The sequence below is a fragment of the Streptomyces sp. A5-4 genome, from assembly GCF_051131715.1.
Classification (GTDB): Bacteria; Actinomycetota; Actinomycetes; order Streptomycetales; family Streptomycetaceae; genus Streptomyces.
Genome location: NZ_CP178591.1, coordinates 9,027,297 through 9,083,437, shown reverse-complemented (window position 1 = coordinate 9,083,437; position 56,141 = coordinate 9,027,297). Strand labels below are relative to the sequence as shown.

At 68.6% G+C, this 56,141-nt stretch carries 55 protein-coding genes and 3 pseudogenes (2 of these 58 cut by a window edge); 28 read left to right on the top strand and 30 right to left on the bottom strand.

Annotated features, from left to right (window positions below):
* Positions 1-479, top strand: the 3' end of a protein-coding gene (locus ACLLJJ_RS42600) for an IS256 family transposase (protein ID WP_434600248.1). Its footprint begins 790 nt before the window's first position; only the last 479 of its 1,269 coding nucleotides appear in the window; its start codon lies off the left edge, out of view; it ends in the stop codon at positions 477-479.
* A gap of 554 nt (positions 480-1,033) precedes the next feature.
* On the top strand, positions 1,034-3,373 hold the full coding sequence (locus ACLLJJ_RS42595) for a Helicase associated domain protein (protein ID WP_434587090.1): 2,340 nt from the start codon (positions 1,034-1,036) through the stop codon (positions 3,371-3,373).
* A gap of 53 nt (positions 3,374-3,426) precedes the next feature.
* On the opposite strand, the gene ACLLJJ_RS42590 is transcribed toward ACLLJJ_RS42595, so the two are convergent.
* From ACLLJJ_RS42590 to ACLLJJ_RS42580, 3 genes are all read right to left on the bottom strand, one after another.
* Entirely contained in the window at positions 3,427-4,647 is a 1,221-nt protein-coding gene (locus ACLLJJ_RS42590) for a hypothetical protein (protein ID WP_434587092.1), read from the bottom strand.
* Positions 4,648-4,747: 100 nt separating this feature from the next.
* Positions 4,748-5,563: an AAA family ATPase gene (locus ACLLJJ_RS42585; protein WP_434587094.1), complete on the bottom strand. Its 816-nt coding sequence runs from the start codon at positions 5,561-5,563 to the stop codon at positions 4,748-4,750.
* The gene (locus ACLLJJ_RS42580) at positions 5,560-7,122 is read right to left on the bottom strand and encodes a Mu transposase C-terminal domain-containing protein (protein ID WP_434600249.1); all 1,563 of its coding nucleotides are present in this window, start codon (positions 7,120-7,122) and stop codon (positions 5,560-5,562) included. Before ACLLJJ_RS42580 ends, ACLLJJ_RS42585 begins: the two co-directional genes overlap by 4 nt.
* 322 nt (positions 7,123-7,444) lie before the next feature.
* On the opposite strand from ACLLJJ_RS42580, the pseudogene ACLLJJ_RS42575 reads away from it, so the two are divergent.
* Positions 7,445-10,045 (top strand): annotated as a pseudogene (locus ACLLJJ_RS42575) (Helicase associated domain protein); the annotation flags it as partial.
* 88 nt (positions 10,046-10,133) lie between these two features.
* Here the strand turns inward: ACLLJJ_RS42575 and ACLLJJ_RS42570 are convergent.
* On the bottom strand, positions 10,134-10,262 hold the full coding sequence (locus tag ACLLJJ_RS42570; protein ID WP_434600178.1) for a hypothetical protein: 129 nt from the start codon (positions 10,260-10,262) through the stop codon (positions 10,134-10,136).
* Positions 10,263-10,392: 130 nt separating this feature from the next.
* Here ACLLJJ_RS42570 and ACLLJJ_RS42565 point away from each other — a divergent pair, with 130 nt between their 5' ends.
* The 4 genes from ACLLJJ_RS42565 (at position 10,393) to tpg (ending at position 12,838) form a co-directional block, all read left to right on the top strand.
* Complete coding sequence (locus ACLLJJ_RS42565; protein WP_434600177.1) at positions 10,393-10,770, top strand: helix-turn-helix domain-containing protein; 378 nt, start codon at positions 10,393-10,395, stop codon at positions 10,768-10,770.
* The gene (locus tag ACLLJJ_RS42560) at positions 10,770-11,348 is read left to right on the top strand and encodes an ImmA/IrrE family metallo-endopeptidase (RefSeq protein WP_434600176.1); all 579 of its coding nucleotides are present in this window, start codon (positions 10,770-10,772) and stop codon (positions 11,346-11,348) included. Before ACLLJJ_RS42565 ends, ACLLJJ_RS42560 begins: the two co-directional genes overlap by 1 nt.
* A 241-nt stretch (positions 11,349-11,589) precedes the next feature.
* Positions 11,590-12,078: a GNAT family N-acetyltransferase gene (locus ACLLJJ_RS42555; protein ID WP_434600175.1), complete on the top strand. Its 489-nt coding sequence runs from the start codon at positions 11,590-11,592 to the stop codon at positions 12,076-12,078.
* Positions 12,079-12,280: 202 nt separating this feature from the next.
* Positions 12,281-12,838 carry a telomere-protecting terminal protein Tpg gene (gene tpg / locus ACLLJJ_RS42550; RefSeq protein WP_434600174.1) on the top strand — a complete coding sequence of 186 codons (558 nt, stop codon included), beginning with the start codon at positions 12,281-12,283 and terminating at the stop codon, positions 12,836-12,838.
* Between the two features lie 49 nt (positions 12,839-12,887).
* Here the strand turns inward: tpg and ACLLJJ_RS42545 are convergent, their stop codons facing one another.
* Genes ACLLJJ_RS42545 through ACLLJJ_RS42535 form a run of 3 tightly spaced genes read right to left on the bottom strand, consistent with a single transcriptional unit; the run spans position 12,888 to position 15,645 of the window.
* Positions 12,888-14,012 carry a hypothetical protein gene (locus ACLLJJ_RS42545; protein WP_434600173.1) on the bottom strand — a complete coding sequence of 375 codons (1,125 nt, stop codon included), beginning with the start codon at positions 14,010-14,012 and terminating at the stop codon, positions 12,888-12,890.
* Entirely contained in the window at positions 14,009-14,752 is a 744-nt protein-coding gene (locus ACLLJJ_RS42540; protein WP_434600172.1) for an AAA family ATPase, read from the bottom strand. The genes ACLLJJ_RS42545 and ACLLJJ_RS42540 overlap by 4 nt, the downstream gene beginning before the upstream one ends.
* Positions 14,752-15,645 carry a Mu transposase C-terminal domain-containing protein gene (locus ACLLJJ_RS42535; protein ID WP_434600171.1) on the bottom strand — a complete coding sequence of 298 codons (894 nt, stop codon included), beginning with the start codon at positions 15,643-15,645 and terminating at the stop codon, positions 14,752-14,754. Before ACLLJJ_RS42535 ends, ACLLJJ_RS42540 begins: the two co-directional genes overlap by 1 nt.
* A gap of 26 nt (positions 15,646-15,671) precedes the next feature.
* Between ACLLJJ_RS42535 and ACLLJJ_RS42530 the strand changes: the two genes are divergently transcribed.
* Complete coding sequence (locus tag ACLLJJ_RS42530) at positions 15,672-15,941, top strand: DUF5372 family protein (protein WP_434592523.1); 270 nt, start codon at positions 15,672-15,674, stop codon at positions 15,939-15,941.
* 174 nt (positions 15,942-16,115) lie between these two features.
* Complete coding sequence (locus ACLLJJ_RS42525) at positions 16,116-16,412, top strand: helix-turn-helix domain-containing protein (RefSeq protein ID WP_434600170.1); 297 nt, start codon at positions 16,116-16,118, stop codon at positions 16,410-16,412.
* A 153-nt stretch (positions 16,413-16,565) separates the two neighbouring features.
* Here ACLLJJ_RS42525 and ACLLJJ_RS42520 read toward each other — a convergent pair whose 3' ends face one another.
* On the bottom strand, positions 16,566-17,963 hold the full coding sequence (locus tag ACLLJJ_RS42520; protein ID WP_434588185.1) for an IS1380 family transposase: 1,398 nt from the start codon (positions 17,961-17,963) through the stop codon (positions 16,566-16,568).
* A 154-nt stretch (positions 17,964-18,117) separates the two neighbouring features.
* Between ACLLJJ_RS42520 and ACLLJJ_RS42515 the strand changes: the two genes are divergently transcribed.
* Positions 18,118-18,288 (top strand): hypothetical protein, encoded by a 171-nt coding sequence (locus ACLLJJ_RS42515; RefSeq protein WP_434600169.1) that lies wholly within the window; start codon positions 18,118-18,120, stop codon positions 18,286-18,288.
* Positions 18,289-18,561: 273 nt separating this feature from the next.
* Positions 18,562-20,661 carry a recombinase family protein gene (locus ACLLJJ_RS42510; protein ID WP_434592529.1) on the top strand — a complete coding sequence of 700 codons (2,100 nt, stop codon included), beginning with the start codon at positions 18,562-18,564 and terminating at the stop codon, positions 20,659-20,661.
* On the opposite strand, the gene ACLLJJ_RS42505 is transcribed toward ACLLJJ_RS42510, so the two are convergent.
* Positions 20,638-21,495, bottom strand: a complete 858-nt coding sequence (locus ACLLJJ_RS42505) for a transposase (RefSeq protein ID WP_434600168.1) — start codon at positions 21,493-21,495, stop codon at positions 20,638-20,640. The two genes, ACLLJJ_RS42510 and ACLLJJ_RS42505, sit on opposite strands and share 24 nt — an antisense overlap.
* Before the next feature lie 90 nt (positions 21,496-21,585).
* The gene (locus ACLLJJ_RS42500) at positions 21,586-22,824 is read right to left on the bottom strand and encodes an AAA family ATPase (protein ID WP_434600680.1); all 1,239 of its coding nucleotides are present in this window, start codon (positions 22,822-22,824) and stop codon (positions 21,586-21,588) included.
* A 323-nt stretch (positions 22,825-23,147) separates the two neighbouring features.
* Here ACLLJJ_RS42500 and ACLLJJ_RS42495 point away from each other — a divergent pair, with 323 nt between their 5' ends.
* Positions 23,148-25,064 carry a helicase associated domain-containing protein gene (locus tag ACLLJJ_RS42495; protein WP_434600167.1) on the top strand — a complete coding sequence of 639 codons (1,917 nt, stop codon included), beginning with the start codon at positions 23,148-23,150 and terminating at the stop codon, positions 25,062-25,064.
* A gap of 389 nt (positions 25,065-25,453) precedes the next feature.
* Complete coding sequence (locus ACLLJJ_RS42490; protein WP_434600166.1) at positions 25,454-25,594, top strand: hypothetical protein; 141 nt, start codon at positions 25,454-25,456, stop codon at positions 25,592-25,594.
* Positions 25,595-25,728: 134 nt separating this feature from the next.
* On the opposite strand, the gene ACLLJJ_RS42485 is transcribed toward ACLLJJ_RS42490, so the two are convergent.
* On the bottom strand, positions 25,729-27,012 hold the full coding sequence (locus ACLLJJ_RS42485; protein ID WP_434600165.1) for a hypothetical protein: 1,284 nt from the start codon (positions 27,010-27,012) through the stop codon (positions 25,729-25,731).
* A gap of 303 nt (positions 27,013-27,315) precedes the next feature.
* Between ACLLJJ_RS42485 and ACLLJJ_RS42480 the strand changes: the two genes are divergently transcribed.
* A complete protein-coding gene (locus tag ACLLJJ_RS42480) occupies positions 27,316-28,551 on the top strand; it encodes a NucA/NucB deoxyribonuclease domain-containing protein (RefSeq protein ID WP_434600164.1) in 1,236 nt (411 codons plus the stop codon).
* Positions 28,552-29,172: 621 nt separating this feature from the next.
* Here ACLLJJ_RS42480 and ACLLJJ_RS42475 read toward each other — a convergent pair.
* Together ACLLJJ_RS42475 and ACLLJJ_RS42470 are read right to left on the bottom strand one after the other, a co-directional pair.
* The gene (locus tag ACLLJJ_RS42475) at positions 29,173-30,267 is read right to left on the bottom strand and encodes a replication-relaxation family protein (protein WP_434600163.1); all 1,095 of its coding nucleotides are present in this window, start codon (positions 30,265-30,267) and stop codon (positions 29,173-29,175) included.
* 179 nt (positions 30,268-30,446) lie between these two features.
* On the bottom strand, positions 30,447-31,274 hold the full coding sequence (locus ACLLJJ_RS42470; RefSeq protein WP_434600162.1) for a CU044_5270 family protein: 828 nt from the start codon (positions 31,272-31,274) through the stop codon (positions 30,447-30,449).
* 211 nt (positions 31,275-31,485) lie between these two features.
* On the opposite strand from ACLLJJ_RS42470, the gene ACLLJJ_RS42465 reads away from it, so the two are divergent.
* From ACLLJJ_RS42465 to ACLLJJ_RS42455, 3 genes are all read left to right on the top strand, one after another.
* Positions 31,486-31,932, top strand: a complete 447-nt coding sequence (locus tag ACLLJJ_RS42465; protein ID WP_434600254.1) for a hypothetical protein — start codon at positions 31,486-31,488, stop codon at positions 31,930-31,932.
* 52 nt (positions 31,933-31,984) lie between these two features.
* Positions 31,985-32,824 (top strand): transposase family protein, encoded by an 840-nt coding sequence (locus ACLLJJ_RS42460; protein ID WP_434587282.1) that lies wholly within the window; start codon positions 31,985-31,987, stop codon positions 32,822-32,824.
* 71 nt (positions 32,825-32,895) lie between these two features.
* Positions 32,896-33,135, top strand: coding sequence for a hypothetical protein (locus ACLLJJ_RS42455; RefSeq protein WP_434600161.1), 240 nt, complete (start codon positions 32,896-32,898; stop codon positions 33,133-33,135).
* Here ACLLJJ_RS42455 and ACLLJJ_RS42450 read toward each other — a convergent pair.
* From ACLLJJ_RS42450 to ACLLJJ_RS42410, 9 genes are all read right to left on the bottom strand, one after another.
* The gene (locus tag ACLLJJ_RS42450) at positions 33,117-33,755 is read right to left on the bottom strand and encodes an RNA polymerase sigma factor (RefSeq protein ID WP_434600160.1); all 639 of its coding nucleotides are present in this window, start codon (positions 33,753-33,755) and stop codon (positions 33,117-33,119) included. The genes ACLLJJ_RS42455 and ACLLJJ_RS42450 overlap by 19 nt on opposite strands.
* A 209-nt stretch (positions 33,756-33,964) precedes the next feature.
* A complete protein-coding gene (locus tag ACLLJJ_RS42445) occupies positions 33,965-34,606 on the bottom strand; it encodes a TetR/AcrR family transcriptional regulator (RefSeq protein WP_434600159.1) in 642 nt (213 codons plus the stop codon).
* Positions 34,603-35,283 carry a DUF4166 domain-containing protein gene (locus ACLLJJ_RS42440; RefSeq protein ID WP_434600158.1) on the bottom strand — a complete coding sequence of 227 codons (681 nt, stop codon included), beginning with the start codon at positions 35,281-35,283 and terminating at the stop codon, positions 34,603-34,605. Before ACLLJJ_RS42440 ends, ACLLJJ_RS42445 begins: the two co-directional genes overlap by 4 nt.
* On the bottom strand, positions 35,280-35,981 hold the full coding sequence (locus ACLLJJ_RS42435; protein ID WP_434600157.1) for a hypothetical protein: 702 nt from the start codon (positions 35,979-35,981) through the stop codon (positions 35,280-35,282). Before ACLLJJ_RS42435 ends, ACLLJJ_RS42440 begins: the two co-directional genes overlap by 4 nt.
* 518 nt (positions 35,982-36,499) lie before the next feature.
* Entirely contained in the window at positions 36,500-37,669 is a 1,170-nt protein-coding gene (locus ACLLJJ_RS42430) for a DUF3238 domain-containing protein (RefSeq protein ID WP_434600156.1), read from the bottom strand.
* A gap of 1,036 nt (positions 37,670-38,705) precedes the next feature.
* A complete protein-coding gene (locus ACLLJJ_RS42425; protein WP_434600155.1) occupies positions 38,706-38,996 on the bottom strand; it encodes a hypothetical protein in 291 nt (96 codons plus the stop codon).
* 486 nt (positions 38,997-39,482) lie between these two features.
* On the bottom strand, positions 39,483-40,037 hold the full coding sequence (locus tag ACLLJJ_RS42420) for a TlpA family protein disulfide reductase (RefSeq protein ID WP_434600154.1): 555 nt from the start codon (positions 40,035-40,037) through the stop codon (positions 39,483-39,485).
* Positions 40,038-40,204: 167 nt separating this feature from the next.
* Positions 40,205-40,567 (bottom strand): hypothetical protein, encoded by a 363-nt coding sequence (locus tag ACLLJJ_RS42415; RefSeq protein WP_434600153.1) that lies wholly within the window; start codon positions 40,565-40,567, stop codon positions 40,205-40,207.
* Between the two features lie 448 nt (positions 40,568-41,015).
* On the bottom strand, positions 41,016-41,363 hold the full coding sequence (locus ACLLJJ_RS42410; RefSeq protein ID WP_434600152.1) for a LuxR C-terminal-related transcriptional regulator: 348 nt from the start codon (positions 41,361-41,363) through the stop codon (positions 41,016-41,018).
* A 234-nt stretch (positions 41,364-41,597) separates the two neighbouring features.
* On the opposite strand from ACLLJJ_RS42410, the gene ACLLJJ_RS42405 reads away from it, so the two are divergent.
* Positions 41,598-42,314, top strand: coding sequence for a hypothetical protein (locus ACLLJJ_RS42405; protein ID WP_434600151.1), 717 nt, complete (start codon positions 41,598-41,600; stop codon positions 42,312-42,314).
* 411 nt (positions 42,315-42,725) lie between these two features.
* Here ACLLJJ_RS42405 and ACLLJJ_RS42400 read toward each other — a convergent pair whose 3' ends face one another.
* Positions 42,726-43,172 carry a DUF3515 family protein gene (locus ACLLJJ_RS42400; RefSeq protein WP_434600150.1) on the bottom strand — a complete coding sequence of 149 codons (447 nt, stop codon included), beginning with the start codon at positions 43,170-43,172 and terminating at the stop codon, positions 42,726-42,728.
* A gap of 54 nt (positions 43,173-43,226) precedes the next feature.
* Between ACLLJJ_RS42400 and ACLLJJ_RS42395 the strand changes: the two genes are divergently transcribed.
* Positions 43,227-43,748 (top strand): RICIN domain-containing protein, encoded by a 522-nt coding sequence (locus ACLLJJ_RS42395; RefSeq protein ID WP_434600149.1) that lies wholly within the window; start codon positions 43,227-43,229, stop codon positions 43,746-43,748.
* Between the two features lie 1,664 nt (positions 43,749-45,412).
* Here the strand turns inward: ACLLJJ_RS42395 and ACLLJJ_RS42390 are convergent.
* Positions 45,413-45,718 (bottom strand): hypothetical protein, encoded by a 306-nt coding sequence (locus tag ACLLJJ_RS42390; protein ID WP_434600148.1) that lies wholly within the window; start codon positions 45,716-45,718, stop codon positions 45,413-45,415.
* Positions 45,719-45,900: 182 nt separating this feature from the next.
* Positions 45,901-46,410, bottom strand: coding sequence for a hypothetical protein (locus tag ACLLJJ_RS42385; RefSeq protein WP_434600147.1), 510 nt, complete (start codon positions 46,408-46,410; stop codon positions 45,901-45,903).
* 79 nt (positions 46,411-46,489) lie between these two features.
* Here ACLLJJ_RS42385 and ACLLJJ_RS42380 point away from each other — a divergent pair, with 79 nt between their 5' ends.
* The 3 genes and pseudogenes from ACLLJJ_RS42380 to ACLLJJ_RS42370 form a co-directional block, all read left to right on the top strand.
* A complete protein-coding gene (locus tag ACLLJJ_RS42380) occupies positions 46,490-46,630 on the top strand; it encodes a hypothetical protein (RefSeq protein ID WP_434600146.1) in 141 nt (46 codons plus the stop codon).
* 125 nt (positions 46,631-46,755) lie between these two features.
* Positions 46,756-49,128 carry an arylsulfatase gene (locus ACLLJJ_RS42375; RefSeq protein ID WP_434600145.1) on the top strand — a complete coding sequence of 791 codons (2,373 nt, stop codon included), beginning with the start codon at positions 46,756-46,758 and terminating at the stop codon, positions 49,126-49,128.
* A 73-nt stretch (positions 49,129-49,201) separates the two neighbouring features.
* Positions 49,202-49,927, top strand: a pseudogene (locus ACLLJJ_RS42370) (SUMF1/EgtB/PvdO family nonheme iron enzyme); the annotation flags it as partial.
* A gap of 168 nt (positions 49,928-50,095) precedes the next feature.
* Here the strand turns inward: ACLLJJ_RS42370 and ACLLJJ_RS42365 are convergent.
* The gene (locus ACLLJJ_RS42365; RefSeq protein ID WP_434600143.1) at positions 50,096-50,806 is read right to left on the bottom strand and encodes an IS6 family transposase; all 711 of its coding nucleotides are present in this window, start codon (positions 50,804-50,806) and stop codon (positions 50,096-50,098) included.
* A gap of 149 nt (positions 50,807-50,955) precedes the next feature.
* Positions 50,956-51,312: a hypothetical protein gene (locus tag ACLLJJ_RS42360; protein WP_434600141.1), complete on the bottom strand. Its 357-nt coding sequence runs from the start codon at positions 51,310-51,312 to the stop codon at positions 50,956-50,958.
* Positions 51,313-51,548: 236 nt separating this feature from the next.
* On the opposite strand from ACLLJJ_RS42360, the gene ACLLJJ_RS42355 reads away from it, so the two are divergent.
* The 6 genes and pseudogenes from ACLLJJ_RS42355 (at position 51,549) to ACLLJJ_RS42330 (ending at position 54,004) form a co-directional block, all read left to right on the top strand.
* Positions 51,549-51,998 carry a LysR substrate-binding domain-containing protein gene (locus ACLLJJ_RS42355; protein WP_434600139.1) on the top strand — a complete coding sequence of 150 codons (450 nt, stop codon included), beginning with the start codon at positions 51,549-51,551 and terminating at the stop codon, positions 51,996-51,998.
* Positions 51,999-52,012: 14 nt separating this feature from the next.
* Complete coding sequence (locus tag ACLLJJ_RS42350; RefSeq protein WP_434600138.1) at positions 52,013-52,483, top strand: DUF3592 domain-containing protein; 471 nt, start codon at positions 52,013-52,015, stop codon at positions 52,481-52,483.
* Positions 52,484-52,622: 139 nt separating this feature from the next.
* A pseudogene (locus ACLLJJ_RS42345) lies at positions 52,623-52,972 on the top strand (GTP-binding protein); the annotation flags it as partial.
* A gap of 38 nt (positions 52,973-53,010) precedes the next feature.
* Positions 53,011-53,547, top strand: coding sequence for a helicase associated domain-containing protein (locus ACLLJJ_RS42340; protein WP_434600137.1), 537 nt, complete (start codon positions 53,011-53,013; stop codon positions 53,545-53,547).
* A complete protein-coding gene (locus tag ACLLJJ_RS42335) occupies positions 53,544-53,696 on the top strand; it encodes a hypothetical protein (RefSeq protein ID WP_434600136.1) in 153 nt (50 codons plus the stop codon). Before ACLLJJ_RS42340 ends, ACLLJJ_RS42335 begins: the two co-directional genes overlap by 4 nt.
* Positions 53,693-54,004 (top strand): hypothetical protein, encoded by a 312-nt coding sequence (locus ACLLJJ_RS42330; protein WP_434600135.1) that lies wholly within the window; start codon positions 53,693-53,695, stop codon positions 54,002-54,004. The genes ACLLJJ_RS42335 and ACLLJJ_RS42330 overlap by 4 nt, the downstream gene beginning before the upstream one ends.
* A 171-nt stretch (positions 54,005-54,175) precedes the next feature.
* Here the strand turns inward: ACLLJJ_RS42330 and ACLLJJ_RS42325 are convergent, their stop codons facing one another.
* The 3 genes from ACLLJJ_RS42325 to ACLLJJ_RS42315 form a co-directional block, all read right to left on the bottom strand.
* Complete coding sequence (locus tag ACLLJJ_RS42325; protein ID WP_434600134.1) at positions 54,176-54,490, bottom strand: RHS repeat-associated core domain-containing protein; 315 nt, start codon at positions 54,488-54,490, stop codon at positions 54,176-54,178.
* A 367-nt stretch (positions 54,491-54,857) separates the two neighbouring features.
* Positions 54,858-55,934, bottom strand: coding sequence for an RHS repeat-associated core domain-containing protein (locus tag ACLLJJ_RS42320; protein ID WP_434600132.1), 1,077 nt, complete (start codon positions 55,932-55,934; stop codon positions 54,858-54,860).
* A gap of 5 nt (positions 55,935-55,939) precedes the next feature.
* Positions 55,940-56,141 carry the 3' end of an IS1182 family transposase gene (locus tag ACLLJJ_RS42315; RefSeq protein WP_434587476.1) on the bottom strand. The gene runs 1,553 nt beyond the window's last position, so the window shows 202 of its 1,755 coding nt (coding positions 1,554-1,755); the start codon falls outside the window, past its right edge; the stop codon is at positions 55,940-55,942.

The window sequence follows — 56,141 nt, the reverse complement described above, 5'->3', positions numbered from 1 at the left end:
CCGTGGTCCAGACCTGCGTGGTGCACCTCCTGCGTGCCAGCCTGCGTTATGCCTCGCGCCGCGACTGGGCCGAAGTCGCCCGCGACCTCAAGCCCGTCTACACCGCCGTCAACGAGGACGAGGCCCGGACACGGCTGACGGACTTCGACGACAAGTGGGGCAAGCGCTACCCCTCGATCGCCGGGACCTGGGAGCGGGCCTGGAGCGAGTTCGTGCCCTTCCTCGGCCTTCCCGACGCCATCCGGCAGGTCGTCTACACCACCAACGCGATCGAGTCCCTCAACGCCCGCTACCGGCGCGCGGCCCAGGCCTGCGGACACTTCCCCAACGAGACCGCCGCCCTCAAGCGCCTCTACCTCGCCACCCTCGCCCTGGACCCCACCGGCCGCGGCCGCCAGCGCTGGAACAACCGCTGGAAGTCGGCGTTGAACGAGTTCGACGTCCTCTTCGACGGCCGCCTCACCGCCGGACGGGTGTAGACCGAACAGCCCACCGAAAAACCTGTAGGCCAAACAGACGAACCACACCTGAATCCTGATAGACCCTCCGCAGGGTCTCCCGGTCCTGGTGGTGCCGCCGTTCTCCGCGAGCCTGTGCTTGCGCATATCGCAGAGTGCACCGGTGTTCGAGGTGGTGCGGACGGTCTTTCGCTCGGAGGGTGTCGGCTGCGCCGGGTTGCCCGGTAGGTCGGGTGCGGTGAGGCGATCCGCTGGATCTGGTCGGCGGCCAGCCGCCTACAGCACCTTCGAGCGCGTAACACATCGCTGCACTGAAGAACCGGCGCGACCGGTTGAGCGAGCAGCAGTTGAGGGCGCTCGCCGAATTCGGGTATGAGTGGGCGCGAGCCGCTTGATCGAGAGTGTGTGCTTCCCGCCGGATTCTGCTGCCGCCCGCCGAACGGGTGGAAAGCCACGATCCGCGCATCCGGTCCATGGGGCCCTGGAGAGGGTGGTGCGGGCCGGCGGGGGCTCGTCGTGAGGGATGCCCGCGGGCGGTAACGACCATGTTCGGTGAGGAGTGGCGGGAGTTGTTGGTGACGGAGAGGTCAACGCTGCGGGCGCATCAGGTCGAGGCGGTGGACGCGGTGGTGTGCGCCCTGGGGAACGTCCCTTCCGGGGGCGTGGGGCTGCGGGCGACGATCGTCTCGGCGTGCGGGACGGGCAAGACCTTGATGGGTGCGCACACCGCCTTGCGGGTGGCGCGCACCGGTCGGGTGCTGGTGCTGGTGCCGACGCTGGATCTGCTGGTCCAGACGGTGGCCGCTTGGCGGGAGGCGGGGCGTGCCGGTGCGGTGGTGGCGGTCTGCTCGCTGCGGGCGGATGCGGAGCTGGATGCGGCCGGGGTGCGCTGCACGACCGATGCTCGGCGGCTGCTGGCGTGGGCCGGCGGGAGGGGGCGGGTGACGGTGTTCGCCACGTACGCGTCGCTGCCGGTCCTCGCCGAGGCTCATGCCGGGGGGCTGGGGCGGTGGGATCTGATGGTCGTCGATGAGGCGCACCGGACGTCGGGTCCGTGGGGCAAGCCGTGGGCGGCGGTCCATGACGATGCCGTGCTGCCGGCGGATCGCCGGTTGTACCTGACGGCGACGCCGAGGGTGACTGAACCTTGGGCTGCCGACGGAGATGGCAGGGCGGAAGACGAGCCGGCGCTGGTGGCCTCGATGGACGATGAGACGGTCTTCGGCCCGGTGGTGTACCGGTTGTCGCTGGCCGAGGCCATAGCCCGCGGGCTGCTGGCCCGCTACCAGATCGTCGTGCTGGAGATCCGCGACCAGGCCATGGCGACGGGGACGCCGGACGAGGAGGGTTCGCAGACGGCGGTGGCTGCGGCGCGGCTGGAGGCGTTGCAGGCGGCCGTGCTCAAGGCAGCGGCCACCCATCAGCTCGACCGTGTGATGACGTTCCATCACCGCGTCGCGGACGCAAGTGCCTTCGCCGAGGCGGTGCCGGATGCCTGCGGGCACCTGTGGACTGCGGATCCGGCGGTCTACCCGCGGCGGGTGTGGTCCGGCTGGCTGCACGGCGGCCATGGGATGGCCCACCGGCGCGAGGTGCTGGCGCAGTTCGCCCGCGGGTGGGACGCGGACGGGGTGGTGGTGGAGCGCTGTGTGCTCTCCAGCGCCCGGGTGCTGGCCGAGGGGGTGGACATCCCGGAGGTGGACGCGGTGGTTTTCAGCGATCCGCGGGAGTCGATCGTCGACACTGTCCAGACGGTCGGACGCGCGCTGCGGCAGGGCCCGCGCGGGGACAAGGTCGCCTCGCTGCTGGTGCCGGTTTTCCTGGCCCCCGACGAGCGCGCTGAGGACTGGCTCGGCTCCGGTTCGTATCTGCCGCTAATCAGGGTGCTGGCCGCGCTGGCCGCCCACGACACCGACGTGGTGGACCGGCTCGCCGCCTGGCCCGGTGGAGAGCGGACTGGGGCGGCCGGGCGGGAGGGGCCGCTGCTGTTCGCCACCGACCGGGATCCCGCCGACATAGCGGAGTTCGTCCGTTTGCGGGTGATCAACGTCGAGCGCGGCGGATGGCTTCGCGGCTGGACGGCCGCCCGCCGCTTCCACGCGGCCCGCGGCCACCTGAACGTCCCCTTCCACACCAAGGACGGCCGCTTCCCGCTGGGGCAGTGGATCGCCGAGCAGCGCAAGGCCAACAAGACCGGCCGCCTGGCCGTGGCGCGCATCGCCGCGCTGGAACGTCTCGGCATGGTGTGGAGCCACCCCGACCACGCGTTCAACACCGGGCTGTCGGCGGCCCGCGCCTACCACGCGGCCCATGGCCACCTCGCGGCCGAGCGGGACGCGGCCGTGGACGGCTACCCCGTCGGGGAGTGGCTGGCCAACCGGCGTCGGGAGGCACGGCTTGCCGCCGGCGTACGAGGGGCGCTGAGCGATGGGCGCAAGGCGGCGCTGGCCGGCGTGGACCCGTACTGGTGCCCTCAGTGGCCGCTCGTGTGGCAGCGTTGCTACGTCCTGCTGCAGCGGCACGTGGCCGCGGGAGGATCAGGGGATGTCACGTCCGGTCACGTGATGGCCGGGGAGGACATCGGCGCCTGGCTGGGCCGCCAGCGTGTCGGCTGGGACATCCTCCACGCGCAGCAGAGGCGGCTGCTGGCCGAACTCGGCGTCACACCTGCTGACCGCGGTGCCCAGGGCGTGGCGCGCGTCACCCACGACGGCAAGTTCACAACCAACCTCGCCGCGGCGAGGGCTTACGCCCAGCGCGAGGGGCACCTGAACGTCCCCCGCACACATGTGGAAGCCGTCGACGGCGTGGAGATCAAGCTCGGGATCTGGATCTCCAACCTCCGCTCCCGCAGAGCGAAACTGCCACCGGAGCGAATCGAGGCCCTCAACCAGCTCGGCATGCGGTGGAGCTGAGGAAGCGAAGGCACGGAAGTGTGATCATCCGGAGTTCAGGGACATGGTCAGGGTTATCGCGTGGTGAGCTGAGAGCTGCTCGGGGCGGCCGTGCCGGGCTGCCGCGTTCTTGGTGAACTTGCGCTGATCGCCCGTGGTTTCCCGTCCGGCTGGTTCGCGGCGCGGGTACGCCGTGGTCGGGGCCGCAGGGTCAGTGGCTGTTCACGGGGTTCGCCGTCCATGCCTGCCTCTTGCAGCTCGCGGTAGAACCGTTCAAGGCCTCTGGCGGTGTTTCGCCGCTTGTCGGCACGGGGCTGGGGCGGTGGGCGCAGTCTGGCGTTCTCGGCGAGCTGAAGCAGATGGGTGTGCTCCTGCGGCTGGGTGAGCAAGGCCCTGCCGGGGGTGGGCGCGAGCTTGGCGAAGCGGGCGGCGGCCCGGAGGAAGACGGTCGCCCATGCGGGCACCGGGTGGGTGGCGCAGCCGTCGACCTGCCCGAGGGGATCGTGCAGCGCCAGGGCGCAGGCGCCCTCACCCTCGCGGAAGTCCTGGAGATGGGCAGTGTCGAGTTGCTGTCCGGCGGCGCCGGTGAAGACGGCAACGGCCAGGGCGGCAGCAAGACGAGGGTGCGCGGTGACGGCGTGGATCCGGCGGGCGACTTCCACGATGGTCTGGGGCGTTCGTGGCCGGGGTCTGTGCCGGTACTTCCAGTCGATCACGGGCGGGATGCAGCCGATGCAGTGATCGGAACCCTCCGATGACTCCAGACGGTCCAGGGTGGGCAGCGTGATCCAGCGCACCGCGGTACGCCCAGCCGGCAGGGGAGGCGGAAGCCGGCCGCCGTCTGCGGCGGTCCCGTAGAAGTCGTCGGCTGCGACGACGCTGTGCGCCACGGGCTCGAGGGCCTTGTGCAGCGCGGCCGGCAGCCGGGGACGGTGGCACACCAGGACCAGGTGCAGGCCCGTGAGGTCGCGCAGGTCGATCAGACGCTGGAGGCGGCGGGGCGTCAGCAGGTGGGCGCGCAGGACCGTCAGACGGGTGACGGGCCAGGCGGTAATCCAGGCCGTCACCGCTTCCCACACGGGCGCGGTACTCGCGGGGAAGCCGGGGAACAGCGGCGGTTTCCCGAGGGCTGCCAGGAGGTCGTGGGCGAAGTACAGGTCACCGGTCGTGCCCGGGGCGGGATGGACCGTGACATGGCCGGCGGCCGGGTGGTGCGCGGCGAGGGCCGCGCGGGTGCACGCCGCCTCGTCGTGGGGGTCGAGGACAACGGTGACGGCGGGTGAATCGTGGCTCATGGGTGCTTTCATTCTGGCGTTGCGCGCGGTTCCCGGCACAGGTCGGCAGGACCTGGGAAGGCTCGTACCGCGGTCGGGGCAGTGCGTGCGGCGCGGCGTTTCAGGGCTGGTTGTGCCGGCCCAGTTTGCTGAACACCCAGCGCAGGAGGTTGCGGTCGACCTCGAGGTCGGGGTTGTTCTCCAGGGCCCGCTTCACGTGGTAGGTGATCTTCGCCCAGGTACGGAAGACGCCATGGGCGGCGACGTCGTCTGCGTACAGAAGGTCGTCCGGATCCACTGCCTGCCACACCGGGTGGTAGGCGGGGATGGTCGTCAGGACCTCCACGCGGGTCAGAGGCGTGAACTCCTGCCAGATGTGGACCCTGGAAGCGAGCATGTCCTTGCGGCTGAGGACCTGGTAGGTGTTGCCGCCGCCGACGAACACCACCGCGATGTCGGTGTAGAGGTCGTCGAACAGGTGCCGGAAATACTCGAACGACTCCTCCCGCAGCCACTGGGCCTCATCACAGACCAGCACCCGGAACTCCTCAGCGAGAACGTCCTTGAGCAGTGTGTCGAACGCGGTGGGCTGCCGGGGCGGCGAACCGGGCAGGCCGAGCACGTTGAACAAGTTGCGGCGGATGTCCAGCACCGTGGGGCGGCCGCGGAACTCGATACGGCGCGTAGCGCGCGGGGCGAGCTCCCGCAAAGAGGCGTTGACCGACATCGTCTTGCCCAGCCCCGCCGGCCCGTACAGGCACATCATGCCCCGGGCGTCGATGACCTCACCGAGGTTGGCCAGCGTTTCCTTCATCGCTGCCGTGCCCATCACGTTCGCGTCCGGCAGCGACAGGTAATGGTCCTTGCGGGGCGGCGGCAGCGGTCCGCGGCGCGGACGGGAAACGGCAGCGGCAGCGGGACCTGGTATGGCGTTCATCGCAGCGCCCCCGCGCTTTCCTCGTGCCGTTCGTCGTCCCGGGCTGGCGGGCCTGGTGCCTGCGTACGGTCCGGCACGGCGTCTTCGGCCGGCTGTGTCCAGGAAGCCGGCATGCCGGCAGGCGGTGGCAGGTAACCGGGGAGCGCGGCCTGGCCGAGGTCTGTCGCGCCGAGGGCGCGCAGGCCGGCTTCGGCTTCGACGTCGGTCACCGTGCCCAGCACCTCGGGAGGCGTGCCGCGGGTCGCCGCGGCGAACCGGGTCGTGCGGTCCTTCTCGGCGGCGCGCAGCAGCCGCTTGAGGCGGTCGGCCTCCCGCGCCCGGGCACGCCCCAGCTCGCGGATCTGCTGCGGGCTGGCCCGGTTCGACAGGTACGCCGTCCCCAAGTGGCGCCAGGTAGCCGCGTCATACACCTCGATCTCGTGGTCATGGTGGGGCATGTAACGCAGACGGACCCTTGCCGTGGCGTGCCCGGTCATCCACGCGGCGACGTAGTGCCGGTTACGCCAGCGCACACCCCGCCCCGACAGGGTGCGTACCCTGCCGTCGTCCTCAAGGGTGAACATGTGCAAAGCTCCGGGCTCAGCATCCTCGACCGGGGTCAGGTCGTCCTCCCACGCACGGGCCGGAGTACGTGAATCGAGCGTGCGCAGCCAGTGTTCGTTGTTCCACCAGCTCACCCACTGGCCCAGCAGCGCTATGAACGCTTCCAGCGGCAGCAGGGGCTGCGCGGGGTCGGCGGTCTTGCCGCCGGGCAGGCGCGGGGCGGCGGTATAGCCAGGAAGCTGGGCGAAGAACATCTGCTTCACGGCCTTGTTCAACGCCTCCACGGTGCCCTTCAAATGCGGGCTGTAGGCGGGGAGATCGACCACCGGCACCGCGAACGCCCCCAGCGCCTCCCCCACCGCCCGGGAGAGGAAGTCCTTGCCGCGGTCCACCCTCACCGCCCCCGGCAGGCCACCGAACGGACCGTGTTCCCCCTCACGCGATATCGCGTCCCGCAGCGCGAGAAGGATGCTCTCCCGGCTGGGGACCTGCGCGGTGACCGCGAACCCGCAGATGACCCGCGTAGCGCAGTCCACGAACCAGGTCACCCACGGCCGGCCCGGCCGGCCGTCGATATCGACGTCCACCTTCACCTGGACGTGATCGGTCTCCCACACCTCGTTGCGGTGCCCCACCGGGCGTTGAAGGAACACATCATGGGCCCGGCGTGCCAGCTCCCCACCCCGCATCCCCGCCCACTGCCCCGGCGAGACATCCCGGGCCAATGCCCGGTACAACGTCGCAAGCGACGGCGCCACCACACCACCCGTGACCTGCGCGGCCACCAGCTCCCGGTGCAACGCGGCCGCGTTCCCCCGATGAAAAGCAAGCTGCTTCAACACCTCCGGCGTGACCGTGAACCGCTCCCGCCCGGCCGGACCGAAACGCCCCTCCTCCCGGGCAGCGGCAAGCCACCGGCGCACCGTCCGCTCCGACACCCCCAACGTCTGGGCCACCATCCGCACATGGCCCGGCGACAACTCACCCCGGCCCTCCAACGCCAGCAACCGCCGCACCGCCACCGGCCGCAACCCACCAGCAACCGCCACCCCAGCCCCGACCGACCCCACCCAGCACTCCCCCATGTCCAACGGGGGGACCGCACCACCCCGAACAGAAAACGATCAAGAAAGACCCTACCCTCTTGGAGCCCCCACCCCCCTGACCAGGTAATCCTCACCCCCTGGCCAACCAATCCTCACTGCCTGTCCCACACCAGCGCCCGGCCATCACCACTCAACACCCCAAAAAGAAAACCAAATCGTCCCGGCCCACAGCACCCAAGGCCGGACACCGAACCGAGAACCACCCCGGACACCGAAGCGAAGACTCCCAGCGGGATTCCCTGCACGGTCATCAGTGCCCCCGCAGGGTGCCCGGGGCACCATCGTGTCAGCGACCGGCTCGGGCAAGACGATCACGGCCGCCGCGTGCGCACTGGAGTCGTTCGCGGACGGCCGGATCCTCGTGACTGTGCCGACCCTGGACCTGCTCGCGCAGACCGCTCAGGCGTGGCGGGCGGTGGGTCACCGGGCGCCGATGGTCGCGGTGTGCTCGCTGGAGAACGACGCGGTTCTGAACGAACTCGGGGTGCGCACCACCACCAACCCGATCCAGCTCGCCCTGTGGGCCGGGCACGGGCCGGTCATCGTGTTCGCCACGTACGCATCGCTCGTGGACCGCGAGGACATCGACGCACCCGTGGGCCAGCGGAAGGTTCGGGGGCCGCTGGAGGCCGCTCTGGCGGGCGGAGAGCGGCTCTACGGGCAGCGCATGGACGGCTTCGACCTCGCGATCGTGGATGAGGCACACGGCACCGCCGGTGATCTCGGGCGCCCCTGGGCAGCGATCCACGACAACGTCCGTATCCCGGCGGACTTCCGCCTCTACCTGACCGCGACCCCGCGCATGCTGGCCTCGCCCCGGCCGCAGAAGGGCAAGGACGGCCAGGAGCTCGAACTGGCCTCAATGGGGCAGGACTCGGAAACCTACGGGCCATGGCTGGCCGAGCTCGGACTTTCGGAGGCGATCGAGCGTGAGATCCTCGCCGGATTTGAGATCGACGTGCTGGAGATCCGCGATCCTTCGCCGGTCCTGGGCGAGTCTGAAGAGGCGCAGCGCGGGCGGCGCCTGGCCCTCTTGCAGACCGCACTTTTGGAGCACACCGCCGCGAACAATCTCCGTACAGTCATGACGTTCCACCAGAAGGTCGAAGAGGCCGCCGCGTTCGCGGACAAACTGCCCGAGACCGCAGCAGCGCTGTACGCCAACGACGCGTCCGACGCCGACCTGGCCGCCGCCGACAAGCTCCCCGCGTCGTCGATCGACGCGGAGTTCTATGAGCTGGAGGCCGGCCGCCACGTACCGCCGGACCGGGTCTGGTCGGCGTGGCTGTGCGGGGAACACCTCGTATCCGAACGGCGTGAGGCGCTACGGCAGTTCGCCAACGGCATCGACGCCAGCAACCGGCGCGTACACCGCGCGTTCCTCGCATCCGTACGCGTCCTCGGCGAAGGCGTCGACATCACCGGCGAACGCGGCGTCGAAGCCATCTGCTTCGCCGACACCCGCGGCTCCCAGGTGGAAATCGTCCAGAACATCGGCCGGGCACTCCGGCTCAACAAGGACGGCTCCACCAAGGTCGCGCGGATCATCGTGCCGGTCTTCTTGGAGCCCGGCGAGGACCCGGACGACATGGTTGCCTCCGCCAGCTTCCGCCCTCTTGTAGCAGTCCTCCAGGGCCTGCGCTCGCACGATGAGCGCCTGGTCGAGCAGCTCGCTTCCCGCGCGCTCACCAGCGGCAAGCGCAACGTTCACATCCGGCGCGACGAGGACGGGCAGATCGTCGGGACTGGCGGTGAGGGTGACGGCGAGGACCAGGAGCAGCACGACACCAACGCCGCCGCCGAGTCTGCACTGCTCAACTTCTCCACCCCGCGCGACCCGGCCACGATCGCGGCGTTCCTGCGCACCCGGGTCTACCGGCCCGAGTCCCTGGTGTGGCTGGAGGGCTACCAGGCCCTCATCCGCTGGAGGGCCGAGAACCAGATCACCGAAGTGCACGCCGTGCCCTACGACACCGAGACCGAAGTCGGCGTCACCAAGGATTTCCCGCTCGGACGATGGGTCCACCAGCAGAGGAAAGCGCTGCGGGCCGGAGAGCTGGAAGAACGGCGCAAGACCCTCCTGGACTCCCCGGAAGCCGGGATGCTCTGGGAACCCGGCGAGGAAGCCTGGGAGAACAAACTCGCCGCGCTCCGGTCCTACCGGCGGGCCACGGGGCACCTTGCACCGCGTCAGGACGCTGTATGGGGCGAAGGCGAGGCGATGCTGCCCATCGGGCAGCATCTGGCGAACCTGCGCCGCAAAGGCGGCCTCGGAAAGGACGCGGAGCGAGCGGAGGAGCGCACGAAGCAGCTGGCCGCCATCGACCCCGACTGGAACTGCCCCTGGCCACTCGACTGGCAACGCCATCACCGCGTCCTCGCCGACCTGGTCGACGCCGATGGCATCCTGCCGGCCATCGAACCCGGGGTGCTGTTCGACGGTGACGACCTGGGCAAGTGGCTTCACCGACAGCAGCAGCCGGGTACTTGGGCGCAGCTGTCGAGCGAGCAGCAGGAACGGCTGACCACGCTGGGCGTGCAGCCGGGCGGGGCTCCGTCTCCCGTCCCCGCGGTCACCCGCCCGGCGAAGGGCTCGGGCAAGGCGCAGCAGGCGTTCCAACGGGGTCTGGCAGCCCTCACTCAATGGGTCGAGCGGGAAGGCGCTGGCCAGCCTGTCCCCCGTGGGCACGGGGAAGCGATCGCGGTCAACGGCGAGACGGAACCAGTGATCGTGAAACTGGGCGTATGGATCTCCAACACCCGGGCGAGGCGAGACAAACTGGCCCCGGAGCAGCTGGATGCGCTGCGAGAGCTGGGCATGCAGTGGGCGTAGGCATCTACACGAATGGAAGAGAAGGTTCACCGTTGTCCGGTGAACCTTCTCTTCGGGATAGGTGTGTGGACGGACTCCGTCCGCACACCTACTTCTTCTTGGGGGTCTCGTTGACCGTGGTCTTGGGGTGGCGCTTGACGGTGGACTGCTTGACGAACTTGCCGGTGATCGCGCTGCGTCCGCGGCCAGCGCTGGAGGTGGATGTCTTCTTGGGCATGGTGGGTTGATTCCTTTCGAGTTAACCTGACCGTCTCGACTTCGAGACGGTACGTCGAGATTAGATCACCGATGTCGTGATAGTCAAACAGTGTTTCGGAAGTGACTCCCCTGGGATCGGAAGGACCGAAGTGGCCAAGGACCAGATCGATGTCGACGCGCTCTACTCGGCGCTCGACGCCCAGCGAACCGCCCGCGAGCTCTCCTGGCGGCAACTGGCCAAGGAACTCCAGGTCAGCCCATCCCTGCTCTCCCGCATGGCCAACGGACTGCGCCCGGACGCGGACGCATTCATCACCCTGGTGCAGTGGCTCGGAGTCCCGGCCGAGCAGTTCGCGGTGGGGGGTGACGCGCCCGCTCAGCGAGAGGAGCCGGAGCTTGTCACGCAAATCGGATCACTGCTCCGGGCACGTAAGGACCTCGAACCCGAGGACGTCGCCTATCTGGAGACCGTCATCAACGCCACGGTGCGACGTGTGAAGGCCATGCCCCGGGAAAAGGAGGCGTAGTGCGAAGAGGGTTCAAGACCGAGGCGAAGCGCCTGGCGCTGGAGGTCAGGCAAGAGCTCGGCGTCACGGCACACGAAGCGATGGACCCATACGCCCTCGCGGAGCTCTACGGCATCGACGTCCTCACCCTGCACGACGTCGCTGGAGACCACTCCGAAGCGACGGCCGCTCTGCGCCACTTCACCGAGGTCCGTCCTGATGTCTTCTCCGCAGCAGTCCTGTGCCTGGGCCGACGCCGGGTGATCGTGGAAAACTCCGGGCACGAACGGCCCCGGCGGGCCTCCACCCTCGCGCACGAGATGTCACACATCCTCCTTGAACACGAGTTCACCACGCTGCTCCGCACCTCGGGACGTGAATGCCGCAACAGCGACCACGACCAGGAGAGCGAAGCAGCAGAGCTCTCCGGAGAGCTGCTCCTCCCCTCGGATGCGGCCCGCCGACTGGCCTACAACGGTGTACCCGACGAATCCGTGGCCGGCCGCTTCGGCATCAGCACCGAGTTCGCGCGCTGGCGGATGAACGCAACCGGAGCCCGGCTCATAGCTCAACGCGCGAAGGCCCGAAGCAGCCGCTGACGCACTGCCGGCAGGCACCTCCAGCGGTGAAGCCGAGCGAAGTCAGTGCAATTGACAGGCGCTACGAGGAGCTCGTACCTCGTCCACAGCACAATCGGGCGCCGCTGCCCCGTCTCCATGGTCCTGGCGTACACCAGGTTCACCGTGCCGTTGCCTCGCTCCCGGGCGAGCCCCTGTCTGCAGGAGCTGGACGTGGAGCGGGCGTAAATGACCCCCGCCGTGGTCCTGGGACACTCGGGCCATGCCGCTCATCCGTGACATCACCGAAGCCGACCACGCGGTAGTGGAAGAGCTCTTGGACTCGACCGACCTGGGCGTCCCCGGATCCTACGACCCCGAGGGCATGAACGTCATCGTGGCTGAGGTTCACGGATCTGTCGTCGGGATCGCCGAGTTTGATCTCCACTGCGACTTCGGGCATGGCGAAGGCCGGGAGGCGCATCCTGGCGAGCAGGCGTTCGTCTTGACCCTGGCCGTCGCCGATAGCAATCGTCGCAGCGGCGTCGGCCGCGCGCTTCTCACCGAGATCGCCCACCGTGCCCAGAAAGCCGGCCACACCTTCCTGGCCTTGGTCCCCCAGGAAGGCGACGATGACGATGCGGCCAGCCGACAGGCGTTCTTCCAGGCATGCAGGCTCAAGCTCTACGGGCCCGACACGCCAGGCGCCGCCTGGGGCTGCCCGATCTCGAAGATTCTCACCGCGAGTGCAGCCGATACCGAAGAGCATTGAGCGCCCACAGGGCGAATACGTTGCGGGTGGTCAAGACAGGCTCTGGGAGCTGTTTGTTCCGGTGCCCGAGTCTCCTACCCGACTCCGGCCAGCCGTGTCCCAAAGATGCCGAAACCGGTGAGGGAAACCGGGTTGGCGTGGGAAACCTGACGCTACGGGTCGCGGGGAGCGGCTACGTCGGCATGCCGCTTGGAGATCGGACGTGGGAAAGGTTACGGAGGGTCTGGAGCGCGCGTTGCGTACCCGGCCCGTTCCCTCAAGTACTGAGGCCCGCCTGCGGTTCCTGCTCACCGCGCATCAGGGATCCACCAGGAGGATGGCCGCCCTCCTGGGAGTTTCGCAGCGCACGGTGCAGCGGTGGGTGTCGAAGAAGCCGGGAGCGCGGCGCCCGCCGGGCCCCGCCCATGCCCGGGCGATCGAGGATGCGGTTCTGGTGCGGTGGCAGCCGCGGGTCCGAGCCCGCCTGCGTGCCCGGGCCGAAGCGGACGGCTTCGTCTTCCACACCCGGGCGCGGTTCGGGTTCGCTGCCCCGGCAGGGTCCTCGGACGATCCGCGGGTGCGGTGGATCACCCAGTGTCTGCCCGGCGAGGTGGCCCGTGAGCTGTTCGCCGCCCGGGACGCCGGTGCGGGCGAGCAGCAGCAGATGGTGATCCTCGCCCGCGCACTGGGACACGCCTACTTCCGCGACGGCGGCCAGCGCGGTCACGGCCTGCACATCGCCTTCACCGACGTCGAGTTCGCCGACTTCTCGATCGGATGACCTCCCCGCCGAACGGGACCGGCAGGGAGACCCGGCCGGCGAGCCGAAGTCAGTCCCGCCAGGATTCCCCGCGTCCGGCCATCGCGTCGTACCGCTTGGCCTCCTGCTGCTCGCGCCAGTCCCACTCCACGCGGCCGGCCCGGCGGCCGGCGCCAGGCTGCGGCGGGCGCAGCCTGGCCTCCTCCGCCAGGCGCAGCAGATGCGTACGGTCCCCGAGTGCGGCAAGCAGGGCCTGGTCGCTGCCGGTTACCAGGCGGGCGAAGCAGGCCGCGGCCCGCAAAAAGACGCGCGCCCACGGGGGCACGGGGTAGGCGGCACAGCCGTCGGTGTAGCGGGCGCGGTCGTGCAGGGCGAGCGTGGCCGCGGCGTCGTCGTAATCCTCGGGGCGGGCTGTGGCGAGCTGCTGGAGGGAGGCGCCGGTGAAGAGTGCGGAGGCAAGGGCTGCGGCCAGGCGTGGGTGGGCGGTCGCGCCGGCCAGCCGGCGGGCGACTTCACCGGCGGTACGCGAGGTGAGAGGCGGGGGCTGCGGACGGTGCCGCCAGACGATCGGCGGCGGTGTGCACAAGGCCCGGCACGGGGTGGGGCTGTCATAGGAGACGAGGCGGTCCAGGGCGGGCAGGGTGATCCAGCGACCGGACCGCCGGCCGGCGCCGGCCGCCTCGTCCGCGGGGGCGGGGGAACCGTCGTCGTGGTGGCGGTGTGCGGCCGCGGAGTCGGTGATGACCACGTGATCGACCGTCTGCAGGGCCTGGTGCAGGGCGGCGGGAAGGTGGGGTCGGTGACAGACCATGGTCAGGTGGGTGCCTGTGACGGCGCGCAGCTGCAGAAGGCGCTCGGCGCGGCGGGCGGTCAGGCGGTGGGCGCGCAGGACGGTGAGCCGGGTGACCGGCAGGGCGGCCATCCAGGCGGTGGCGGCCTCCCAGGCGGACTGCCGGCCACCGGGAAAGCGGCCCGGCAGCAGCGGCGGTCTGCCCAGCGCGGCCAGAAGGTCGTGGGCGAGAGCCCTCTCGCTGGTGGTTCCGGGGCCGGGGTGCAAGGTGATCCGGCCGGCCGCGGGACGGTGGGCGGCCAGGGCCATGTGCGTGTGGAACGCGTCGTCATGAGGATCCATGACCAGCGTGACGACCGGCAGTTCCGAGCCCGGGTGCGGGACGGCGGGCGCCATCGTGGTCATGCGAGGCGGCTGAAGGCCCAGCGCAGCAGGTCCTCATCGACGCGAGAGCGGCCGGTGCGGGCCAGCGCGGTGCGGGCGTGGGCGGTCAGCTGGGCCCAGGCACGGAAGTTGCCGTGCGCGGCATGCTGGTCGGCAAAGGTGATATCGCCCGGATCGGCGTCGGCCCAGATGGGGTGGAACAGCGGGATCACCTCCAGGACCTCGGTGGGGGTCAGCCGGGTGAACTGCTGCCAGATGAAGACCCGGGAGGAGAGCATCGGCTCGCGGCGCAGCACCGTGTGGCAGCCCGCCCCGCCGACGAAGATGATCGCGAGCCGGGTAGCGGGTTCGTCCCACAGATAGCGGAAGTACTCGAACGCCTCACCGTTGAGCCACTGCGCCTCGTCCACCAGGAACGTACGGGGATGTTCGGCCAGAGCCGTCTTCAGCAGACGGTCGAACTCACTGAGGTGGCGCGGTGGTTCGCCGGCCAGGTCAAGCGCGGTGAACAGCTCGTAGCGCACCGCGCGGGCGGTGGGCCGGGCCCGGAAGGTGACCCGGCGGACGTCCTCGGCGGGTTCGAGTGCGCGCAGACAGATGTTGACCGCGAGAGTCTTGCCGAAGCCGGCACCGCCGTGAATGCACATCATGGCGCGCGCGGCGACGGTGTCGGTGATGTTCTCCCGGGCGGTGAGAAGGGCGCGGGTGGTGACCACGGAGGCTTCGGGCAGATCGACGTACTGGTAGGTGGCCGCGGTCATCAGGCGTCTCCGTCTTCGTCGGTGGTGGGAGGTGCGGGACGCCCGTCGCGGCCGTCTGGGACGGAAGTGCCATCACGGCCGGACAGGTGCGGGACGGGCGGGCCCGGCGCGGTCAGCGCGGTCAGCGCGGCCAGGGAATCAGGGGTACGCCAGTCGGGCGGGGGCGCGGCGGGCGGGATGAGGTCCGGCTTCGCGAGCTGTGCGAGGTCGGTGTGGGCAGTCCGGGCGAGTTCGGCCTCGGCCTGCGCGGTGGTCAGTGCGCCGAGGCGCTGAGGTGCCTCGGGCTGGGTGGCGGCGGCGTAGCGCTCCCGCTGGGAGGCCTGAAGGTCCCTCTTCAGTCGGCGCGCGCGAGCGGCCCGCGCCCGCCGTACAGCACTGAGCTGTTCCTCGGTTGCCTGATCGGCCAGGTCCGCAGGGCCCAGGTAGCGGCCGGTGTTCGCGTGGTAGACCTCGATACGGTGGTCGTGGTGGGGCATGAAACGGACCCGGACCCGGATGCCGCCCTGGCCGGTCATCCACGCCCCCACGTAGTCACGTTTCCTGAAACGGACCCCGCGGGTGGTCAACATGCGGGTACCGGCGTCCTCCAGGGTGAACGTCCACAGGTCCGTGGCCGGCACCTCCCGCAGCGGAGTGGGATCGTCCTGCCACGCCTCAAGCGGAGTCCGGCCACGCAACGGCGCGGGACAGTGCTCGGTGTTCCACCACCGGGTCCAGGCCAGCAGCCGGTCGGTGAAATCCTCGAAGCCGAGCAGCACCTCGTCCTTCGGGCGGGAAGCCCGCTTACCGGGGCGCGGCTGACGGACAAAGCCGGGCAGCGCGGCCAGGAACATGCTCTCCACCGCCCGGTTGAGACCCTCGACGGTGCCCTTATCGCGAGTCGTCGACTGCACCCGATCGGGACAGTCGGCCTGGATTTGTGCGGGTCACGCACCGGTTCCACCCGTGGTTCGGGAAGGAGTTCGCGTTCGTGGATCGTCGGCATACCTGGGACGAGGACCGGGTCTCGATGGTCGGTGAGGACGGGGCGGTGACCTCGCTGCCTGCGGCGTGGACCGATATTGACCCTGTCGATCCGTTCGTGGTGCTGGCCGCGGGACGCTGCCCGTTCCGCATCACGGATCTGCTCGCCGTCGCGGATCACCTGGATGCCCTGAAGGTTCGAGGTGTCGGCGGATCGGCGCCGTGAGCGTCGCCTGATCCACGCCGTCACCGGGCTTCACTGGAAGGCGGGGCGCGCGAAACTCGTCGGCGGTAGCGCGTTTCACCTGCTGGTTTGCCTCCGTGCGCCCCGTCGGCGGCCTTGGCCGCCGACGGGGTCGGCGCGAACCTGATGACAGGAATTTGGGCAGAGAGGCGACTGATGACGACGATGGTGGAGGACCCGAAGGTGGCGGCGCTGGTGGCGACCCGGTCGCTGAACCCGCGCCCGGAGAAGGTGACCGACGTGGTGTTTCTGGCCTCGCGGTTCTGCGACGCCAGGGACGTGGTGCAGGTCAAGTACGAGATGGTGCGCCGGGTGCGGATCGACAAGGTGCCCGTCACGCAGGCGGCCCGTGCCTTCGGGTACTGCCGTCAGGCGTTCTATGAGGTCGCCGCTGCCCTGGACGCCGGCGGCCCGAGCGCCCTGGCCGCCGGGAAGCCGGGCCCTAAGCCTTGATCCACCGACGTGGTCTGAAAGTGATCTTCTGACTGATTTCTGAGCCGGGTTCGGGATGTCCGTTGAGGTTGGGCAGCCTGTAGCCGCTGGTCTGCCCAGCGTTTCCACGTGTTCGGTTCCGGTTGGGCCCTGGTGGGCGGGGTGGTCAGGGGATCAGGCTGGCGGGGGTGGGTCGTGGACGGTGTCGAAGAGGTGTGTCCAGGCTTGCTGCCAGGGCCAGTTGCGTGGCAGGTGCAGGGTGAGGCGTCGTGCGGAGCGGGCGATCCTGGCGGGGACGTGGACGAGGTGGGTGCGCAGGGTGGCGGTGGTGGCTTTGGCGTGGAAGGGCGAGGTCAGTGCACCGGTGGCCCGCAGCAGGTTGTAGGTCATCGCCCACAGGGTCAGCCAGGCCGCGTTGGCATTGAAGTGTCCAGACGGCAGGTGGGCCAGAGCTCCGGCTTTGCTGTCCGCGATGACCTGCTCGACCACGGCGTGGTGGCGGTGTTCCCGCTCGGCCTGAAGGGTCTGGGCCGGGTTGTCGGTGAAGAAGGGGTGGTAGCGCCAGAGGGGGAACAGTTCGCCCTGCTCGCCCACGACGGCGGGTTTGGCCAGGTCACGGACCCGGCGCACGATCAGCCGGGCGGTGACGTGCTCGCTCTTCTTGCGGCCGGTGAACGCGGTGTATGCGGGTATCTCGGCGACCTCGGCGTCCGAGATGAGCTCACCGGTGTCGGGGTCGGGTACCGCGGTCGGGTACGTGATCTGCTGCCAGTCGTGGTCGGGGATGGCGTGGACGGCCCGTTTGATGGAGGGGTTCATGCCGGTGGTGATCGAGAAGTGGGCTCCGGCCCGGCGGCAGGCGGCGATCACACCGGCGTTGTAGAACTGCGAGTCCGCGCGCAGGATGCGGGTGCCGGTGCAGCCGGCTTCCCGGGCGGTGGCCAGGGCCTCGGCCACGAACTTCGGGGCGCCCCGGGAGTCGGCCGCTTTGCCGCGGCGCATTCGCACCGCGGCGATCACCGGCCTCGACCGGGGGGTGCAGATCGTGGCCAGCAGGGGGTGCAGGGTGCGGATGCCCTTGAACCGTCCGTACTCGGCGCCCTGCTTGGTCCGGCCGTAGACGCGTTTGTGGGTGGAGTCGACATCGATGAACGCCATCGCGTCGGCGCCGGGCAGCAGCGGGGTATGCGCGGCCAGCTCCGCAAGGAATTTCCGGTGCACGGCGTGGAGTTGGAGTGCGTGACCGTGGGTGAACGCGCGCAGGAAGCTGCCCAGGGTGGACGGGGCACGGATGCCCGCGAAGACGACAGGCATCGCACCGTGTCGCAGGACGTGGAGGTCGTCGATACTGTCCGCCCCGGCGGCCATCCCGGCCACGATGCTGGTGACCTTGGCGTCGGCCGACGCGCCCGCGCCGTTCGCCGCCCCCGTCAGCTTCACCTTCTCCGCCGCCAGGCGCGAAAGCCCGCACCGCTCGGCCAGCCGCATCACCGGGACCAGCCCGGCATGCGCGATCAGATTCTCGTCGTCGAACGCAGCGGAGACCGCCGCCCGGGTATGGGAAACTTGCATCTCGGAAGTGCCTTGCTGATTGTGTGTGCTGGAAGCCTCAAGAACTCCCATCATCGCAGGTCACAAGGCACTTCTTCGTTTTCCCAAAAGTTACCCACAGGCACCAAATCGGTGGATCAAGGCTAAGGGTCCGCTGAAGCTCACCGAGGCGGTGATGGTGCAGGTCGAGGGCTGGCTGGCGACCGATCCGGCCCTGAAGTCCCGGGAGCTGGCCGAGCGGGTGGAGGCCGTCTTCGGCTTTCCGGTCCATCCGCGGTCGGTGGAACGGGCACTGGCTCGTCGGCGGGAGTCCAGCGACCCGGAGGAGCCCATAGTCCGGTCCTGAACCGGACGTTGCCGCGGGCGTTGAGAACTACGAGCGTCTGCGCGGGGCGTCCGCTGGGCCGCGGCACGGGCTCGCGGTGCTGGCCGCCAAGGGTCTGGTCACGTTCCTGCGGGTGACCGCCGCCCTGGTGAGCGCCGTCCCGCGACGGCTTCCGGTCTCGGCGGCGCCACCGAGCCTGCCGGGACCGGTGGAGCCGGAAATCATCCGTGTCTGGTCCCGAATGGTCCTGGCGCATGCCCCTTGACCTGCGCGATTCACGTACTGGAGTGGGAGATGGATGAGCAACTGTTCGGGCCCGCGCTCAAGGTGACTGCTGATCATCTGACCCGGGACGCGTATCTCTATGTCCGCCAGAGTTCGATCAAGCAGGTCCTGCACAACACCGAGTCGACGGTGCGGCAGTACGGGCTCAAGAGCCGGGCCATCGCGCTGGGCTGGCCCGCCGACCGGATCATCGTCATCGACACCGACCAGGGCCAGTCCGGCGCCACCGCCACCGACCGGGAGGGCTTCCAGCGTCTGGTCACCGAGGTCGGCATGGGCCACGCCGGAATCGTGCTCGGCCTGGAGGTATCCCGCCTCGCGCGCAACAACACCGACTGGCACAGGCTCCTGGAAATCTGCGCGATGTCCGGGACGCTGATCCTGGACGAGGACGGCCTCTACGACCCCTGTGATTTCAACGACCGGTTGCTGCTGGGTCTCAAAGGATCAATGTCAGAGGCGGAGTTGCACCTGCTCAAGGCACGTCTTCGGGGCGGACAGCTGTCCAAAGCCCGGCGCGGGGACCTGATCAGTCCTATTCCGATCGGCTTGGTCTACGACCCTTCGGGCAAGGTCGTACTCGACCCCGATGCCGCGATCGTCGCCGCGATCCGCGCGGTCTTCGACTACTTCGACGCCACCGGCTCGGCCACCGCTGTGGTGAAGGCGTTCAACCACGACGGTCTGCGACTGCCCCGGCGACTGAAGCACGGCCCGGACAAAGGGAAGGTCGTCTGGGCGCCGGCCGCGCATTCACGGATTCTGAAGATCCTGCACAACCCGCGCTATGCCGGAGCGTTCTTCTACGGCCGCTACCAGCACAAACGCAGCCCCGGCAGCGGGAAGAGCGGGCCACAGCTGCGACCACGCGAGGAGTGGATCGCGCTCTTCCCAGGCCACCACCCCGGCTTCATCACCTTCGAAAAGTACGAGGCCAACGAGGCCAAACTCGTCGCCAACGCCACCGCTCACGGGAAAGACCGACGGCACGGCCCGCCGCGCGAGGGCCCCGCCCTGCTGCAGGGCATCACGGTCTGCGGGATCTGCGGACGCCGCATGACCGTGCGCTACCACCAGCGCAAAGACCGTGTCGAGCCCGAGTACGTCTGCCAGGCCAGAGGCATCGAGCACGGCAACCCCGTCTGCCAGCGCGTTCACGGCGCCGGCGTCGACGCCGCCGTCGGACATCTGCTGGTACAGGCACTGACCCCGCTCGCGCTGGAGGCCGCCCTGGCCGTCGCCGAGGAACTGGCCACCCGCGCGGACGACGCCGACCGGCTGCGGGCCGCCACCGTCGAACGTGCCCGCTACCAAGCCGACTTGGCCCGGCGCCGCTATCTCGCGGTCGACCCGGACAACCGCCTGGTCGCCACCAGTCTGGAGGCCGACTGGAACGCCTGTCTGCGTGAACTCGCCGAGGCCACCGACACCTATGAGAAGACGAAAGCCTCCGGCATCGGCGCCCTGGATGACACTCAGCGGGCCCGAATCACCGCTCTGGCCAGCGACTTCCCGAAACTGTGGAACGACCCGGCCACCCCGGTGCGGGAACGCAAACGCCTGGTCAGGCTACTGATCACCGACGTCACCCTGGCCCGCGCCGAGCAGATCACCGCGCACGTCCGCCTCCGTGGCGGCCAGGAACACACCCTGACGATGCCCGTTCCGCTGGCGTCCTGGCAGATCCGCCAGACTCCACCGGAAGTCGTCACCGCCATCGATCAGCTCCTGGACGACCACACCGACGGCCAGATCGCCAAGATCCTCACCGACCGCGGCCACCTCAGCGGCAGCGGACACCCCCTCCAGGCCCGGATCATTCAGCACATCCGCACCGCCCACCGTCTCCTCAGCCACCCCCAACGACTGGCCGACCTGGGCATGGTCAGCCTGCGCGAGATCTCCCGCCGCCTGGAAGTACACCCCAAGACCGTCAAGAAGTGGCGCGACGACGGACTGCTGAGCGGCCGCCTGGCCAACGACAAGGGCGAGTACCTATACCACCTGCCCGACCCCGACTTCACCCGCCCCCGCACCGGCCGACCACCGGCCTACGAACTGGTCGACAACCCAACACCCGCCGCATCAACCGAAAGAGGCGCAGTATGAACCCCGAGGTTTGAGGTGGGGGGTATAGGCGGGCAGGTCCTCCACCGTCACGTCCAGGACATCGAACGCGGCACTCACCGTCCGGGACAAGAAGTCCTTGCCGCGGTCCACCCGCACTTTCTCGGGCAGGCCGCCGAACGGGCCGTAGGGGGCCTCGCGCAGGACCGCGGAGCGCAGCGCGGCCAACACCGACTCCCGCGAAGGGGGCACCGGTGTGACGGCGACACCGGTGATCGCGTTCGTCGCGCAGTCGGTGAACCAGGTGATCCACGGCCTGCGGGCCTTGCCGTCGACATCGACGAGCACCGGGGCCTGCATGTGGTCGCTCTCCCACACCTGGTTGCGCCAGCCGCGTGGCCGGGCCAGGAACACATCGTGTTTCCGTGCGGCCCGCTCCCCACCCGTAAGCCCGGCCCGCTCCCCCGGCGTCAGATCACGCCGGATCGCGCGGTGCAACGTCGTCAGCGACGGTGCGTCTGCGGGCGGGGACTGCTGGGCGGCGCGCAGGACCAGCTCGCGGTGGACCGCCCGCACGTTGCCCTTCCACAGTGCCAGCAGCCCACGGACGTCGGGCGTGATCGTGAATCTCGCCCCGTCCCGGGACCGAGCGCCCGGGTGGGCGGCCGCGGTCTCATCGCTTTCAGCAGCTGCCAGCCACCGCCACACCGTGCGCTCCGACACCTCCAGCGCGTCCGCAGCCACCCGTACATGGCTGGCTGTCAGCTTTCCCCCGGCCCGCAGTGTGAGCAGCCGGCGTACGGCAGGGCCACGCAGTGCCGTCCTCGACGCCGCGGGCAACCCGCCAACTGCGCGGACAGCGTCACCGTCCTCCATGTCAGTTCCCCTCGCGCGGTGGGACGTCGGGTACGTGCCGGGTGCCGGGCGCATGCAATCGCTCTCCCGTCTCTTGCCGGAGCGCCTGGTTCACAGCGGCGGCGCGACCCTGCGCAGCAGCCGTCCCAGCAAAGCCCGGTCGACGGCCGCATCAGCGGTGGTCAGCAGCGCGTTCTGCAGGTGCGTGGTCAAAGCGGCCCACGTGCGGAACGTGCCGTGCGCGCACAACTGGTCGATCCACCCCAGATCCTCGGCCGGAACGGTGCGCCACAGCGGATGAAAAGCGGTCACCGCGGCCGTCGCTTCCGCTGCGGCCAGGCGTGGGACCTCCTGCCACGCGCCGATGCGCGATGCCAGCTGCGGCAGCCGGGACAACGCCCGCTCGCTGCCCGCCCCGCACAGCACTAGCGTGATCCGCGTACCCGGGTGGTCCCACAAACTCTGCAGGTACTCCAGACACGGCACAGGCAGGCGCTGCGCCTCATCGATCACGAGCACCCGCGCCTCGCCCAGGGCCCCCGCGACTACGGCGTCGGCCAGCGCCGACGTGTGCGGGAAGCGGCCCGGCAACGCCAGAGCATCGAAGACCGCCCGCCTCATGCCGGCCACCGACGGGCGCACCGGCACCGGCACCCACGTCACCCTCCAGCCCGCGGGCACCTCGCCGAGCGCCATCCGCACGGCCACGGTCTTGCCCCGGCCCGGATCGCCGAACACACACACCGCGCCCTCCGCCGCCATCGCCTGCCCGACCGCCTCGGCCACCGCCCGCACCGACGACGTCCCCACCAACCGCGCACCCGCCGGCAACACCACACCCGCCACCGCACCGCCCTCCCCCGACGACAGGACCGCAGACGCCGCCGGCACAGGGCGCGGCAGTCGGCGCGCAGCCGCCTTCGCCGCGCCGCCCTCACGCGGCCCGGCCAGAGCGAGGTCAGCCAGCGCCTCCCGCGTGTGCTGCTCCTCCCGCTCCCGCCGCACCACCGCACGGTCCGGCAGGACCCTGCCCGCCTCCACGTCCCGGCGCACGACCCGGTGCAACGACGCCAGCGACGGCACCTGGCCCCCGGCATCCTTCAAATGCCGGTGCAGCACCGACACGTTCCCACCCGCCTGCGCCAACACCCCCCACGCCCGGTCGGACAACTCCAGGCGGGCCCGCGGCCTGCGCTCCACACGGCCCTCCGTCCGCGCCGCCTCCAGCCACCGCCACACCGTGCGCACATCCACCCCACCGGCCCGGGCACCCGCCCGCACATGCGCCGACGTCAACACCCCGGCCGCATCCAGCTCCAACAGCCGCCCAACCAGCACCGGCCTGGACACCCTCAACCCCGAAACCACCTCACCCCACACGCCCGACTCCCCCACCCCACACCCCTCCCCCGGCGGACACCGACACCGACCACCGTGCCGCCGCACAACCACCAGAAGGATCAGAAGTGCCGTTCCCGAGACAGTGGAGCGGGACGGGGTGTACCGGCCCACGACAGCCACACCCGCCCCCAGGTACCGCCCCGTGTCAGTGACCTTGCTCTACCTACAACACCCGACCAGCGAAACAACCCCGACCTGACACACCATCACTGACACCCACCCACCGACACCAAAGCGGCACATCGCAGGATGGTGAGGAAGAATCCCGGCTGTTGCTTCGTTTTGCTGCTCCGCGTGATCCGGTGATGGTCGCGGACTGGGTGTCCTTCAACGTGATCGACACCGAGCGCCAGGACTGGGCGCGCGGCTGGGCGTCGCTCAAAAAGTTCACGGAGCGTGAGGCTCACGCCAGGGTTCCGTACGGGCTCAAGGAGGGTGCTTTCCCTCTTGGGCAGTGGGTCGCAGAGCAGCGACGGGCGTACGGGGCGGGGCAGATGACCGGCCTGCGCGCCGGGCGGCTGGAGAAGCTCGGCATGGTCTGGTCCCTCGCGGACGAACGCTTTCAGGAGAACCTGGAGGCGGCCAAGGCGTACTACGAGCAGCACTGGACCCTCTGCGCACCCCGCACCGCAGCTGCTTTGGACAGGCCGGTGGGGCAATGGCTCTCGAATTTGCGGCGGCCGGGTGCGCTGGCCGATCACCCCGAGTGGAAGAGCGCGCTGGAGGCCGTGGATGAGCACTGGAACCCGGCGTGGCCGGCGGAATGGCAGCGGCACTACGCGGCGCTGCGGGAGCTGCTGACCGACGAAGAGGACCACTCCGACGTCCTGCCCGGGTTCACCGTCCACGGCATGGACGTGGGGAAGTGGCTGGTGAGGCAGCGTCAGCACACGGTCTGGGCAGGGCTGACGGGCGGGCAGCGCGAGCTCCTGGAGACCGTCGGCGTCATGCCGGAGCCCCCGGAGCCCCCCAAGACCGCCAAGGCGGCTGTGAGCGCCTTCGAGAAGGGCGTGGCGGCCCTGGCGCGTACCGGCTCTGTGGCGGTCCCCAGGGCCCACGTAGAGCGACTTGAGGACGGGTCGGAGGTGAAGCTCGGAGTGTTCCTCAGCAACAGCAAGAGCCGCCGGGCCAAGCTCACCACCGACAAACTCACCGCGCTGGCCGGCCTCGGACTGGAGTGGGCAGCGGGCACCGTCAGCGGGAGGGCACCGTCAGCGGGAGGGCGTCGTGAGGGGAGACAGTGCGGGGGCAGGGCGGCTCGGGCGGGTGAGCCTGGTGCTGGCCGGGCGGAAGGCCGGGCGGCGGCATTGTGCCGGTACACCGGCCACCTGGGAGCCGTACACAGCCCGGCCACTCTGAGAGTGGTCGAGGGTGCCTTGGGGTTCGCCGAGGAACGCGACGGTGTGGACGACGTCCGCGCGTTCGAGGACCTGTGGTCGGCTGGCGCCCTCTGGGGCCAACTCCCCTCACCACACGTGACACTCCCTGATCTGGGTGAAGCGAACACCGCCGTGCTGGAGCACATCCAGCACCTGCTGGAGCGACTGCCACCGGAGCAGTTGCGCGAGGTGGCCATCGGGATGTCCGTGGAGCAGCACGTGGTCGGTGTGGCGCTGGAGCTCGTGGAGGAGACGGCGGGTGGCGGCCCGGAGTTTCGGGCGGGGCCGGTGGCGGGGTTCGAGCTGGAGGTGCTGCTGAACGAGGACCGGATCGGGGATGCGGTCGATGTGCTGGTGTGGGACGCGCCGGGCCACTGGCCGTCGTTGCAGCGCGGGGCGCTGGTCCTGGCACTGGTGTGGGAGATCGGCGCCCTGGTCGGGTACGCGGCGGAACTGGCGGCAGCCCAGGTGCGGCCCGTTGAGTTGCTGTGGCAGGCGGCCGGCACCGGACACCTGTGTGCCGGTGTGCGTGTCCCCGTACCCGGGCCGGAGGTGCTGGTGTGGGCCTCGGTCGACAAGAAGGAATTCGAGGGGCGGCCCCTGTTCTCCCAGGCCGTGCACCTCGGTGCGTGGGCATGGTCGCTCGACTGGCAGAGCACGGACGGCACCCCCGCGCTCTACAAGGGCGGCCGCGGACCGAGCAGGACGGCCACGCGATGGCGGGCCGAACGAGCCGTACAGGATCTCCTCGCCGACCCGTACCGGGCCAGGAGCCCCGTGTCAGACGACTGGCTCCTCCCACCGCCCTGAACACCCCACCCGCATGAACACCCGTGCCGCGGACCGGCGCTGGTTCAGCCCCTGACGTGACGGGCAGCGTCGCCGACAAGCCCCCCACGTTGGCCGACCTCGGACTGGAGTGGGAAACATGAGCACCAAGCAGCCAGGCGCGGACGCGTGACGCCCTGAACCCGAACCACACAGCGATATGAAAATCCCGCGCCGATCACTGCATTCCGAGACGAGCACTGAACGTGCACCTCAGAGCCCTCGCAGCTTCCGACGCTTCAGCGAAAGCCCAAGCTCAGGGCCGCACCACACAACAGCCCAAAATCCTGAAACAATCACTAAATCCCCAGATCAACGCGTCACCCATCTAGTGATCACTAACGGATTCGTCACAGATTGACGCGGCGTGGATGCTTCGCGCGATCTCGATCAAGGAAGCAGTCTCGGCCTTCGAGGTCTATCTCGAGCACGCGGTCGACGAGACCCTCGGCGGGATCGGTCTGGGACTTCGGCGCAAAGAGAAACGGGTCGTGTCCCTTGCCGTGGTGTAGTGAATCAACTGGCGGGCGTGTTCGGGGTGTTGGGTAGCGCCGGGGCGCTTTCGGGGTAGAGACGCGGAAGGCCCCGCACGGAGCCGGGAGGCCGGGGGTTCACGTGCGGGGCCGTGCTCACGGGGTGGGGGCCGTCAGACTCCGGTCAGGGTGTATGTACCCGTGCCGTCCTGCCTGCCGCTGGAGTACTGGCGGATGAGTTCCCCGTCCGCGTACCGGTTGTGGCCCATCATGGAGCCGGTGTACTTGTTCTGCAGACCGATCTTCGTGCTGCCGGGTACGTCGCGGTAGATGTAGAACCGCTGGAGGTCGTCTTCCCCGCAGGTGGTGGTCGTCAGGTAGGCCTGCTCCTGGTTGGCGATGTTCGCCGGGATGGTCGCGCATCCGCCGTTGCCCCAGTTCCACAGGGACGCCTCGATGACGCCGTTGCGCTCGGTCACGTTGCACAGGCGCCAGTTGTCCAGGTGGGCACTGGTCCAATTGGATTCCCGCAGGCGAGTGCCGTCGTTGGCCCGGAGCGGTGCGCTCCAGTTCAGGGGCTTGCCGGGAACGTCGATCTTGTAGACGCCGGGTTGGCAGTTCAGGGCGGCGCGCGGGGCGGGCCTGGCGGCCTGGGTTGCCTTCATGCTCTGGGCGGCCTTGGCGGCTGTGGCGGCGTTGTCGGCGTCGTGCTTGGCCTGGTCGGCCTTGGCCGAGGGGACGGGACCTGCCGGGTGCTTCGCGGTGGCGGCGGGGGAGCCGCAGTCCAACAGGACCTGGGCCTTGGCCATGATGCTGTTGGCGGGGACCTTGTCCTCGCAGCGCACCGCGCCTTCTTCGAGGGCGGTGTAGGTGGTGTAGGAGCCGGTGTCGGGGCCTTCGACCCACTTCAGGGCGTAGGTGCCGCCGCCGAGGTCGGTGCGGTTGCAGTTGAGGCTGCCGTAGGTGCCGGTGACTTTCTTGGTCCCCTCGTAGAGGCCGTAGTAGCCGGGGTTTTGGAAGTTCCAGCTGATGGACTTGCTGGTGCTGCTGGTGTGGGTGTAGTTGACTTGGACGTTCAGGCCGACGGTCCCGCCGACCATGCCGAGGGCTTCGACCTGGAAGCTGCCCTGGATGTTGCCGTTGAGGCCGACGGAGACCGAGATGGTTTCCTGGGTGCTGGTGTCGACGGTCTGGGAGCCGGTCGAGCCGTCGGTGACGTACCAGCCCTTGAAGTGCGTAATGGTGGGGGTGACTTCGGCGCTCTTGATGTAGGGGTGGCGGGTGCCGAGGTCGGCCGGGGTGCATGTGTCACCGGGCTTGGCCGGGGCGGCGGCGGGCTTGGCCGGGGCGGCCGTGGCCGGTGAGGCGAGGCTCATCGTGGCTATCGCGGAGGCAGCCGCAGCGGTGAGGGCTACGAGCCCCCTTCCGAGGAGGCCGGTCGGTCTGGTGTGACGCATTTTCCCCCCATGGGCCGGGCCGCGCACGGGCGGGAACCCGGCCGTTGGTGTGGTCGGTGTGATGGTGCTGAGCGCGAGTGAACATAGCGCCACCAAAGGCGACAGGGGGATGCCGTAATCGGCCAGTGTGATCATTCTGGGCGGAATGGCCTGTTCCGGCGGTGCGGCCCGCCCGCCGCTGTGGACCGGTCGCGAATTCCGGACAAGGTTGCGAATTCCGAACCTGAGCCCGGTCGGTGGTTCCTACCATCTCGATCATCTGTACGGCCGCGTGACCAGCGGACCACCACCGGAGGGACCATCGTGAAACGCGCAAGACGCTGCCTGATGGCGATAGCCACACTCGCTCTGACCGCTGCCACCCTCACCACCACCACGGCGTCCGCCGCCGCAGCACCGGCGAAGGCGGGCGCCGCTGTGGCGGGCAAGGGCTGCGTGCCGACCGCGCCCGGCGAGGTCGGCAAGGAGGGCGTGGGCGTGGTCGACTGCGTCGCGGGGGACGGCCCCCGCGACGCCGTGCCGCCGGTCGCGGCCGGGCCCAAGGCCCGTGCGTCCGCGCGTTCCTGCAAGGAGGAGGACACCCGCCACTCCTACTGCCGCGAGGCCAACGCCCCCTACACGCTTAAGACGAAGGAGGGCAAGGTCATATTGGTGGCCGCGCTCCACTTCGTCACCCGCGCCGCCGCCATCGACCCGAAGGCTCAGACCTGGCAGGAGACGATCAGCGCCACGGTCACCGAGGCCGCAGGCACGGGGACCATACTGTTCGCGTTCGGGCCCTCGTGTTCGGGGCAGTGCACGATGTACAAGGCCAAGGCGTGGGGCGGCAAGTACGTGCCCATCGGCGTTGGCGAGACGAAGGAGGACTTCGTCGTCTACAAGACCACCGTGGGCAAAGGCGGCCAGAGCGTGGTCAGGCCCACCTACCACGGGGACCTCACCTCCACCGAGGCGGACGAGCGGGTAATCCCCCTGGGCACCTGGTACGGCCCGGAACTGCGCTGTGACCAGGCCGTGGGCCGTACGTCGGGGTGCATCGTGATGGGGCACATGGCCGACGTGAAGATTTCCATCGCGCAGTACGGGGCTGCGGCCATCACCTACCGGTGGGCCCAGGACAACTTGAAGGGCGGCAACACCGGCACGAAGGAGGCGCCCCTGCAGCGGGGCAGTGATGAGGAGGACGAGAACGCCCCGACGACGAAGCAGAATCGCTACCAGAGCTGTGATGCCGCGCCGAACCCCTTCAAGCCCATCCTCGTCACGGCGGAGCCCGACTCGTGTGACGAGTTCCCGTTCGCCGCTTCGAGCCAGGGCGGCACGAACGGGAACCTGTGCGCGGAGATCCACCCGTGGTTCAACTCCGCCACCTTCCAGTGGGAGGTCGACAAGCTCAGGTACCTCGGCCCCGCGCAGAACTGCGTCCGCAGCCACGTACCCCTGAAGCAGAACACGGAAGCGGGGGGCGAGTACGGGCGTGCTGTGCTGACCGAGCGCATCCTGGACCACGAGTGGTACACCGTGACCATCACCCCGTAACCAATAGGCACCCACACCCGCCGTGCCCCCGACCGTCCGACCGGCGGGGCACGGCGCTGTGCCAAGAGCGCATCGGGCGCGTCGGCTCCTGCCGGGGTCAGACGGGGACTGGGAGCCGAAGCCGCGGACCACGAGCACGGGAATGCCCGCCGGGGCGAGCCATCCGGTCAGCTGCTGCCGGAGGGTGTCCTTTTCAGCGGCGACGTACAGCGCGTGCGACTGACCATGGGTGAGGTCCAGGCCGAACCAGTCGGGGCTCTCGTGCATGAACGTGCCCGCGTCCGGCCAGGCCGGCGGGACGTGGACTTCGCGCAGGGTGTCGATCAGGTCGGGGAAGCGGCCCTCGCGGCGGGCTTTCGCGAGGTGGGCGGACAGGTGCCGGTACATCGACGGCGTGTGCGGCAGCACGCCAGCGGAGGCGAGGCGGTACATGACCTGGCGCAGCGTGACGCCGCCCTCGTAGCTCTCCACGATCTCCCGGGCCCGGTCCACCACGGCCTGCCACCGGATCCGCTCTCGCTTCGTACCGGTACTTGTACCCCTTGCGTCGCCGCCGCCGGCGAGGGCTTGCCCAGGGTCACCTTGGGCTTGCCCACGCCGGCGGCGGGAGGCTTGCCCGGGTCAGGTGCGGCGTGAGAACCAGCGGGTGGCCTTCTGTATGGGCAGGGCCTGACCCTGCTCCTGCTGCGGGCGTTCGTCCGCCCAGACTTCCCGTACGTCGGTGACGTACCGCCGGTCGCAGTCCCCGCACAGGGACGGGTTGGGCTCCGGGGTGACGCCCCAGCCGACGCGCTCGGTCGCCTTCCACCGTTCGTCGGTGAACGCCGCACCGCACTCTGGGCAGACAGGACGGCGGGCGTTGCGCTTGAAGTCGTGCTGCCCCACCTCGCCGCGCACCGGCTCCTGGCGCTCCCGCGTGTCGGCCGCTGGGCTGACGACGGTGCCGACCTTCTGCTTGCAGGCGTCGCACAGGTTCGGGTGGGTGTCCTTCGGGGTGTCCCAGTCCGTCGACTGCGCCGCCGCCCACCGTTCGTCGGTGAACTTCGCCCCGCAGCCAGCACAGACGGGACGACGGGCCTCCCGCTCGGCTGCCTTCTTCGCCCCCTGCTCCTGAGCCGCGCGCTGCACCTGTGCCTTGTGCGCCGCTTGCTGGGCCCTGGCCCTGTCCTGCTCGCGGGCGTCGGCAGCTTCGCGGCGGGGGTTGCCGATCGCCTCTAGGAGCGGCTGCGGGTGCTCGCGCCCGAAGCGGAAAAACACCGCGCCGGCCGGTCCGTGCTCGCGGAGATTACGCAGCCCGACCGCGACGACCGGGATCTTCCCGTCGTAGAGGTGGTGGCCGCCGCCCACCCTCTGTCCCTGCCAGAGGTGACGGGTGAGCTCTTGCAGCCGGGGGACCTTGCGGTTCGGGTCGCGTTTGCCGAGGTGGTTGAACACCAGCAGCACCGGCGGGTGCGGCGCATCTCCGTGCCGGCTCTCGGGGGCCCTCCAGCGGGTGCGCCACATCGGGCGCTCCTTGCCGTCGGTGTCCTTCATCTTCCGCCGGAGGAACCGGGCGTACCTCTCCAGCTTGTCGGCGAGCTCCTCCGGGGTCTCGTGGCAGTTGTCGACCTCGAAGAACAGCAAAGGCACCCCGTCCTGACGGGCGGTGAGCACAGTGTCGGCCTGCGCACCGTCCTTGCCCGGCGCGTTCCACGTACCGGTGGCCGGCAGCGGCACCTCGGTCCAATACGAGGCGATCGCGCCGACCCCACCGGGTGCATCGACAGCGCCCCGAGCTACCGAAAGGCTCTTCTTCGTGCGCGTAAAAGACGGGAAGATCGCCCTGGCGAGAACCTGTTCGATCTACACGTTCCGTTATCGGTTCAGAAACGACTTCAGTACCGCATCCCTTGCCATCAGCTCTGGGCCCTCGGGCTGTGGCCTGGCTGGTCGGTGATGCCTCTGCCGATGATCGCGATGGACTCCACCTCTGCGCCGGCCTTGCCCCAGGCGCCGTCCTTGAGCAGGACAGTGCATTCACCGAGCAGGTGCAGGGACTTCTTGTCGAAAATCCACTCGGTGCGTTCGCCGTCGTGGACACGGGCAACTGCCACCCCGTGCCGACCTGCGGCGTCGACGGCTTCCGGAACGGTGATCACACCAGGGATACGGGCCGCGGCCCGGTACAGAGCTTCACTGGCGTTCGGGGGCGCAGTCATGCCCCGGAGCAAGTCACCGATGGCGACGAATGCTTCCTGGTCCGGCCCGGTGGTGGAGTCGGTGCCGGATCCGTGATTGAGATTGGTGTCTTTGTAAATCGTCTTCAGTAGGTGGCCGGGGTCAGTCGGCAGCTGCTCCAGAAGCCGGTAAGTCGGAGAGCTCAGCGACCCAGCGCCGGGGGCAGCCAGCCACTGGTCACCCCCGGGGGCGCGCTGCAGGGTGCGGCCGGTCCCGTCCACCGAGGTCCACTCTTCCCGGGCCTGACTGCTTCGTTCCGTTGTCCCGGTGTCCCCATTCATGGCCGTGGTGAAGCCCGTCACCTTGATGTAGGTGTACTGGTCATTGCGAACCTTTGTCCTGGGCTGTTCGTCCGCGGTGAGAGCGATACGGTTCAGCAACTGAACCGCGGCCGGCGATGTCTGTGCCTGCTTCGTCGGGGCTCCGCCAGTCCCGGCGGTGTGCAGCCCCAGTGCAACCGTGACGGCCACGCCGCAGACGAGGGCGGTGGTGGCCAGGATCAACACTGGGCGGTGTGCATCGTGAAGTCGCAGGTCACGGGTCTGGTGTGAATGGCGAGTTGGGTACTCGTGCCGGTCGGCGGCCGATGACCATGGCGTAGATCATCGGGCAGGTCGGGCTCCGGCGGGATGCCGGGTTCGGCTGCGCCCACGACCGGCCCCCGCCTACGATCCGTCAGCAGGTCGGCACACCGTGAGAACGCGGGAGGGCGCGGGGATGCAGGAGCGGCAGTGGATCACCACCCGCCGGAGCGAACTGGACGCCCTCGCCGAGGAGTTGGCCAAGCAACTCCAGGAGGTCCAGGCCGAGCGGGATGAACTGGCGATCGCGGAGCGGGTGCTGAACCGCCTGGCCGAGCAGGCCCGGGCCGACGCCGGGGCTGTCGCTCCGGTATCGGCGAAGGTGGCCGGGCGGGCAGTCCTGCTCATCCCGCACCGCAGCGACGCGGCCGACGCGGGCGCGCTGCCCGGCGACTACCGCAAGATCCTGGCCATCGTGCGGGAGGCCGACGGCCCGGTGCAGGTCAGGGCGGTCGGCGAGCGGCTGGGTCTGGACGCCTCGGTGCGCGGCAAGCTGGAACCTCTGCGAGCGAAGATGACCAAGCTCGCCGACCGCGGCTGGCTGCACAAGCGGGGCGACGGTCGGTTCACGGCACGTCCGTAGTCGCACGGGGCATGCCCGTAACTGACGGGCCCCCGACGGCAGTTGAGTTTGTGTGACGAAAAACAACAGTCCCGTCGAGGGCCCTGACGGCCTTGTCTACACCGCCCGCCTGCCGCTGTCGAGCGCCACCCTGAACTGGCTCGCCGACTTGATACGCGGCCACCTCAAGAAGATCGGCTCTAGGTGGCGCGCCCTGCCTCCGGGGAAGATCGCCACCATCGTGCTGGCAGTGCTGCGCTGTGACCAGCGGCCCGGCGACCTGGCCGGCGGCAACGGAGTACACCGCACCACCGTGACCCGATGGGTGAGGGAGGTCATCGGCCTGCTCGCAGCCCGCGCCCCACGCCTGGACCGGGCCCTGAAGAAGATCACCCGAATGGGCGGCGGCATCGTACTGCTGGACGGATCGGTGATCCGTACCCGGCGCAGAACCGGGAAGGAAAACCGGAAGAACTACTCCGGCAAGAACAAATGCCACGGCCTGCTCGTGATCGCCCTCACCGACGACCGGGGCCGACTGCTGTGGATCTCGGCGGCCCGCCCCGGGCGCACCTCGGAGATCACCGCCTGCCGGCACGACAAGCTCACCGGGAAACTGCGGGAAGCCGGGCTCGGAGCCATCGCCGACCTGGGTTTCGTCGGCCTCGACGACGGCGGCCCCGACGCCGGCCCAGCGGTGATCACCGGCTACAAGGCCGCCCGGAACCGGCCCCTGACGCGAGGCCAGAAGCTGTCCAACACGGCACTGGCGGCCGTCCGGGCACCCGTCGAGCACGGCTTCGCCCACCTCAAGAACTGGCGCGTCCTGAGCAAGGTACGCACCGACCCCGCCTGGGCGACCGCCCTGGTCCGGGCCTTGCTGGTCCTCACGAACCGCGAAGTCGCCCGATGACCGACGATCTTCACCAAAGTCACCTGCCACCGACCAGCACGAGCATCCCGATGCCCACGCACACCAGCCCCATGACCAGCAACTTCAGCTTGCACACCTCTCACTGGGCGCCGGCGGGTACGGCGGCTGGAGACGGCCCGATCTGGAAGCGCGATCTCGTTCAGGAAGTGCTCCTTGAGCAGGCGATGCACATCGGGGGCGACATCGGGGACAGCCGGAGCCGGCAGGAGCTGAGCCAGTTCCTCCGCCTCGTCCCACCCGCGCTGTTCAGGCTGTTGCGGGAAGACCGCGTTCATCGGTTCCTCTCCTGAGTCGACCGGACCGCAGCAGTGCGGCTGCCTGGTATGTGTCCGCTCTCGGCGGCCGGTTCCCGCCAGCTCCTGACTTCTTGCAGCTCGGCCTCGGCAAGCTTGCCCAGTCGTCGGCGTGCCCGAGACAACCGAGAGCGCACGGTGCCCACTGGGACTCCCAGAGCCTCGGCTGCTGCCGTATAGCCCAGCCCCGACCACACGCACAAATGGAACACCTCACGCTCGCTCTGCCGGAGTTTGCCCAACGCACGGGCGGCTCCCTCTAATCGGTGCTGGTCGGTGATCCGGCCGACAACCTCGTCGGCGAAATCGGGCACAGACTGCAGCTGCGGCAGGCGCGACATCGCAGCCCGATGACGACGGGTCGCCCGGGAGGTATTGCGCAGCACCTTCGTGGCAATGCCGAGCAGCCATGCCCGCGGGTTCACCACCTCGGTGCGCAACTTGTCACGTAGCCGCCAGGCCTCCAGAAACGTCAGCGACACCACATCCTGAGCCGTGGCCCAGTTACCGGTCACCCGGACGGCGTGCGCGTACACCACTCGGGCATGTGCGTCGAAAATCTCATCAAACGCAGCACGATCACCGGACCGCAGTCGTTCGCTCAGCGATGTCTCCACGTAGCGAAGTGTCCGCCGCGCCACTCCAGTTCCCTGTGACGCTCACCACACCGCGATCGCCAGTAGAGCTTTCACCACTGCCCGCCGTGGACGCGTGCGGACTGGAACTCAACCACTCGGGCAACCCCTCCGACATGTTGCCGTGCCCGGCTAGCCCGGCCCGTTATCGGAGCGGCCGCCACTTTCTTCGGCTAAGGCGAGGTGCCGGGTCAGTCCCGGGTGTGACGGCGCAGCCCGTGGGTGAGGGCCCGTTGGGACAGGGGGCCAAGTCCTTCCAGGGCCTGGGCGAGGACGGCGAGCTGTTCGAGTGAGTCCAGGGCGCGGGCGGCGCCCTGGGGGTCGACGCCTTCGTACAGTTCGATGCCGACGAAGGAGGCGGCCGCGGCACGGGCCAGCCCGGCGGGGTCGGCGAAGGCGGCCAGGGGGGGCGCGGCGAGCAGCCGGGTCAAGACGGCCTCCAGTTCCTCGATCCACAGCGCGAGTCCGGCGGAGGTCGCGGCCGCGAGGGCGGGCGCGGTCTGGCCGGCGGCCAGTAGCTGGCCGAGGACGGCCACCTGGCCGGCGGCCCGTTCCTCGGCGTGCATCGCGCGGGCGAAGGTCAGGAGTTCGGTGAGGGAGTCCAGGGCGGCGAGCCGCTCGCGGTAGCGGGAGACGCGCTGCTCCGCGCCGTGCACGCAGGCAGCGGCGAGGAGCTCGTCGACGGAGCCGAAGTGGTAGAAGACCAGTGCCTGGTTGACGCCGGCGGTGGTCGCGATCGAGCGGGCCGAGGTCTTGGCGATGCCCTGCTCGACCAGGGTGCGCAGGGCCCCTTCGAGGAGTTTGAGACGGGTGGCCCCGCCGGACGCACTCACGCGCGGGCCTCCTCGCGGACGGGCCGCAGGCCTGCGCGGAGTCCGCTGCCGCCCGCGTTGACGTACTCGGCGGTGAAGGAGCCCTCGTAGCCGAAGAGGAAGCCGAAGTGCCGGTTGGTCACCCGCACCCGGATCCGGAAGCGGCCGGTGCTCTCTTCGAAGGACTCGCGGACCTCGGCTTCGCCTGCGATCAGGGACGGGACGCGAACGTCGAGGGGGCCTTCGCGGAAGCGGTGCTCGCCGGAGCGGATGAGGAGCGAGCCGTCGGGTTCGGCGCTCATGTGGAGGTCGCTGGCGAGGTGCTGGTGGGTGCCGAGGTAATCGAGGACGCAGTCACGTTCGGGGCTGAAGACCATCGTGGCGTCGAAGCGGTGGGGGCCGTCGGGCAGCTGGAAGGTCCGTACGAAGGTGACGGTCTCGCGGCCGAAGGAGTCCGTGTAGGGGAAGTTCTCGATGACGAAGGGCACCTGGCGGCCCTCGCGCGGGACGAGGATGTTGCGCGTCCCGCCGAGCCGGAGGAACGGCTTGACGAAAGGGGCGCCGTGGTGGATCCGCTCCATCGTCCCGCGCCCGACGCAGGCTTCGCCCCTGTCGAGCCCGACGGAGAAGCGCCGCCGGATCTCGGGATGCAGGCGGCCGAAGCCGGCACCCATGTGGGTGTGAAAGATCGAGGTCACGAGGACTCCAGGAGGCCGAGCAGCCGGGGGGCGCGCACGCGCCCGGCTGGGGTGCGTCGGCAGCGGCGTGCAGCCGGGGTGCCGGGCAACGGGGGCAGCAGGGCGGCGAGGACGGCGGCAGCCGCCGCAGCGGCGAGCGGGGCGACGGGAGAGGCGAGCAGGGCGGCGAGGACCAGGGCCAGGCGCAGAGTGCACTCCCCCAGGGCGCGGGCGAGGGCGGCGCGCGGGTGGGTCCCGCGTTCGCACCACAGGCGCAGCCGGTCGAAGGACCAGGCGGTGGCCCAGCCCATGAGCGGCCGGAACACCAGCCGGTCGGCGACGGCACCGCCGCGGCCCCAGCGCGGGCGGTAGTCATAGCCGGTCAGGAAGCGCACCCCGGTGGGGCCGGGGACGTAGCGCCAGTAGCCACAGCCCTCGGCGAGCAGCGAGAGCGGGTGGCCCGAGGCGAAGCGCAGCGCAGAGACGCGCGTGCCGTCGGACCGCAGCCGCTCACCCGCACTGACTCCAGTGCCCGCGATCCACACGAGGGGCAGCAGCCGGGTCGCGTAGCGAAAACGCTGCGGCTGCCCCTCGACGCTCGGCAGGTAAGAGATCGAGGTGAACCGCAGGTCCCAGGCCTGGTGCCGCGCCGGGTCCTGGGTCCGCTCCCAGAGGACCTCCATATCGGCGTCGATCACAGTCTCTACGTACAACCCCATGGTCGCCACCTCACTGCTCACAATTTGAGCGTTCGCTCAAACCGCAAGTTAGCTCAGTTTGAGCGAACGCTCAAGTAGACCGGCGGACCGGTTGGAGCATGCGCTCACAACGCCGCTCCCCCGCGGTTTTGCCAGGGCATCGGGATGAAGTGGGAGTGGCTCTCGCGTAGGTGCTGGGTGACGCAGTCGCCGGTCGCCGGTCGCCCCTGTCCCCGCCTACCGCCGAGGCAGCAAGGATCTGGGCGGGCCACCGGGTGGTGATCCAGCCCAGCTCTGCCGTCGGCCAGGCAAGTCGCGGGCGGCCCCTTGATGGATGCGCCACTCGCACAGCCGCTGAGCAGCTCAGGATCCGAACCTCATTAGGCAACCTGCGAGGTCGTAGGTGTCGAACCCACCCCTTACTCACGGAAACTGACCGCGATAGATGAGTTTCATTGGCTGTGTGTCGCCGGCCGCAGGTTGCGTGCCAGGCGTACGAGCGCCTGGCACGCAACCTGAGAGGAAGCCGTTTGTCAGGGTTAGAACTTGCCGTAAGTGCCGGTCAGGTCGGCCTCGGGGCAGGCGATGGAACCGATCAGGCATGCAGCGTTGGCGTACTTCCGGGTGTAGACGTTGGTGACCTTTCCACCGTCGTAGATGTAGATGTGGTGGTTCGGCATGAGGCGGTGCTTGCCAGAGCGAATGGTGTAGTTTCCGCTCTTGGTCAGGTTGATGGTGAAGGCCCCATTGATGGCGCCCTTCACGCTGCCGAGGCCCTTGCAGAAGGGGTTTGTGGCGTGCAGGGACATCCGCACGTCCACGTAGTTCTTGCCGGATCCCAGCTTCTTGGCCGACATGTTCTTGGTGGTGGCGGTCTTCGTTTTAATCTTCTTGCCGGTCTTCTTCACGTAGACCGTGGTGGCGCCGATGTGCTTGTTGCCCGCCACCTTCTTGGACTTCCACGTGACTGTCGCGTGCAGGGCGGTGCGGTACTTGCTCGACTTCCAGTCGAACTTCGAACGTCCGTCGCCGCCGAACTGGAACTTCTTGCCGTAGTCGCAGCCCCCGGTGGGAGCATCGATCTTCTTCTGCGGGATGAAGGAGATCCAGGAGAGAGTGGATGTCTTGGCGACACCGGCGGCGGCCGCTCGGGCAACCGCCTGCTCGCGCAGTGCGGTGGGCGCCCCGGAGACCGGGATGGACACCTGCATACCCCAGAGTCGGGCCTGCGGGTTGCCGCCCTTCGGCAGCACCGGCGCGACCTGATAGTGGTAGTCCGTGCCGGCCTCCACGTTCGTGTCGCGGAAGGTGGTCACCCCTGCGTCGAGGCGGGCTACCACCTTCTCGTCACGGGTGACCACGTAGCGGGCATCCTTCGCGTACCCCTTCCACGACAGCTCGGCGAAGGACTTGCCGGCCGCCGCAGTAATGCCCTCGCGGGCAGAGGAGCGGTCGACGACCGCGGTCTCGCCTGAAGCAGCTCGCATGACGCTGAACTCCTGCGAGTCCAGCGCCTTGCCCTCGGCGCTGTTTGCGCTGACGCCGGATACGTCCTTCAGTTCGTTGGAGGCCAGGGCGGATATGGAGAACGCCGAAGCGCCCGGCCGCGGGTCTTGGTCGGGGGCGGCAGACGCGTTGAACCCGGTCGCAACAAGTGTGAGCGGGGCCAAGGTAAGTGCCGCCACCTTCGCGGAACGAGAAAGCTGCATGAATATTCCCTTTCATGTGATGCCATTGGCGTTCTACGGGCACGGAATATCCCGCTCTTACTGCAGCGCCTCTTCCCGGCCGGGAGCCCGGTGGACGAGCGTCTGGCTCGGCGGATCCCCCGGGAATTCCGTGAGGGGCTGTTCCGGAGAGGGGCGTGTCGAAAGAGGGACCTGTGGGGTGACCTGTTGGCCGTTTTCTGCCCGCCAACGGTTCGGGGGCTGTGGGTGCCCCTGTATGCGACCGGCCTGCTGACTGACCTGGGCGGCGCTGGCCGTGGCGGGGACGTTTCCGGGCCGCAATTGATGTGTCAGTGACTCGGAGGGAGGCTTGCGCCGGCCTTTGCCTCCTCCTGTCAGGGGATGTAGCAACCAGCCTAGGAAGGAAGAGAGTTCGGGCGTCAGTGTCTCCTGGGGCAGTGCACTGATGGGCAGTGACCGAAGGGGCAGAAGCGTGCTGTGCCCACGACCTGGCGGCTGGTGTCGGCGCACGGACATTGCTCGGCGTCTGGCGCGGCACAGGCACTGCTGAGCACCGTGAGGTCAACAAGCAGGCGCGGCAGTTCGAGACCCTGCGCCCAGCCCATCACGCATCGCAGAATCCTGAGACGAGCACCGACAGACAGAGGATCCTGTTTATGCCTAATTGGCAGGTTTTGAATCTTGGTGAGGTGGAGAGCCCGTCCTGCAAGAACGGCGTTCGCCGTGCCCGAGGAGCAGCCAGAACAAGCCTTCAGGAGAGCTTTGCGGACCGAACTTGTCCGCCGCATTTCGACAGTCCGAGGTACCTGCTTGTTAGCAGAAGACTGACCGTCAGGTCCCTGTAGCCGACAGCACTATTGAGTCGGCGGGGACAACATGAAGGGAGGGAGCGCGTGCAGGGAGAGGCCGGTTATTTGGGGCATTACGCGTCAATCGGCGATGCCCGATGCGGGTGGCCGCTACGCCGGAATGCGCGAGGAAGTGTGCCGGCTTGCTTTCGTAGCGGCGATGACGGCGGCAGTCGGCCGACCCAGGGGCCAGCAGGATGCCGAGGGCATCAGGCGCCCAAGGCGCCGGCCAGGAAGATCGGGTAGAGCACGCTCAGGGAACCGGCGGCGAGGCCGATGGCGCACTGGCCCCGGTTGAGCTTGCGGGCCAGGCCGAGGAGCGCGAAGGTGACGGCGAGACTGCCGAACAGAAACGGGATCGCAATTCCGATGAAGCCTGCGAATACCGCGGCGATCAGAGCAACGATGCCAAGGACGAGCGAGACCGGCCCATAGAGAGTTGCGGGGCTGTCGGCGGATCCGGTGGGCATGTCGGGTTCCTCGCTGTCGGGCTCCAGCACGCAGGGATAGCTCCTGCATAAGTGATGATGCCATTTTCCGGGTGTGCCCACGGGTCCGCGCCGTGCGTATGGCCTCCTGTGAGATCAAGCTCACGCTCAGGTTCGGGGCTGCCAGCTTCCCGATTACTGCGGGCAGACATTTTGCCGGGCCCTGCCTCGCCGCGGCCGGTCGTCGTGAGCCACTACCGACGCACTCGCGGAGGTAAAGCAGGCGCTGGTGGCGGAGGCGCAGTCGCTGGGTGCGCCGCCTCAGATGATGGACGCATATCCGTGGTCACGTACTCGACGCCGACGATGTTATGGGAGCCGGCCGTGGTGTCAACGAGCGCGGTCCGCCGTCCGGGAGCGCACCACGTCGCGGCGCCTTCGCAGATGTTGTGGGACAGGTGGCGGGTGGCGCCTACCTGTCCCGCCGGGGCGGTGCTCCGTGCCGGTGGCTGCGTGTGTCGCCCTTCACGATCTGGCGACGGAATCGGCGTGGAGCGGCTATTTTTTCGGCGAAGCTGGCTTCTTCTCCTTCAGCATCAGGTTGACGATGCTGGTCAGGTCCTCCTCGGACACGGCGCCGCGGACGGCTCCGGCGACCTTTCCCGAGCGGTCGACGATCAGGCTGAAGGGCAGAGCCTGCGCGTTCACCACGCCGCGAGGCAGCTTGAGGAACTGTTTGCCTGCCGGGTCGTGCAGGCTCGGGTAGGACAGTTTGTAGTCGCGCTGGAACGCCAGAGCGTTGTCCACGCTCTGCTCGGTGTTGATGCCCAGGATCTGTACCCCCTGGTCCTTCAGCTTCCGCTGGGTGCGGTCCAGCGCGGGAGATTCCAGGCGGCAAGGGCCGCACCAGGAAGCCCACGCGTTGACGACCACGACCTTGCCCCGGTAGTCGGGCAGCCGGGTCGCTTTTCCGTCCAGCGATTTGCCCGAGAAGTTGGGAGCATCAGGACGTTCGGCGAGCGGAATGCTGAAGAACAGAGGCTGCTCTTTCAGCGGCTGCTCTGTTGAGAGCGTGTCAGGGGAGGAACACCCGGTCAGGGCAAGAGCGGTCACGGCCGTCCACAAAGCCCGGCGAGGAATCGTCTTCATGATCGTTCAGTATCCCAACCTGGGTGCCACGGACTGTAGTCGGGTGGCGTCATCGCTCGTGCATCACGGGACGCTGTCCCGACGCGGCCCGCCGCGCACGCGGTGCGGCGGGCGTCCCGTGAAGCTGTGGCCTACTGAATGCCGCCGAACGCCTTCTTGTTCTTGGCCTTGTAGTTGAAGACGACGTAGTAGTCACCCTTCCCGTACTTCTTCCAGTCGGCCATCCACGACGTGCCGTTGTCCTTGCCCTTGATCGTCTGGATCAGCGGGTCCTTGCCCTTGACGCGCTTATAGGCCTTGGCCGTGAAAGCGGTCCGGCCGTTGCCGTAGATCCCGAAGTGCAAGAAGTGCTTGCCCTTCTTCACGCTGTGCGCCTTGGTGGTCTGGGTCTTCCCCGTGGTCTTCCATGTGCTCTGCCACGCGAAGGCGTCACCGGACATTCCCAAGGTGACCGCTGCCGCCAGGGCCGTCGTCCCCGCAACCTTCGACATCATGCGCATCTTCATATGGGCCCCCTGTCATCGGGGCTGCCTGTCCGGCAGCCGAAGCTCGAACGTAGACGCGAATGCGTGATCTTCGCGACGTCCAACAGGGAGGTGAACCGAGGGGCATTGCCCTTTGGTGAGGGGCCGTGTCCGCCCGCCCCCCGGCATGCGACCGGCTACCCGCGGCTGCCCCAAGGCTGGGCACCGGGCTCGCGGGACGGACCACAGCCAGGACGCTGGTGCCTCAGCTTGCGCACACCGCCAATTCCCATGTGCAACTCTCAACTAACTCGGCGGCGCACGGCCCTCCGGAGGGCGGCGAGGGGCGGATTCGCCTCGAACCCGCCCCTCGCCATGGCGTCCAAAACCAGATACCCCCGACAGAGGAGTGCCCCCATAGGGGCACCCTGCCGTTGGGCCGGCCCGCCTCACTCAGTGGGCGGACAGAGGCCTTCGCTCACGCGGCAGACGGTGTCCACTGATCCTCAGGCAGCGTGGAATGTCGGCAGGGGCAGCACGGATCAGCGCACAGCACGTTGTGGGAGAGCACGGACAACACCGCGGCCTGCAGCCGAGTCTCCTGCCCCAGCTTCTCCACTATCCGGGCAATATGCGCCTTCACCGTGCGCTCGGCGATCCCCAGCTCCCGCGCCAACTGCCGGTTCCCCAGCCCAGTACCCAGCAGGAGAAGCACTTCCCTCTCCCTGCCCGTCAGCTCCTTGAGCCTCCCCGTTTCACGTACCGGGGCAATCCCCGTGCGCCGGTAGGCACACGCAGCATCTCCCGCATCGGACCGCTTGGTCATAGCTGGTCCTTCCTGATCCCGCTGTTCCCAGCAGAGCCCCGTGCCCTGGGTGCGGCGGTGATCACAGCTCAACCTACCCGTCGGTACTGACAGGAGCACGCTAGAAAACGCGGGATCCCTCAAGGGCACTGCCCCAAGGGACACTTCCGGCCAACTCGGCAGCTACATAGGCTCATTCTGCGCACTTGCAAAGACCAAAACCACCGGGAGAACACTGTGTACCGTCGCATACCCGTGCATCGTTTCGTCGCGTCCGCCATCGCCGGCACCGCCGTTCTTGCCGTCCTGGCCCCAGCCGCGTCAGCCATGAACACCACTGCCACTCTCAACGGCACCCACGCGGTCGCCCAGGCCGAGACGAAGCTGGCGGCCAAACTGACCGTCGCGAGCTACACCACCTACCTCAAGCAGCACAAGACGCCGGAAGCCAAGAGGACTCTCACCGCATTCACCAAGCTCCCCGCCGGTAAGCAGGCCCGGTTCGTCAAGCACCTCCAGAACCGCAACATCTACAAGGCCCTCATCGACCAGGCCAAGGGCAGCCTCGACCGCAAGCTCAGGGTCGTCGATCCCTACAACCATGACGTCAAGTTCGTCACCGAGGTCACGTCCAAGACCCTCAGGGGCAAGAGCACCAAGCAGGTCTCCTTCACCGTGACCGAAACGATCTTCGGCATACCGGTCACCAGCGAGACACTCAACCTGCGCTACCAGGTGCTCAAGGGCAAGGTCACCGGCACCCCGGCCGCCGACAGCGAGGTTAAGAACCTCAACGCCGCCATCACCCTCCACAAGGGCAAGGTCGCCCGTTCCGGGCACACCGGCGTTGCTACCGCATCCACGGTCTGGAAGGCCGTGCCCCGGGTGAAGTCCTTCGGCAAGGGCGTGGACAAGGTGCAGGAGATCAGCGCCAACTCTTCCACCTGGAAAGCCAAGCTCGCCAACCGCTGACCCGGCACGCGGGGCCTCTTTGACGGGCGGTCACCTGGGTCGCCTTGGGCCCCTCCCCGGCCCGGCGCCTGGACTTCTCCGGGCCGACGACAGCTTGCCCCTGTCGGCCTCGACCAAGCCGGCTGAGGCCCGAGAGCCGGCCCTCCCCCAGCGCTTGGTGCGAGAGCCCCGCCAGGACAGCGTCCCGCAAGTCCACTTCGGGCGAAGCCGGTTCATCGTGCCTGTGCCGTTGCCGGGCACCTTCCCCGGTCCACGCAGTGCATTGGTGCTCCGGCAGGCGCACAAGCTCCAGGTCACGCAGGGCCAGGTGCTCCTCCGGCCCTGACGGTCGGCTGGCGCCGTGCCCAGCTGAACTCCCTGGGGGCGGCACCCCAAAGGGATACCGCCTATGGGGCGTGGCGGGCTCACACATCAGTACGAGCTCAGGCATTTGGCCTCCTCCTTGATCGGCTCAACCAGCCTGGACAGGTCGACCAGAACGGCGTCCATGGCAGCGACCTTGTCGGAGACCACCACTTCCACAGCCGGATTCCGGCCGTAGGTGACAACCACCTTCCTGCCGCCCTGGGAGCGGACGTCGCGGAAGACCCAGTCCACGCCGTTGACGTTGGCACATGGGTCGACGGTCGGGGCCGGTGGCGTGAGCCCGCAGCGCAGAACAATCGCCTCATCGCCCCACACCGCGATTCCTGGGCGTCCGGTGAAGGTCAGCTCCTGGCCGGCAAGACGTTCCGGATAGCGGGATGCGGCCTTCGCGCACTCAGGCCGCGCAGCACGCGGGGCGGACTCAATCCCGTATCCGGGCGCACCCATCTGCCGCACCACCAGCACACCGCCCGTCAGGGCGCCGATCGCCATTACTGCAACGGCCATCCGCGTCCGCGAAAAACGAACCACAGAAAGGAACCTCTCGTGAAGAAGACAGTTCATACGCTCATCCTCGCCGCATCCGTCACCGCGCTTCTCGGTGGCGGAGTGACTCCGGCCGCTGCTGGGGAGACAGGAACTGCCGGAACCTACAACAATGTCCGTCTTGCCAAGGTATGGGGAACCCCCAAAGGCAAGGACGTATGTATCTCGAACGACGGTAAGAAGAACAGCGGCGCGGTGCTGGTGATCCGTCGGTGCGGCAGCGGCTCCGAACAGCGCTGGACCCTGAAGGGCAACAGCAGGGGCCTGTACACCATCAAGAATAAGAAGTCGGCCAAGTGCATGGGCGTGACCTCCAAGGCCTCCGGCACCCAGGTCAAGCAGTACGGCTGCAGCCCTTCCTCCACGAAGCAGCAGTGGGCACTGCACGCCAGCAAGATCCTCAACAAGTGGTCGGGTACGGCCATCACCGCCGAGACCAGCAAAAGCGGCAGGAAGCTGACCATTACCAAGTGGAACAACAGCACCAGCAAGCGCGTCAAGCAGGAGTGGGGACTGAAGTAACCCGAGACCGAGACCAGCCAACCTGGATCCAGTTCGCCCCGCATCGACAGCTCTGCACATCGGCGCAGGTCACGAAGACAATCGATGCCGTCGCCCGAGTCGGACCCGGCCGCTCATGGGGCGGCTAGGCGCGCGGGAAGCCCACCTCCTTGTCGGCCGCAGTGACAGCGGCCGACAAGGAGGCCTTAGGCGTTCACAGCTCCGGCCACGCTCGAGGACCGTTACCCTCGCGTCGGCAGTGAGCGAATCGGTGGCCCGTGCGACACGAAGACAGGCCACCGACTGGCTCGGCCAAGCCGCCCGCCTACAGCAGCTGAGATGCCGAGCGGCCCTCCACCACCCACATCAGGCCGATCGCAGTCGGTTACACGCCCCCACCGGCCAAGACGGTTGCGGGCAAGTCCTCGACGTCCAGGGCGACGCAGCCGTCGACAGGGACTCCCCGGCCCTCCATTCGGCCGCCACCCCACTTCCCCTGCGGTTCGGAGCCGCCGCTGGCGGCGGCTCCGAACCGCAGGCTGTCGCTGCAATGCTCCGCGGCGAACACCTCGGTCGGCCCCCCAAGGCGACCCCGCGATGCCCACAACGTCTCCAACCTCATCGAGATCAGCACGCCAGAGCCCATCAGCCTCAGCGGAGTCATGGCGCTGGCCGGCGTCAGGTGCCACCTCGCCCGCGCCGAGGAACCGGGCAGGCCCCTCGAGCCGGAGCCGGGCGATCGCAATCCTCAGAGCCTGAGCCACTGTGGACATCCCCAGGCTGTACAGAGACCGTCCCGGCACCATTGACCGACGGCCAGACCGTCACCTACCCGTTCTCGCCAGCGAGCCCGGGGACCGGCACGAAGAAACCGGCCAATTGGCATTCCATCGCAATATGCGAAGAACGCCGCGCGCGCCGCTTTGCCGTCCGAGTCGCTGCTTGGAACGATGCCTTGGTCGTCTTCCTGAGCGATCGGTGAGCCCTCACTGTGGCCAGCCCCGCCGGCACACACAGGGCGGGGCGTCCGCCGTTCGGCCCAGGGAGAGCTGCAGCGGCTCGGTGCGCCGTTCCCCGCCACAGCCGCTGCAAGCCAGCCATCAAGAGCCACATGGCTTGATGCCGAAAGGCAGTCGCTTCCCCAACTCGGGCGCAACGGCCTGTATCCAATGTTCTGTAGCAGCAGAGTTGTTGGGCGACATGGGCCTTGGGTCGCTTGGGTCGCTCTGGCCGACTGGGAGGAGCGTTCGAGACGGGACTCCAGCCTCGCTCTGGGGGTTGCGGGATTGTCGGGGCCGTCTCGGCTAGCCTGTGCTGAACACGTTTGGGTTTTGAGTCGCTTCGGTCGCTGAGAGGAACTAAGCATGGCCCCTGACCTGGGGATTTCCAGGAGCGACTCAGCGCAGTTCGCAGTGACTGACGAAGCGGGATCCCGGCCTGGAAGTCCGCTGAATGTCGCGCTGTGGTGCACGGCGCAAAGCTGGCCGGTGCATCCGCTGGCACCTCGGCGTAAAACTCCGGCGGCCAACTGCCAGGCCTGCCGGGGCAGCCCAGCGTACGTGGGCTGGTTGGACGCCCCCTGGTAGTGACCTGAGCGTCATACGACGTCGGCAAAACCGTCAAACGCCCCGAGAACCTCAAGGCCATCGGCAAGCCCGGAAGATCTTGGTAGATAAAAAACAAGCTCAGCCGGGTGGGCCCTGGCGGCGCTGCCAGTCCTCCACCAGGTCCCGGAGCTGGCGGCGCTGCCGGTCTTCCTCGGCGAGCTGCTCGGCCAGGACGCCGACGTCGACGAAGGGGGTGACGGCGGCGAGGACCAGGCGGCGCAGCTCGGCGGCGTCAAGGGCCTCAACCTCCCACTGAACAGGGTGCGTTGGGTCAAGATCATGACGACGGGCGAAGGCCGGCCGCCGCGGATCGGTGCTCTTGCCCACGGCGGGCACCAGCGTGTACCGGGTGACCTGATCGAAGGTCAGGGCGATGCGCTCCACCCAGCTCCAGCACGCAGTACGCGCGACGAAGTCCCGTTCGACGTCCTCACCACTCGCGTCAAGGTCCCCCGATGCTTCTCCGGGGCGCCACGAGCGTGCGGTTCGAGTTCTCGCAGCTCAGAAGCGGTCGGGACGACCCTAGCGTGTGCAACAGGTGTGGTGCACGGAGCCTGACGCGAGATTCACCCGGTCGATGGCTGACCGGGTTCCGGCCGCCCGTTCAGGCGCTCGCGGATCATGCGCCGTTCGGCTTCCTCGCGGGCGAGTGCCTGGCAGTGGATGTCGTGGTCACGGTGGGCCTCGATGGCCCCGCGCACGATCGCGGCCAGGATGTCGGGCGGCAGGGCCTCGGTCTGGGTGGTGGCGGTGCCGGAGAACGAGCGCCGGTCGGTCGCCTTCGGCGAGGCGGTCGGCAGGTTGTAGGTGGCGATCTGCTCGGGGGTGACAGCGACCCGCTGGAACTCCACCTCGGCGCCCGCAGCGTCGGCGAAAGCGATCACGTCCTCGGCAAGCGAGCTGAACATATGGACGCCGCTCTGGTCGTAGTCGCCCAGGTGCAGAATCCGGGTTCTTCGGCCTCCGGAGATCGCCCGGACGGCTGCGTCGTGCTTGCCGGCCAGGCCGTCGAACCCTCCGCCGGAGAAGCAGGAGATGCCGAACTCCTCGCCGATGCGTACCAGTTGGGGGACCATGCCGGCCGTTATCCCGCCAGTGTGGTGTGCCCTGCTCTCAGGGGGAGGAAGGGCCGTTCTTCCTGGTGAGGTAGCTGGGATGACGATCAGCGCCTGCAACAGTGGTGTTGCTCTCTTACTCTTCCGGCTCCTCCCCATTGAGGTAGGCACCCGGATGGACGACGAGGACGGCCTGGAAATCGTCTTCGAAGTACCTGCCAGCGGGATCACCCACACCTGAGCCCGGACAACCCCCGGTCGGTGCACGGAGGATTGACGCCCTCCTACGGCGAGCCCCACAAGCCCGCCCACCAAAGCATTGTATTTTCGGTCAAAGTATTTAATTTCGACTGAAAAGGTTGTCGCATGGGCGAGAAGTTCGGCGATCCGTCGCGGGTGGCATTGCCGATCCACGACCGCCGGTACACCGGCACCGTCACCTACGACGCGAAGGACCCCGATACCTCCTTCCCGCCGATCGAGAACCTGCGCCCGCCGCCCGGGGCGCCGAACGTCCTGGTGATCCTGCTCGACGACATCGGGTACGGGGCGTCCAGTGCGTTCGGCGGACCGGTGGACATGCCCACCGCGCAACGCCTGGCCGATCAGGGCCTGCGCTACACCCGGTTCCACACCACCGCGTTGTGTTCGCCGACCCGGGCGGCGATGTTGTCCGGGCGCAACCACCACGCCGTGGGCATGGGAGGCATCACCGAGATCGCCACCTCGGCGCCCGGCTACGACGCGGTGCGGCCGAACACATGTACGCCGCTGGCGGAGACGCTGCGGCTGAACGGCTTCTCCACGGCGCAGTTCGGCAAGTGCCACGAGGTGCCGGTGTGGGAGACCAGCCCGACGGGGCCGTTCGACCACTGGCCCACCCCCGGCAACGGGTTCCAGCACTTCTTCGGGTTCATCGGCGGCGAGACCAACCAGTACTACCCGGCCCTGTACGAGGGCACCAACCCGGTCGAGCCCGACCGCACGCCCGAAGAGGGCTACCACTTCATGGAGGACGTGACCGACCGGGCGATCTCGTGGGCGCGGCAACAGAAGTCGCTGATGCCCGACCGGCCGTTCATGATGTACTTCGCGCCCGGCGCGACCCACTCCCCGCACCACGTGCCCAAGGAGTGGGCGGACAAGTACAAGGGCAGGTTCGACGACGGCTGGGACGCGCTGCGCGAGCGCACCCTGGCCCGGCAGAAGCAGCTCGGAACCGTTGCCCCCGACTGCGATCTGACGAAGCGTCACGACCTCATCCCGGCGTGGGCGGACACCGATCCCAAGATGCGGCCCGTGCTCGCGCGGCAGATGGAGGTGTACGCCGGGTTCCTCGAATACGCCGACCACCACATCGGTCGCCTCGTCGACACGCTCGACGACCTCGGGATCCTCGACGACACCGTCGTCTACTACGTGATCGGCGACAACGGCGCGTCCGCCGAGGGCACGATGAAGGGCACCTTCAACGAGCTCATGCTGCTCAACCACGCGACCGAGTTCGAGACCGACGAGTTCATGATCGAGCACATGGACCAGCTCGGGGGGCCCGAGTCGCACAACCACTACGCGATCGGCTGGGCGCACGCGATGTCCACGCCCTACCAGTGGACCAAGCAGGTCGCGTCGCACTGGGGCGGCACCCGCAACGCCGCCATCGTGCACTGGCCCGGCGGCATCGCCGCCAAGGGCGGGCTGCGGCACCAGTTCACACACGTCATCGACGTCGCACCCACCGTCCTGGAGGCGGTCGGCCTGCCCGAACCGATGGTCGTGCACGGCGTGACCCAGGAGCCGATGCACGGCACGAGCATGAACTACACGTTCGAGGACGCGGACGCACCCGAACGGCACGAGACGCAGTACTTCGAGATGGTCGGCAACCGCGGGATCTACCACAAGGGTTGCTCGGCGGTCACCAAACACAAGACGCCCTGGATCAGCGCCGCGCAGGAGGGCATCGCCTTCGACGACGACGTGTGGGAACTCTACGACGGCACCAAGGACTGGTCGCAGGCGCACGACCTGTCGAAGGAAATGCCGGAGAAACTGCACGAGTTGCAGCGCCTGTTTCTGATCCAGGCGGCCCGCTTCAACGTGCTCCCGCTCGACGACCGGGGCGCGGAACGCTTCAACGCGGAGATCGCCGGCCGCCCCGAACTGATCACCGGCGACACCCAGACGCTCTACCCCGGCATGGTGCGCCTGTCGGAGAACTCGGTGCTCAACGTCAAGAACAAGTCCCACTCGCTGGTCGCGAACGTGACGACCCCCGCCGGTGAGGCGTTCGGCACGATCGTCACGCAGGGCGGCAAATTTGGCGGCTGGAGCCTGTACGTCCTCGACGGGCGCCCCGCCTACTGCAACAACTTTCTGGGCGTGGAGCGCTACACGGTCCGCGGCCCCGACCCGTTGACCCCGGGCGAGCACGAGGTGCGGATGGACTTCACCTACGACGGCGGCGGCCTGGGCAAGGGCGGCACCGCCGTGCTCTCCGTCGACGGCACCGAGGTCGCCCGCGGCCGGGTCGAACGCACCCAACCGTTCCTGTACTCCATGGACGAGTCCCTCGACGTCGGCGTCGACACCGGCACCCCCGTTCCCGACGACCTTCCGCGCGACCGGCTCACGTTCAACGGCACGATCGCCAAGGTCCGCATCGACACCGGAACCGACAACCACGACCACCTCATCGACCCGCAACACCAGGTGCGGATCGCGATGGCCAAGCAGTAGGTCGGCCGGCGCGCCGCACGGCCCTGCGGCGCGCCGCCCCATCACCGAGGCCCGGATTCGGCAGGGTGGCCCCATGCGCGCCGCCACCCGTACCCCCCGCACCACCGGCATGGTCGAACTCCCCGCCGGGACGTTCGTGATGGGCTCGGACGACTTCTATCCCGAGGAACGCCCCGCCCACCGCGTCGCCGTCGACGCCTTCGCCATCGACGTCCACCCCGTGACCGTGGCCCGATTCCGCCGCTTCGCGCGGGACACCGGCTACGTCACCGTCGCCGAACGCGACCTCGACCCGGCCGACTACCCGGACGCCGACCCCGCCGCACTCGTCCCCGGTGCCCTCGTGTTCACCATGACCCCCGGCCCGGTCGCCCTCGACGACTGGCGGCAATGGTGGAGCTACCGCCCCGGCGCGAACTGGCGCCGGCCACACGGCCCCGGACCCGTTCGCGACGGCCCCGACCGGCACCCGGTGACCCAGGTCGCCCACGAGGACGCCGCCGCGTACGCCGCGTGGGCCGGCAAGGCACTGCCCACCGAGGCCGAATGGGAGTACGCCGCCCGAGGCGGACTCGACCGCGCCGCCTACGCGTGGGGCGAGGACCCCGCACCGCGCGGACGCCGCATGGCCAACACGTGGCACGGCGCCTTCCCCTGGCAATACCTGCCCGGCGGCAAAGCCGACCCCAGCCCCGGAACCAGCCCGGTCGGCACCCACCCACCCAACGGATACGGCCTGTACGACACCATCGGCAACGTCTGGGAATGGACCGCCGACCCCTTCACCCCCGACCACACCCCCACCCCGGCCGCCCCGGCGAGTTCATGCTGCGCCCCCGCCACACCCCACGCCGCGACCGACCCGGACGGCCGCTTCCCGTACCGCGTCACCAGGTGTTGTCACGTTGTCGGGGTGCAGGTCTCTGGTGGCGTGTCGGGGTGTGGTTGGCCCCGGTGGCGGCGTTGTTCAGGCTGCGGCGGGCAGGCCGGCGGCACCGCTGATCTGGTCCCAGATGGCGAAGCGGATGGTCATTTCGAGGCGGTTCCGGCCGGCGGTCATGAGATGTCTGCGGGGTCGGAAGTGGGGTGAGATGCCGCTGAACGCGGCCAGGAACCGTTGCGCGGCGCCGACGCTGCGGAAGCCCTTCATGGCGCGTTCGCGCTGCCGGGTAGGTTGGTGGGAGTTCTCCGCGCGGTTGTTCAGTCCCTTGTGCGCCCGGTGCTCCACAGAGGGCATCACCTCCCGCAGCGCGGCCCCGTAGGACCGGAGCTTGTCGGTCACCACCACCCGGGGCACCGACCCGGTGCCCCGGAGTAGTTTCCGGAAGAAACGCCTGGCCGCAGCGGTATCCCGGCGGTTCTGGACCAGGATGTCCAGGACGTCGCCGTCGGCGTCCACGGCTCGCCACAGGTACTTCTGCTCGCCGTTGATCTTGATGAAGACCTCGTCCAGGTGCCACTTGTCCCCGGGCCGAGGGCGCCTGCGGCGCAGCGCGTTCGCGTAGTCCTGCCCGAACTTCAGAGACCACCGCCGGATCGTCTCGTAGGACACGATCACCCCGCGCTCCAGCATCAGTTCCTCGACCTCACGGAACGACAGCGGGAAGCGGAAGTACAGCCATACGCAGTGCGAGATCACCTCTGCCGGGTACCGGTGATTGCTGTACGACGGTCGCACGTCAAACGACCCCTCCGAGCATGACCAACTACAAGATCATCATACCGTCGCCAGACAACGTGACAGCACCCTTGTGGGCGCACGGTCAGCTGCCGTCCGTATCGGGTGGAGCGGGTGCAGAATCCGCTGCCCGAATACACGGGCACACCTTAGGGGTCGGCGACCGTGACGAGCTGGTCGACCATGCCGGCTGTCTCCGACCACGTCTCCAGCCGGCCCCTCTGCCCGGCCTGCCGGTCCAGCCGGAAATCCAGGGCAGCCTGGTGCAGTGCGGCCCGGAAGTCTTCCGGCCCGTCGTATGCGACTGGCTCCGCACGGATCTCGGTGTCGTCGCGCAGAGCCGCCCACCGGATCCGGCCCGAGCGGCGGGTCATGCCCAGGACTTCCACCAGGCGCTTGTAGGAGCGCTCCTCCTTGACCAGCACCCCGTCCGAGATCAGCGAGTACCAGACCTGCCGGATCGTGAGCGGCAACTGTGCCGCGTACCGGGCCAGCACCCGGTCCACGGCAGCCCACAGCTCGCACGTACGGGCGCGGGGCTTCCACTGCGACTGGTACCCGCGGGGCCGCCGCGCGGCGGGCTGGGGAATCGACGGCGGTCTGGAGATCGGCTTCTCCGTGCCCTTGGCCGGGGACCTGCTGATGCGTTCGGGAGAGGTGTTCCGTACCCGCTATCCCGCGAGCGCCGTGGACGTCTGCGAGGTGCCTGTCTCCGCCCCGTTCGCGTCGCTGGCGCAACGGCGTGTACGATGTCCAGCTCACCGAATTCCCGGTCGCGGAGCCCGACTTCGTGACCGGGCCCGTCCTGATGTCGGAGTCCCGGATGCTGGTGGTGCCGTCGAACCACCCCTTGGCGCGCCGGGAGTTCCTCTCGTACGAGGACCTGACCCGCATCACCCTGCTCGCCCCGCTCGGCAAAGTCCCGTCCTACGGGCTGGACGCCCACTTCTCGGATCACACCCCGAGCGGCGCGCCCATCCGCCGAGAACGGGCCTTCACCCACTGGCAGGAGGCCCTCGCGCTCGTCGTGAGCGGCAGAGGAGCGGTGATCTCGGCGGCGCAGGGCGCCCAGTACTTTGGCGGAGTTCGCCAGGGCCGCGAGGGAAGTGTCGCTCGCCCCGCCCCGGTGAGCGCGGTGCGGGAACCGGAGGGGTGCGGGGGCGCATCTTCACGGGAGTCGTCGGCCGGATAACGGGGGGATGCGGAATGTTCACTGGAAGTGGGGTCTTCGGGCTCGTGCTCGGGACGCTGGGACTGCTCATCGCGGCCTTCGGCATCGGAGCGTTCGTCTTCATGCGGCGGAAGGCCGCGGAGTACCAGCAGACGCTGCGAGCCGGTCTGATGGCGGAAGGCAGGTGCCTGGAGACGCATGTGGTGCACCACCAGTCGTCGAACGGGTCCGGGAACAGCCAGCGGCGGCTGATCGTGGGCTTCCTGACCTATGACGGGCGTCAGATACGGGCCACAGTCGCCGCGCGGCGGCCTTATGTGGCGGGGGACCTGGTGCCGCTGCGGTATCTGCCGCACCGGCCCGAGCGGGCGGTGGTGGACGGGGCCCCTGTGCGGCTCGGGGTCGCGTCGTGCGTGGTGGGCGGGATGACGGTGATGCTCGTCGGCATGGGGTTGGTCTTCGCCCTGATCGGCTTCGTGGGGGTCATCTTCGCGTCGCGCAGGTGAGTGGTTAATCGGTTGCCGCTGACGTCGGCCTCTGCTGCACTGTCCGGTGACAGCCGAGTGACCGAGGAAATACTGATGCGAACTGCGTTCATGCCCTACACGAAGGTAATTGCTGCCTATTCGGAGGACATGACACGTCGTGCGTACGTTGAACTTGGGAATTCTGGCGCATGTCGACGCCGGTAAGACCAGCCTGACCGAGCGGCTGCTGTACGCCGCCGGTGTCATCGACGAGATCGGCCGCGTCGATGACGGAAATACCCAGACCGATTCGCTGACGCTGGAACGACAGCGCGGCATCACCATCAAATCCGCGTTGTGTCGTTCGTTGTTGACGACGTGACGGTCAATCTGATCGATACGCCCGGCCACCCGGACTTCATCGCCGAGGTGGAGCGGGTGCTGAGCGTGCTCGACGGTGCCGTGCTGGTCGTGTCCGCCGTGGAGGGCGTTCAGCCGCAGACGAGGGTGCTGATGCGGACGCTTCAGCGGCTGGTAAGCGCGCCGCGCGGCTGGAGAAGCTGGGCATGGTCTGGTCTCCGGCGGATGAGCGCTTCCAGGAGAACCTGGAAGCCGCCAGGGCGTACTACGACCAGTACTGGACGCTGTGCGCGCCCCGGTCCGCGACGATGCTGGACCGGCCGGTGGGGCAGTGGCTTTCCAACCTTCGGCGCCCCGGCGCGCTGGCCGAACACCCCGAATGGGAAACGGCGTTGAAGAATGTCGACGAGGACTGGAACCCGGCGTGGCCGACGGAGTGGCAGCGGCACTACGCCGCGCTGCGCGAGCTGGTGGCCGATGAAGAGGGTGCGGCGGAGATCCTGCCGGGGTTCACGGTCCACGGGATGGACGTCGGGAAGTGGCTGGCCCGGCAGCGGACTCCGGCGGTCTGGGAGGCCCTGACGGACGGGCAGCGTCAGCGCCTGGAGCAGCTCGGCATCGTACCGCTGGCCCTGGCCCCGGAGCCGGAGGCGCCCGCGAAGGCGTCCGCGGCGCCTGTGAGTGCCTTCGATAAGGGTGTGGCGGCCCTGGCGCGCAGTACAAGGCGCGTACGGGCTCTGTGACGGTCGCCAGGGCCCATGTGGAGCGGCTGGAGGATGGGAGTGAGGTGAAGCTCGGGGTGTTCCTGTCGAACAGCAAGAGCCGCCGGGCCAAGCTGACCGCACACAAGCTCGCCGCGTTGGCCGGCCTCGGACTGCGGTGGGCAGCATGAGCACCGAGCAGCACGACACGGACGCGTACGGCCAGGAGCTGGCCCGCATCAGCCACCACCAACACGAGGCTTTGAGTGCGCGGTTGACCGTGTTCCAGGCCCTGGCCGCCGCCAGGGTCGCCCCCGAGCAGGCGGATCAGATCGTGTCGCAGCTGGAGGCCGGGGCAATCGCCGGGGCCCACACCTGGATCTCCGAGAGCAGCGCCCCGCACGGATCCGAGCCCCGCTTCGAGGACGGCTGGTTCGCCGGCGTCCGCATCGAGGGCACGAGCGGCCCGCCGTGTCCGGCGGGCCGCAAGAGTAACTAGCTCAAGATCGCCGACCGCCCACCAACCAGATGATCGCCGCTACGCCGACGATGACAAGGCCTCCGATGATCAGTACAGTCGCTACGGCGAAATTGCCAACAGCCGCTACGGCTAGTGCACAACCGAACAGAAGGATGAGGAGGCCAACGGCAATCGCCTGCTTTTTCCCTGTCACTCAAAAGCCTCCTGGTACTTGCCGATCGCAACTCCAGCAGCGGTGAGAGTGCCGCCAGCAGCAGCGATAGGGGCTGCGCAGCCTACAACGGTGGTACAAGCAGGAGCGGTTGAAACCGTGATGATGGCGCCGGCGACGCCGGCCAGGACGGCCCCTGTGTCCTCCAGGGACGCGCTCAGCTTGAAGAGCCCGGTGGGGTCGATCTGGTTGACGGGGTCGCCGCCGGCGTAGAGGTAGGGGTTCCTTTCCTGTCCGGAGGGGTCGGGCTCGGTGAAGCGGCCCAGGGTGGGGTCGTAGTAGCGGGCGCCCATCTTTTACAACCCTGTCGGGCTCGCGTACGTGGCGGCGTAGCCGTGCGTGTAGTTCAAGTTGATGAGCGTCGCCGAACTGGGCGCGGCCATGATGACCGTCGGATGGCCGGAGGAGTCCAGCCCGCGTCACCGCCCCTGCCCGGCTCCTGCTTGGTCGCCGAAGCCCACCCTGAATGGTGATTGGCCGCCAGTGGGATTTGGCGGCCAATCGAGAAGCATCAAGTCAGCGCTGGCGGTTTCTTCTGCCGACCATGATCACGGCGATAAGGCCGCATACAGCTCCGACTGCTCCACCTATGAGGATCAGTGTGAGTGTCATTCCTGACCTTCCGCGAAGGTACTGTGACCGGAGAATCGTGATTTCCGGTTACTTGGTTACTTGCGTCCACGTGTACCCCAAGGAACCGGTGACCACGCCGCCCGCTGCGCCCCCCGCAGCTCCGATACCACAGCCTGCTACAGCGCCGGGACCGGTCCAGATGGACGCCACGGCGCCCGTGGCGCAGCCGCCAGCCGCGCCCGTGATAGTGGCTCCGATCGTAGCCTTTGCAAAGTCTCCCCAACTCCACAGTCCGGTGGAGTCAGTGTTGTTGACCGGATCGGCGGCGGCATAGAGGTAGGGGTTTGTTTCCTGTCCGGAGGGGTCGGGTTGGTTGAAGCGGCCCAGGGTGGGGTCGTAGTAGCGGGCACCCATCTTGTACAGCCCGGTCGGATCCGCGTACGTGCCGGCGTAGCGGTAGGGCTGGGTGATCTTTTCCGTGGGGGTGGTGCGTGTCTGGCCGGTGGGGCTGTAGGTGTGGGTGCGCTCGCCCGCTTCGTCGACCAGGCCCAGGACGCTGCCGGTCGCGTCGGTGAGGTAGTAGTAGCTCTTGCCCCCGGTGCGCATGGAGTTGAGGGTGCCCGCTGGTTCGCGGATGAATCCGGTGTCGGCCCCGTTCGTCGTGGAGCCGGCCAGGCCCAGTGCGGTGTTGTGGAACCAGGTGTCGCCGAGCTTGGTGCGCTCGTCATTGGTCGTGCCCGCATAAACCAGGTCGCGGGCCGTGCCCCCGGTGGTGATCGAGGTGAGCTGGCTGAAGTCGCTCCAGGTCTCACCGGTGCGGGCCGTGGTGGTCGCGGCGGCTGTTTCGTTGCCCGCCTTGTCATACGACCAGCCCGTCGTGCTGCCGCCCTTAGCGGTCAGCTGTGAGGCGTCGTTGTACGTGTACGTCGGCGCCGCCGGGCAGGCCGTCGCCGCGGTGGTGTCCTGGTGGGTGAGGTTGCCCGCCTTGTCCAGGCAGTAGCGCCAGGACGCCTTCCGGGCACCCGCCGCGTCGGCTTCCTGCGCGTATGTCAGCCGGTTCTGGGTGTCGTAGGAGTACGCCGTCGTCAGCTTGGTCGCGTTGTCCGTACGCGTGCGGATCTTCGTACCGTCGGTTTTGGCGTCCGTGCCGACTCTGCTGCCCAATTCGTTCAGGCGGAGAGTCGGTAGTTGAGTCGTTCGAGTCGGCTGTGGCGGGTGCGGTCGAGGGGGCCGGTGGTCCAGTGGGCGTCGAGTCGGATCACGTTGAGCGCGGTGGCGGAGAAGGCGTGTTGGAGGCGGACTTTCGGGAGGCCGCGGTAGCGGGCCCGGCGGATGCCTGTGACGTCGAGGGCTTGATTGATGGTGCCCTCG

Bases quoted from the DNA above. Each gene is read 5' to 3' on its own strand.
- ACLLJJ_RS42325 (WP_434600134.1), bottom strand. From the start codon at position 54,490: ATGGGCGCCCGCTACTACGACCCCACCCTGGGCCGCTTCACCGAGCCC.
- ACLLJJ_RS42350 (WP_434600138.1), top strand. From the start codon at position 52,013: ATGTTCACTGGAAGTGGGGTCTTCGGGCTCGTGCTCGGGACGCTGGGA.
- ACLLJJ_RS42485 (WP_434600165.1), bottom strand. From the start codon at position 27,012: ATGCGTCACACCAGACCGACCGGCCTCCTCGGAAGGGGGCTCGTAGCC.
- ACLLJJ_RS42455 (WP_434600161.1), top strand. From the start codon at position 32,896: ATGACCAGCAACTTCAGCTTGCACACCTCTCACTGGGCGCCGGCGGGT.
- ACLLJJ_RS42555 (WP_434600175.1), top strand. From the start codon at position 11,590: ATGCCGCTCATCCGTGACATCACCGAAGCCGACCACGCGGTAGTGGAA.
- ACLLJJ_RS42590 (WP_434587092.1), bottom strand. From the start codon at position 4,647: ATGAGCCACGATTCACCCGCCGTCACCGTTGTCCTCGACCCCCACGAC.
- ACLLJJ_RS42540 (WP_434600172.1), bottom strand. From the start codon at position 14,752: ATGACCGCGGCCACCTACCAGTACGTCGATCTGCCCGAAGCCTCCGTG.
- ACLLJJ_RS42545 (WP_434600173.1), bottom strand. From the start codon at position 14,012: ATGACCACGATGGCGCCCGCCGTCCCGCACCCGGGCTCGGAACTGCCG.
- ACLLJJ_RS42515 (WP_434600169.1), top strand. From the start codon at position 18,118: ATGGTGCAGGTCGAGGGCTGGCTGGCGACCGATCCGGCCCTGAAGTCC.
- ACLLJJ_RS42505 (WP_434600168.1), bottom strand. From the start codon at position 21,495: ATGGAGGACGGTGACGCTGTCCGCGCAGTTGGCGGGTTGCCCGCGGCG.
- ACLLJJ_RS42490 (WP_434600166.1), top strand. From the start codon at position 25,454: ATGCTTCGCGCGATCTCGATCAAGGAAGCAGTCTCGGCCTTCGAGGTC.
- ACLLJJ_RS42585 (WP_434587094.1), bottom strand. From the start codon at position 5,563: ATGAACGCCATACCAGGTCCCGCTGCCGCTGCCGTTTCCCGTCCGCGC.
- ACLLJJ_RS42435 (WP_434600157.1), bottom strand. From the start codon at position 35,981: ATGGGGTTGTACGTAGAGACTGTGATCGACGCCGATATGGAGGTCCTC.
- ACLLJJ_RS42430 (WP_434600156.1), bottom strand. From the start codon at position 37,669: ATGCAGCTTTCTCGTTCCGCGAAGGTGGCGGCACTTACCTTGGCCCCG.
- ACLLJJ_RS42330 (WP_434600135.1), top strand. From the start codon at position 53,693: ATGAGCACCGAGCAGCACGACACGGACGCGTACGGCCAGGAGCTGGCC.
- ACLLJJ_RS42400 (WP_434600150.1), bottom strand. From the start codon at position 43,172: ATGGCGATCGGCGCCCTGACGGGCGGTGTGCTGGTGGTGCGGCAGATG.
- ACLLJJ_RS42385 (WP_434600147.1), bottom strand. From the start codon at position 46,410: ATGGTCCCCCAACTGGTACGCATCGGCGAGGAGTTCGGCATCTCCTGC.
- ACLLJJ_RS42525 (WP_434600170.1), top strand. From the start codon at position 16,116: ATGACGACGATGGTGGAGGACCCGAAGGTGGCGGCGCTGGTGGCGACC.
- ACLLJJ_RS42375 (WP_434600145.1), top strand. From the start codon at position 46,756: ATGGGCGAGAAGTTCGGCGATCCGTCGCGGGTGGCATTGCCGATCCAC.
- ACLLJJ_RS42510 (WP_434592529.1), top strand. From the start codon at position 18,562: ATGGATGAGCAACTGTTCGGGCCCGCGCTCAAGGTGACTGCTGATCAT.
- ACLLJJ_RS42465 (WP_434600254.1), top strand. From the start codon at position 31,486: ATGCAGGAGCGGCAGTGGATCACCACCCGCCGGAGCGAACTGGACGCC.
- ACLLJJ_RS42410 (WP_434600152.1), bottom strand. From the start codon at position 41,363: ATGACCAAGCGGTCCGATGCGGGAGATGCTGCGTGTGCCTACCGGCGC.
- ACLLJJ_RS42520 (WP_434588185.1), bottom strand. From the start codon at position 17,963: ATGCAAGTTTCCCATACCCGGGCGGCGGTCTCCGCTGCGTTCGACGAC.
- ACLLJJ_RS42570 (WP_434600178.1), bottom strand. From the start codon at position 10,262: ATGCCCAAGAAGACATCCACCTCCAGCGCTGGCCGCGGACGCAGCGCG.
- ACLLJJ_RS42415 (WP_434600153.1), bottom strand. From the start codon at position 40,567: ATGATGTCGAAGGTTGCGGGGACGACGGCCCTGGCGGCAGCGGTCACC.
- ACLLJJ_RS42380 (WP_434600146.1), top strand. From the start codon at position 46,490: ATGACGATCAGCGCCTGCAACAGTGGTGTTGCTCTCTTACTCTTCCGG.
- ACLLJJ_RS42340 (WP_434600137.1), top strand. From the start codon at position 53,011: ATGGTCTGGTCTCCGGCGGATGAGCGCTTCCAGGAGAACCTGGAAGCC.